Annotated in this window: 52 protein-coding genes (1 of these 52 running past the window's edge); 16 read left to right on the top strand and 36 right to left on the bottom strand. The window is 67.3% G+C overall.

What is annotated here, in order from left to right; translation table 11 throughout:
* A protein-coding gene (locus tag AC1Q7O_RS21695) for a S49 family peptidase (RefSeq protein WP_492660554.1) crosses the window boundary here: on the top strand, positions 1-674 show its 3' portion. Its footprint begins 322 nt before the window's first position; only the last 674 of its 996 coding nucleotides appear in the window; the start codon falls outside the window, past its left edge; its stop codon occupies positions 672-674.
* 3 nt (positions 675-677) lie between these two features.
* On the opposite strand, the gene AC1Q7O_RS21690 is transcribed toward AC1Q7O_RS21695, so the two are convergent.
* Positions 678-1,577: a choice-of-anchor A family protein gene (locus AC1Q7O_RS21690; RefSeq protein ID WP_492660555.1), complete on the bottom strand. Its 900-nt coding sequence runs from the start codon at positions 1,575-1,577 to the stop codon at positions 678-680.
* Between the two features lie 157 nt (positions 1,578-1,734).
* Positions 1,735-2,037 (bottom strand): hypothetical protein, encoded by a 303-nt coding sequence (locus AC1Q7O_RS21685; RefSeq protein WP_492660556.1) that lies wholly within the window; start codon positions 2,035-2,037, stop codon positions 1,735-1,737.
* Between the two features lie 122 nt (positions 2,038-2,159).
* Between AC1Q7O_RS21685 and AC1Q7O_RS21680 the strand changes: the two genes are divergently transcribed.
* From AC1Q7O_RS21680 to AC1Q7O_RS21665, 4 genes are all read left to right on the top strand, one after another.
* Positions 2,160-3,773 carry a gamma-glutamyltransferase family protein gene (locus tag AC1Q7O_RS21680; protein WP_492660557.1) on the top strand — a complete coding sequence of 538 codons (1,614 nt, stop codon included), beginning with the start codon at positions 2,160-2,162 and terminating at the stop codon, positions 3,771-3,773.
* Complete coding sequence (locus AC1Q7O_RS21675) at positions 3,773-4,144, top strand: PPC domain-containing DNA-binding protein (RefSeq protein ID WP_492660558.1); 372 nt, start codon at positions 3,773-3,775, stop codon at positions 4,142-4,144. The genes AC1Q7O_RS21680 and AC1Q7O_RS21675 overlap by 1 nt, the downstream gene beginning before the upstream one ends.
* A 129-nt stretch (positions 4,145-4,273) precedes the next feature.
* A complete protein-coding gene (locus AC1Q7O_RS21670) occupies positions 4,274-5,554 on the top strand; it encodes an MFS transporter (RefSeq protein ID WP_492660559.1) in 1,281 nt (426 codons plus the stop codon).
* A complete protein-coding gene (locus tag AC1Q7O_RS21665) occupies positions 5,551-6,126 on the top strand; it encodes a GNAT family N-acetyltransferase (RefSeq protein WP_492660560.1) in 576 nt (191 codons plus the stop codon). Before AC1Q7O_RS21670 ends, AC1Q7O_RS21665 begins: the two co-directional genes overlap by 4 nt.
* 26 nt (positions 6,127-6,152) lie before the next feature.
* Here AC1Q7O_RS21665 and AC1Q7O_RS21660 read toward each other — a convergent pair whose 3' ends face one another.
* The 20 genes from AC1Q7O_RS21660 to AC1Q7O_RS21565 form a co-directional block, all read right to left on the bottom strand.
* Positions 6,153-7,139, bottom strand: a complete 987-nt coding sequence (locus tag AC1Q7O_RS21660) for a relaxase/mobilization nuclease domain-containing protein (protein ID WP_492660561.1) — start codon at positions 7,137-7,139, stop codon at positions 6,153-6,155.
* Positions 7,133-7,762 (bottom strand): hypothetical protein, encoded by a 630-nt coding sequence (locus AC1Q7O_RS21655; protein ID WP_492660562.1) that lies wholly within the window; start codon positions 7,760-7,762, stop codon positions 7,133-7,135. The genes AC1Q7O_RS21660 and AC1Q7O_RS21655 overlap by 7 nt, the downstream gene beginning before the upstream one ends.
* Entirely contained in the window at positions 7,759-8,319 is a 561-nt protein-coding gene (locus AC1Q7O_RS21650; RefSeq protein WP_492662739.1) for an OmpA family protein, read from the bottom strand. The genes AC1Q7O_RS21655 and AC1Q7O_RS21650 overlap by 4 nt, the downstream gene beginning before the upstream one ends.
* Before the next feature lie 139 nt (positions 8,320-8,458).
* The gene (locus tag AC1Q7O_RS21645) at positions 8,459-10,435 is read right to left on the bottom strand and encodes a type IV secretory system conjugative DNA transfer family protein (RefSeq protein WP_492660564.1); all 1,977 of its coding nucleotides are present in this window, start codon (positions 10,433-10,435) and stop codon (positions 8,459-8,461) included.
* Positions 10,432-11,496, bottom strand: a complete 1,065-nt coding sequence (gene virB11, locus AC1Q7O_RS21640) for a P-type DNA transfer ATPase VirB11 (RefSeq protein ID WP_492660565.1) — start codon at positions 11,494-11,496, stop codon at positions 10,432-10,434. The genes AC1Q7O_RS21645 and virB11 overlap by 4 nt, the downstream gene beginning before the upstream one ends.
* 5 nt (positions 11,497-11,501) lie before the next feature.
* The gene (locus tag AC1Q7O_RS21635; protein WP_492660566.1) at positions 11,502-12,818 is read right to left on the bottom strand and encodes a TrbI/VirB10 family protein; all 1,317 of its coding nucleotides are present in this window, start codon (positions 12,816-12,818) and stop codon (positions 11,502-11,504) included.
* A complete protein-coding gene (locus AC1Q7O_RS21630; RefSeq protein ID WP_492660567.1) occupies positions 12,805-13,707 on the bottom strand; it encodes a TrbG/VirB9 family P-type conjugative transfer protein in 903 nt (300 codons plus the stop codon). Before AC1Q7O_RS21630 ends, AC1Q7O_RS21635 begins: the two co-directional genes overlap by 14 nt.
* On the bottom strand, positions 13,704-14,456 hold the full coding sequence (locus AC1Q7O_RS21625) for a VirB8 family type IV secretion system protein (RefSeq protein ID WP_492660568.1): 753 nt from the start codon (positions 14,454-14,456) through the stop codon (positions 13,704-13,706). Before AC1Q7O_RS21625 ends, AC1Q7O_RS21630 begins: the two co-directional genes overlap by 4 nt.
* A gap of 31 nt (positions 14,457-14,487) precedes the next feature.
* On the bottom strand, positions 14,488-15,183 hold the full coding sequence (locus AC1Q7O_RS21620; RefSeq protein WP_492660569.1) for a TrbJ/VirB5 family protein: 696 nt from the start codon (positions 15,181-15,183) through the stop codon (positions 14,488-14,490).
* 25 nt (positions 15,184-15,208) lie between these two features.
* Positions 15,209-16,198, bottom strand: a complete 990-nt coding sequence (locus AC1Q7O_RS21615; protein ID WP_492660570.1) for a TrbL/VirB6 family protein — start codon at positions 16,196-16,198, stop codon at positions 15,209-15,211.
* Positions 16,199-16,328: 130 nt separating this feature from the next.
* Complete coding sequence (locus tag AC1Q7O_RS21610) at positions 16,329-18,791, bottom strand: VirB4 family type IV secretion/conjugal transfer ATPase (RefSeq protein WP_492660571.1); 2,463 nt, start codon at positions 18,789-18,791, stop codon at positions 16,329-16,331.
* Positions 18,784-19,116 carry a VirB3 family type IV secretion system protein gene (locus AC1Q7O_RS21605; protein ID WP_492660572.1) on the bottom strand — a complete coding sequence of 111 codons (333 nt, stop codon included), beginning with the start codon at positions 19,114-19,116 and terminating at the stop codon, positions 18,784-18,786. The genes AC1Q7O_RS21610 and AC1Q7O_RS21605 overlap by 8 nt, the downstream gene beginning before the upstream one ends.
* Before the next feature lie 14 nt (positions 19,117-19,130).
* Complete coding sequence (locus AC1Q7O_RS21600; protein WP_492660573.1) at positions 19,131-19,415, bottom strand: TrbC/VirB2 family protein; 285 nt, start codon at positions 19,413-19,415, stop codon at positions 19,131-19,133.
* The gene (locus tag AC1Q7O_RS21595; RefSeq protein WP_492660574.1) at positions 19,412-19,918 is read right to left on the bottom strand and encodes a lytic transglycosylase domain-containing protein; all 507 of its coding nucleotides are present in this window, start codon (positions 19,916-19,918) and stop codon (positions 19,412-19,414) included. The genes AC1Q7O_RS21600 and AC1Q7O_RS21595 overlap by 4 nt, the downstream gene beginning before the upstream one ends.
* The gene (locus tag AC1Q7O_RS21590; protein WP_492660575.1) at positions 19,918-20,469 is read right to left on the bottom strand and encodes a hypothetical protein; all 552 of its coding nucleotides are present in this window, start codon (positions 20,467-20,469) and stop codon (positions 19,918-19,920) included. The genes AC1Q7O_RS21595 and AC1Q7O_RS21590 overlap by 1 nt, the downstream gene beginning before the upstream one ends.
* Before the next feature lie 219 nt (positions 20,470-20,688).
* Positions 20,689-21,468 (bottom strand): autoinducer binding domain-containing protein, encoded by a 780-nt coding sequence (locus tag AC1Q7O_RS21585; protein ID WP_492660576.1) that lies wholly within the window; start codon positions 21,466-21,468, stop codon positions 20,689-20,691.
* Positions 21,443-22,066, bottom strand: coding sequence for a hypothetical protein (locus AC1Q7O_RS21580; RefSeq protein WP_492660577.1), 624 nt, complete (start codon positions 22,064-22,066; stop codon positions 21,443-21,445). The genes AC1Q7O_RS21585 and AC1Q7O_RS21580 overlap by 26 nt, the downstream gene beginning before the upstream one ends.
* 589 nt (positions 22,067-22,655) lie before the next feature.
* Positions 22,656-23,954, bottom strand: coding sequence for a type II toxin-antitoxin system HipA family toxin (locus tag AC1Q7O_RS21575; RefSeq protein WP_492662738.1), 1,299 nt, complete (start codon positions 23,952-23,954; stop codon positions 22,656-22,658).
* Positions 23,954-24,271: a helix-turn-helix transcriptional regulator gene (locus tag AC1Q7O_RS21570; protein ID WP_492660579.1), complete on the bottom strand. Its 318-nt coding sequence runs from the start codon at positions 24,269-24,271 to the stop codon at positions 23,954-23,956. The genes AC1Q7O_RS21575 and AC1Q7O_RS21570 overlap by 1 nt, the downstream gene beginning before the upstream one ends.
* Positions 24,272-24,547: 276 nt before the next feature.
* Positions 24,548-24,673, bottom strand: a complete 126-nt coding sequence (locus AC1Q7O_RS21565; protein ID WP_492660580.1) for a hypothetical protein — start codon at positions 24,671-24,673, stop codon at positions 24,548-24,550.
* 744 nt (positions 24,674-25,417) lie between these two features.
* Here AC1Q7O_RS21565 and AC1Q7O_RS21560 point away from each other — a divergent pair.
* From AC1Q7O_RS21560 to AC1Q7O_RS21545, 4 genes are all read left to right on the top strand, one after another.
* Positions 25,418-25,909, top strand: a complete 492-nt coding sequence (locus AC1Q7O_RS21560) for an RNA polymerase sigma factor (RefSeq protein WP_492660581.1) — start codon at positions 25,418-25,420, stop codon at positions 25,907-25,909.
* Positions 25,910-25,911: 2 nt separating this feature from the next.
* Positions 25,912-26,970 (top strand): FecR family protein, encoded by a 1,059-nt coding sequence (locus tag AC1Q7O_RS21555; RefSeq protein ID WP_492660582.1) that lies wholly within the window; start codon positions 25,912-25,914, stop codon positions 26,968-26,970.
* Between the two features lie 75 nt (positions 26,971-27,045).
* Positions 27,046-30,078, top strand: coding sequence for a TonB-dependent receptor (locus AC1Q7O_RS21550; RefSeq protein WP_492660583.1), 3,033 nt, complete (start codon positions 27,046-27,048; stop codon positions 30,076-30,078).
* A gap of 85 nt (positions 30,079-30,163) precedes the next feature.
* Positions 30,164-32,506 (top strand): hypothetical protein, encoded by a 2,343-nt coding sequence (locus AC1Q7O_RS21545; protein ID WP_492660584.1) that lies wholly within the window; start codon positions 30,164-30,166, stop codon positions 32,504-32,506.
* Here the strand turns inward: AC1Q7O_RS21545 and AC1Q7O_RS21540 are convergent.
* From AC1Q7O_RS21540 to AC1Q7O_RS21525, 4 genes are all read right to left on the bottom strand, one after another.
* On the bottom strand, positions 32,501-34,282 hold the full coding sequence (locus AC1Q7O_RS21540) for an ABC transporter ATP-binding protein (RefSeq protein ID WP_492660585.1): 1,782 nt from the start codon (positions 34,280-34,282) through the stop codon (positions 32,501-32,503). The two genes, AC1Q7O_RS21545 and AC1Q7O_RS21540, sit on opposite strands and share 6 nt — an antisense overlap.
* Before the next feature lie 13 nt (positions 34,283-34,295).
* On the bottom strand, positions 34,296-36,110 hold the full coding sequence (locus AC1Q7O_RS21535; RefSeq protein WP_492660586.1) for an asparagine synthase-related protein: 1,815 nt from the start codon (positions 36,108-36,110) through the stop codon (positions 34,296-34,298).
* 9 nt (positions 36,111-36,119) lie between these two features.
* Positions 36,120-36,848 carry a lasso peptide biosynthesis B2 protein gene (locus AC1Q7O_RS21530; protein WP_492662737.1) on the bottom strand — a complete coding sequence of 243 codons (729 nt, stop codon included), beginning with the start codon at positions 36,846-36,848 and terminating at the stop codon, positions 36,120-36,122.
* A 62-nt stretch (positions 36,849-36,910) separates the two neighbouring features.
* On the bottom strand, positions 36,911-37,036 hold the full coding sequence (locus AC1Q7O_RS21525; protein WP_492660588.1) for a hypothetical protein: 126 nt from the start codon (positions 37,034-37,036) through the stop codon (positions 36,911-36,913).
* Between the two features lie 332 nt (positions 37,037-37,368).
* Between AC1Q7O_RS21525 and AC1Q7O_RS21520 the strand changes: the two genes are divergently transcribed.
* A complete protein-coding gene (locus AC1Q7O_RS21520) occupies positions 37,369-38,367 on the top strand; it encodes a transposase (RefSeq protein ID WP_492660589.1) in 999 nt (332 codons plus the stop codon).
* A gap of 254 nt (positions 38,368-38,621) precedes the next feature.
* Here the strand turns inward: AC1Q7O_RS21520 and AC1Q7O_RS21515 are convergent, their stop codons facing one another.
* The 5 genes from AC1Q7O_RS21515 to AC1Q7O_RS21495 all read right to left on the bottom strand — a co-directional run bounded on the left by AC1Q7O_RS21515 (position 38,622) and on the right by AC1Q7O_RS21495 (position 43,767).
* Entirely contained in the window at positions 38,622-38,819 is a 198-nt protein-coding gene (locus tag AC1Q7O_RS21515) for a hypothetical protein (protein ID WP_492660590.1), read from the bottom strand.
* Positions 38,812-39,021 carry a hypothetical protein gene (locus tag AC1Q7O_RS21510; RefSeq protein WP_492660591.1) on the bottom strand — a complete coding sequence of 70 codons (210 nt, stop codon included), beginning with the start codon at positions 39,019-39,021 and terminating at the stop codon, positions 38,812-38,814. The genes AC1Q7O_RS21515 and AC1Q7O_RS21510 overlap by 8 nt, the downstream gene beginning before the upstream one ends.
* 543 nt (positions 39,022-39,564) lie before the next feature.
* Positions 39,565-40,206 (bottom strand): DUF6933 domain-containing protein, encoded by a 642-nt coding sequence (locus tag AC1Q7O_RS21505; RefSeq protein ID WP_492660592.1) that lies wholly within the window; start codon positions 40,204-40,206, stop codon positions 39,565-39,567.
* Positions 40,207-40,588: 382 nt separating this feature from the next.
* Positions 40,589-41,659, bottom strand: a complete 1,071-nt coding sequence (locus AC1Q7O_RS21500; protein ID WP_492660593.1) for a PepSY-associated TM helix domain-containing protein — start codon at positions 41,657-41,659, stop codon at positions 40,589-40,591.
* Positions 41,659-43,767 carry a TonB-dependent receptor gene (locus tag AC1Q7O_RS21495; protein WP_492660594.1) on the bottom strand — a complete coding sequence of 703 codons (2,109 nt, stop codon included), beginning with the start codon at positions 43,765-43,767 and terminating at the stop codon, positions 41,659-41,661. The genes AC1Q7O_RS21500 and AC1Q7O_RS21495 overlap by 1 nt, the downstream gene beginning before the upstream one ends.
* Here AC1Q7O_RS21495 and AC1Q7O_RS21490 point away from each other — a divergent pair.
* The 3 genes from AC1Q7O_RS21490 to AC1Q7O_RS21480 all read left to right on the top strand — a co-directional run bounded on the left by AC1Q7O_RS21490 (position 43,767) and on the right by AC1Q7O_RS21480 (position 46,681).
* A complete protein-coding gene (locus AC1Q7O_RS21490; RefSeq protein WP_492660595.1) occupies positions 43,767-44,159 on the top strand; it encodes a winged helix-turn-helix domain-containing protein in 393 nt (130 codons plus the stop codon). The two genes, AC1Q7O_RS21495 and AC1Q7O_RS21490, sit on opposite strands and share 1 nt — an antisense overlap.
* 688 nt (positions 44,160-44,847) lie before the next feature.
* Positions 44,848-46,218 carry a Fic family protein gene (locus tag AC1Q7O_RS21485; RefSeq protein ID WP_492660596.1) on the top strand — a complete coding sequence of 457 codons (1,371 nt, stop codon included), beginning with the start codon at positions 44,848-44,850 and terminating at the stop codon, positions 46,216-46,218.
* Positions 46,219-46,396: 178 nt separating this feature from the next.
* Positions 46,397-46,681 (top strand): hypothetical protein, encoded by a 285-nt coding sequence (locus tag AC1Q7O_RS21480; RefSeq protein WP_492660597.1) that lies wholly within the window; start codon positions 46,397-46,399, stop codon positions 46,679-46,681.
* Positions 46,682-46,758: 77 nt separating this feature from the next.
* On the opposite strand, the gene ugpQ is transcribed toward AC1Q7O_RS21480, so the two are convergent.
* The gene (gene ugpQ / locus AC1Q7O_RS21475) at positions 46,759-47,490 is read right to left on the bottom strand and encodes a glycerophosphodiester phosphodiesterase (protein WP_492660598.1); all 732 of its coding nucleotides are present in this window, start codon (positions 47,488-47,490) and stop codon (positions 46,759-46,761) included.
* Between the two features lie 70 nt (positions 47,491-47,560).
* On the opposite strand from ugpQ, the gene AC1Q7O_RS21470 reads away from it, so the two are divergent.
* Together AC1Q7O_RS21470 and AC1Q7O_RS21465 are read left to right on the top strand one after the other, a co-directional pair.
* Complete coding sequence (locus AC1Q7O_RS21470; RefSeq protein WP_492660599.1) at positions 47,561-51,409, top strand: DUF3683 domain-containing protein; 3,849 nt, start codon at positions 47,561-47,563, stop codon at positions 51,407-51,409.
* Positions 51,406-51,843, top strand: a complete 438-nt coding sequence (locus AC1Q7O_RS21465) for a hypothetical protein (protein WP_492660600.1) — start codon at positions 51,406-51,408, stop codon at positions 51,841-51,843. Before AC1Q7O_RS21470 ends, AC1Q7O_RS21465 begins: the two co-directional genes overlap by 4 nt.
* On the opposite strand, the gene AC1Q7O_RS21460 is transcribed toward AC1Q7O_RS21465, so the two are convergent.
* Both AC1Q7O_RS21460 and AC1Q7O_RS21455 read right to left on the bottom strand, forming a co-directional pair.
* Entirely contained in the window at positions 51,796-53,172 is a 1,377-nt protein-coding gene (locus AC1Q7O_RS21460; protein ID WP_492660601.1) for a HipA domain-containing protein, read from the bottom strand. The two genes, AC1Q7O_RS21465 and AC1Q7O_RS21460, sit on opposite strands and share 48 nt — an antisense overlap.
* Positions 53,169-53,537: a helix-turn-helix domain-containing protein gene (locus tag AC1Q7O_RS21455; RefSeq protein ID WP_492660602.1), complete on the bottom strand. Its 369-nt coding sequence runs from the start codon at positions 53,535-53,537 to the stop codon at positions 53,169-53,171. The genes AC1Q7O_RS21460 and AC1Q7O_RS21455 overlap by 4 nt, the downstream gene beginning before the upstream one ends.
* 308 nt (positions 53,538-53,845) lie before the next feature.
* On the opposite strand from AC1Q7O_RS21455, the gene AC1Q7O_RS21450 reads away from it, so the two are divergent.
* On the top strand, positions 53,846-54,157 hold the full coding sequence (locus AC1Q7O_RS21450) for a hypothetical protein (RefSeq protein WP_492660603.1): 312 nt from the start codon (positions 53,846-53,848) through the stop codon (positions 54,155-54,157).
* A 191-nt stretch (positions 54,158-54,348) separates the two neighbouring features.
* Here AC1Q7O_RS21450 and AC1Q7O_RS21445 read toward each other — a convergent pair whose 3' ends face one another.
* Both AC1Q7O_RS21445 and AC1Q7O_RS21440 read right to left on the bottom strand, forming a co-directional pair.
* Positions 54,349-54,963: a hypothetical protein gene (locus tag AC1Q7O_RS21445; RefSeq protein WP_492660604.1), complete on the bottom strand. Its 615-nt coding sequence runs from the start codon at positions 54,961-54,963 to the stop codon at positions 54,349-54,351.
* Between the two features lie 43 nt (positions 54,964-55,006).
* On the bottom strand, positions 55,007-55,571 hold a 565-nt coding region (locus AC1Q7O_RS21440), incomplete at its 5' end, for a hypothetical protein (RefSeq protein ID WP_492660605.1).

Below are 55,571 nucleotides of genomic sequence, written 5' to 3'. Positions count from 1 at the left end.
AGGACGCGTTCAAGGACGACTCGGCCCAGGCCGTCGTGCTGCGCATCAATTCGCCCGGCGGCAGCCCGGTGCAGGCCGGCATCGTGCATGACGAGATCAAACGTCTGAAGCAGCTGCACGGCAAGCCGGTCTACGCGGTCGTCGAGGAGATGTGCGCGTCCGGGGCCTACTACATCGCCGCAGCGGCCGACGAGATCTACGTCGACAAGGCCTCCGTCGTCGGCTCCATCGGCGTGCTGATGGACGGGTTCGGCTTCACGGGGCTGATGGACAAGTTGGGCGTCGAGCGTCGGCTGCTGACCGCCGGCGAGAACAAGGGCATGCTGGACCCGTTCAGCCCGGTCAGCTCGCGGCAGAAGGCCTATGCCCAGGCCATGCTGGACCAGATCCACCAGCAGTTCATCGCCGTCGTGCGCGAAGGCCGTGGCAAGCGGCTGAAGGAAACGCCCGACACCTTCTCGGGGCTGTTCTGGAATGGCGAGCAGGCCGTGCAGCTGGGGCTGGCCGACCACTTCGGCAACCTCGACTACGTGGCCCGCGAGGTCGTGAAGGCCGAAGACGTCATCGACTACACACCGCGCGACAACGTCGCCGAGCGGCTGGCCAAGCGCTTTGGCGCCGGCGTGGGTGCCGGTGCCGTGAAGGCGATGCGGGAGCTCGCGCCGATCCGCTGAGCGTCAGAAGCGGCGGCGCCGCATCAGGCCCGCCACCACCAGACCCAGCCCGACGAGGGCCATCGAGCCCGGCTCGGGCAGCTTGCGCAGCGGCGTGGCGGTCACAGGCATCGGCGCGTCGTTGACCTGCACGCTGCTGTTCCAGTCCTTCACGACGACCTGGCCGTTGATCTGGCCCCAGCCCTGGCCCACGCTGGCCTGGGTGGCCAGCAGCGAGGCGTTGATGCCGCCGTTCAGCGTGATCTGGGTGGCGTCGGGCAGGTTGAACAGGACCTGGCCCTTGTTGAAACCGGTGTAGCCGTGGTTGCCGAAGTCCACGGTCGCACCGTGGATGTTGATGAGGATCTGCGCGCCGCTGGCGAGGTTGTCGATCTGCAGGTTCTTGGCCGCGTCGATCGCCAGGATGTCGAAGATGGCCAGCATCTGGCCGGCGGCGTCGAAGTGCAGCGTGCCCCACTGGTCCACGGCCGTGCCGGTGTTGGTCAGCGCGTCCAGCGAGGCGGACAGCGCGGACAGGCGCTGCTGCTCGGTGGCGAACGCGAAGCCCTGGCCGGAGGGCGTGCTGCCCATCATGTTGCCGCTGCTGTTGGGCGCGTAGCTGCCGCCGACGGTGGCGCCGCCCCAGATGGTGCCGTTGGTGAAGCTGAGGTTGCCGCCCACCACCAGGCCCGTGCCGCCATACAGCGCGTTGGAGCCGGTCTTGGTGTTGATGGAGTAGCCGTTGATGCTGGCATTGCCGCCGACGGCCACGCGGCCCTCGACGTCGCTGCTGCCGACGTTCATGTTGCCGAAGGCCACCAGGTTCAGGCTGGGGTCCAGACCCAGGCTGATGGGCGCGGCCTGGGCGGCGGTGGCGGCGAAACAGGTGCAGGCAGTGGCGAGGAGACGGGTCAGAAAACGCATGGCCGGCAGTCTAGGAAGTCGGCCCGTTTCGCATCACGCCTTGACGCGGGGGGTGAGGGCGCGCTCTGCGGCAGAGTTCACGACCCGCGGCGGCAACATTGCACGAAAAAGGCCGCAGCCCTTGCGGAGCTGCGGCCTGCGCGGAGCGCTGTTGCGCTTACTGCGTCTTGGTCTCGGCCTTGGCGTCGGTCTTGGCTGCAGCGTGCTTCTTCGCATGCTTGTGGGCATGCTTGGCAGCGCTGGCGGCTTCTGCCGGTGCGGCGGCGGTCGTGGCGGCCGGGGCCGGCTTGGCTGCGGGCGTTGCCGCGGGGGCCGGGGTGGCAGCAGCCGTCGTCATGGCCGCGGGCTGGGCCGTCGGAGCCGGCGTGGCAGCCGGGGCCGGGGTCGGGTTTTGCGCCAGGGCAACGCCGGATGCGAGCGTGATGAGGGCGGTGGCGATGGTGGTCTTCAGCGTGTTCATCTTGAGGGCTCCAGGGTGGTGTTTCGGGTTGCTTGGGCTTCGCGAAAGCTTGTGTCCACAACGACGGCTCTTCGCGCCGCGTTGACGGCGTTGCAAAGCCTTACACGCGCAGAATCGGGTGCATGGACACACCACATCGCTTCGACTGGAGCGCCGGCTACGCCAGCCGCCGCAGCCCGCTGTTCGCCCGCAACATCGTGTCGACGTCGCACCCGCTGGCGGCGCAGGCCGGCCTGCAGGTGCTGCGACAAGGCGGCAACGCCGTCGACGCCGCCATCGCCGCGGCTGCGTGCATGACGCTGGTGGAGCCCTGCAGCAACGGCCTGGGCTCGGACGCCTTCTGCATCCTGTGGGACGGCCGGCAACTGCACGGCCTGAACGCGTCCGGGCCGGCGCCGTCGGCGTGGACGCCGGGCTTCTTCGAGGGTCAGGTCATGCCCAAGCGGGGCTGGGGCTCGGTGACGGTGCCCGGCGCCGTGGGCGGCTGGGCAGCCTTGAGCGAGCGCTTCGGCAAGCTGCCGTTCGCCGACCTGATGCAGCCGGCCATCGAGATCGCCGAGCGCGGCTACGCGGTGCCGCCCATCGTGCGCGGGAAGTGGGCCATGGCTGCGGCCTTGCCCGAACTCACATCGCAGCCGGGTTTTGCGCAGGCCTTCCTGCCCCGGGGGCGTGCACCCGAGATCGGCGAGCTGTTCCGCTTTGAGGACGCGGCGCGCAGCCTGAAGCTGATCGCCGAAACCCGTGGCGAGGCCTTCTACCGCGGCGAGATCGCCCAGGCGCTGGCCCGCTTTGCGCACGACACCGGCGGCGCGCTGACCGAGGCCGATCTCGCGGCCTACCGGCCCGAATGGGTCACGCCGCTGGCGCAGGACTTTGCCGGCCACACGCTGCACGAGATCCCGCCCAATGGCCAGGGCATCGCGGCGCAGATGGCGCTGGGGCTGCTGCAGCACTGCGACGTCACGGCGCATGCCGTCGACAGCCCCGAGGCCCAGCACCTGATGATCGAGGCGATGAAGCTCGCGTTCGCCGACGTGTACCGCTTCGTCGCCGAACCGCGCGCGATGACGGTCACCCCGGCGCAGTTGCTGGATGCCGGCTACCTGGCCGAACGGGCCAGGCTCATAGCCCCGAACCGCGCGCAGGCCTTCGGCGCCGGCAACCCGGTCAAGGGCGGCACCATCTACCTGACCGCAGCGGACGAGTCCGGGATGATGGTGAGCTTCATCCAGAGCAACTACATGGGCTTCGGCTCGGGCCTGGTGCTGCCGGGCTACGGCATCAGCCTGCAGAACCGCGGCCACTGCTTCACGCTGGAGTCTGGCCACCCGAACCAGGTCGCGCCGGGCAAGCGGCCTTTTCACACCATCATCCCGGCCTTCCTGACGAAGGACGGCGCGCCGGTCATGAGCTTCGGCGTCATGGGCGGCAACATGCAGCCGCAGGGCCACATGCAGACACTGGTGCGCATGCTCTGCTACGGCCAGAACCCGCAGGCCGCCTGCGACGCGCCACGCTGGCGCTTCAACGAGGGCCTGTCCATCAACGTGGAGCCGCACATGCCGGCAGCCACCATCGAAGGACTGCGAGCGCGGGGCCACGAGATCGGCGACATCCACGACAGCTACCAGGACTTCGGCGCCGGCCAGTTTATCTGGCGGCTGGGCGACCCGGGCACGCAGGGCTACGTGGCCGCCAGCGACCCGCGGCGCGACGGCGCTGCCGTGGGGTGGTGATGTTGCAGGCGCTGCGTCTTCTCCCGGGCGACGACCTGCGTGGCGCGCTGTCGGCGCGCACCGGCTTCGTTCTCGCCGGCATCGGCAGCCTGACGCAGGCGCAGCTGCGCCTCGCCGGTGACGCCGGGCCGACCCACCTCGACGGCCCGCTGGAGGTGCTGACGCTCAGCGGCAGCCTCTCGCCCGACGGCGTGCACTTGCACGCCAGCGTGTCGGATGCCGCCGGCCGCCTGTGGGGCGGCCACGTGTGCGCCGGCTGCGTGGTGCACACGACGGCCGAGCTGCTCATCGCGCCGCTGCCGCCGGGCTCGCTGGGCCGGACCTGGGATGCCGCGACGGGCTACCTGGAACTTCGCGTGCGCGACAGCTGACGCCCGGCCGCGCTGCTAGCATGCGCCGCATGACCAAGCTGCTCGACCTCGACTGACGCGCCTGCCCGTGCCGCGTCGCCGCGCCTCCCCGGCGCGCCTTGCCTGTCGAGTCCCGGAGCCCTTGCCGTCATGCTCTCCCGTCTGACCTCCTATTTCACCCTCGCGCCCAACGACCTGTTGCGCGACCTCGTCTACCGGCGCCTGTGGACGTCCATCCTGTGCTCGTCGCTGGGCAGTCAGATCACGCTGCTGGCGCTGCCGCTGACCGCGGCCGTGATGCTGCATGCCACGCCCACGCAGATGGGCATCCTGCAGGCGCTGGAGGTGCTGCCGTTCGCGCTGTTCTCGCTGCCTGCCGGCGTGCTGCTGGACCGCGTGCGCAAGCTGCCCGTCTACATCGGTGGCGAGGCCATGATGGCGCTGGCCGTGGCCTCGGTGCCGGTGGCCGCGTGGCTGGGCGTGCTGGGCATGGGCTGGTTGTACGTCGTGGGCTTCGTCATCGGCAGCGTGCACACGACGGCCGGCAGCGCCGCGCAGATCGTGCTGACCCAGGTGGTGCCGCGCGAGCGGCTGGTGGAGGCGCATGCGAAGAACGCGCTGGCCTCGTCGGGTGCCGACGTGGCCGGGCCGGGGCTGGCGGGGCTGCTCATCAAGCTGCTGGGTGCGCCCATCGCGCTGGCGGCCGATGCGCTGATGCTGGCGGTCTCGGTGCTGATCCTGCGCGGCATCCATGTGCAGGAGGCGCTGCCGCCGCGCAAGGTGCAGGACTTCTGGGCCGAGCTCAAGGCCGGCCTGCGCTTCGTGCGCGACCGGCAGCTGCTGGTCAGCATGGCCGTCATCATGGCGGGCTGGAACCTGTTCCAGAACTCGGCGCTGGTGGTGCAGATCCTGCTGGCCACTCGCGAGCTGCAGCTGTCGCCGGAGGCCGTGGGCTGGTCCTACGTGGCCATCGGCGCCGGCACGGTGCTGGGCAGCGTCTACGGCCACCGCATCAGCCGGCGCATGGGGCCGGGCCCGTGCATGGTGATGGGCTACGCGCTGTGCGGCGTGGGCTGGCTGCAGCTGGCGTTCGCGCCGTCGGGCGCCTGGGGCGTGGCCAGCTTCGCGCTGATGCTGTTCATCTGGGGCTTTGGTGCGGTGCTGCTGTTCATCAACTTCCTGTCGCTGCGCCAGGCCGTCACGCCCGCGCCCATGCTGGGCCGCATGACGAGCACGGTTCGCTGGCTCATCCTGCTGCCGGCCGCGCCCGGTGCGCTGCTGGGCGGCTGGCTGGGTGAGCACCTGGGCCTGCGCACGGCGCTGGGCTTTGCCGGCGTGGGCTGCGTGCTGACGGCCGTGTGGGCCTGGCACCACCCGGTGCTGCGCGGCGTGCGTGAGCTGCCCAAGCCGGTGGAGGTGGCCACGGCATGACCGATCCATTGCTCATCGACATCCCCGAGCGGCTGGACGGCGAACGCACCGTGCTGCTGGCACCGCGCCCGGGCCTGGGCGCTGAGTTGGCCGTCGTCGTCACGCAGTCGCTGTCGCACCTGCGCCCGTGGATGGTGTGGGCGCAGGACGCACCCATGGCAGAGAGCGCCGAGCTGGTGGTGCGCCGCATGCAGGCCGACTTCATCGCGCGCCGCGACCTGACCTGGCAGCTCTACGCCCGCCGCCCCGACGGCCGCGCCGGCCGCCTGCTGGGCGGCACCGGCCTGCATCGCATGGACTGGAGCGTGCGGCGTTTCGAGATCGGCTACTGGATACGGCCCGAGGCCGCGGGACAGGGGCATGTCAGCGAGGCGGTGCGGCTGCTGACGGCGCTGGCCTTCGACCGGCTGGCCGCGCGGCGGCTGGAGATCCGCTGCGACACCCGCAACCTGCGCAGCCGCGCCGTGGCGGAGCGCTGTGGCTTCGAGCTGGAAGGCGTGCTGCGCCGCGATGCGCTGGGCGTGGACGGCACACCGCGTGACACGGCCGTCTACGCGCGGATCGATGCCTGAGCCCGCCATCGCCGGCGGGGCTTGCGTCAGCGCGACAGTTCCGGACCTGACCTTGAGAGGTCCCAGGCCGGACTGATCTCGCGCTCCTCGCGCACCCTGGCAGCGGCCTGTTGTCGCTGCCACGTGAGTTCCTTGTAGAACGGGGTCTGCCGCACGAACCGGGCGATGTGTTCGGCGAGCTGCCGATCCTGCGGCAGCTCGGACTCCGACAGTGCCTTCATCACGTGCGCCCAGCTATGCATCGCGTCCTTGCGTGCTCGCACGCTGGCCTCGTCGGTCCTCGGTTTGGGTTCCGCCTTGCGCAAGCTGCCGCTCTGCCGCGCCTTTACCTGCCACAGCGAGATCGACGCCCGGCACTCTCCCCGCGCGGCCTGGGTGGACGCCTGCACGTCGATGCCCACGGCGCAGAGCCGGTCGGCAAAGTCCTGGCGCCACCGACAGCGATCCGTCCAGTTTGGAAGCAGGTCGCCCGTTCTGGATCGTGCGCGGACGGTCAGGTGGACATGCGGGTTGGCGGTGTCTTCATGAAGCACCATCACATAGCGATGATCAGTGAGATTGGCGCGTGCGAATTCGCGCGCAGCCTGCAACACCCGCCCGGGATCGCTTCCAGAAGGCGCCGACAGCACGATGGCCACGGCCTCCTGGCGATCCGATTCGCTGCGGATCAGGGAGCCGGCGTGGCGCCACTGGTCGGTGAGATCGCGCAGTCCCGCCCTGCCTGACAGCAGCACGCCGCGGTCGTCCTCGAGTGCCAGCTGACCATCGCGGCTGATGTAGGCAAAGTGGGACGCCAGGGCCTTGAGTCCTCGGCCGCCGCCGTTGACCTTGAGGAAGGCCGCGGGCGCGCCCCTGACGACGGCGGCAATGCGCTGCCGGACCAGGGCTGCCTGCTGTTCGGGCGAGCCGCTCAGGCGTGGCGCGAGGTCGGGACGCTTGATTCGATTCGCCCCGGCGAACAGCCGATCTCCCCACTGGATCAACACGCCGTCCACCATCTGCCGGCTCACCATTTCGGCCTCCGCGCCTGTTCGATCTCCGCCAGGGCCTTCGCGGACAACTTCAGATGAGCCCTGACCTCGTCTGCCAGCCCGTGAAGCCTCGCCCGGTAGCGCTCCAGCTGGGCGGCCGGCACATGGCCCAGCAGCCGCATGAAGGCATTCAGGTCCACCGACAGCGCGGCGATGTGGTCATTGGACGCCAGCAGCTGCGCGGTCAGCGCCGAGAGGTCCTTCGGGAGCGGTGGCGGCGAAGCTCCGGCCATCAGGGCGCTCAGGTACTGCCCCCGGCTCAGCGCACACGCCCGTGCCCGCCGCGTCAGGTTGTCATAGTCGCGGCCGTAGAAGTTGACCTTCACCTGCCGCGGTGCTGTGCTGGCTGCCGGCTCGCCGCCGTAGGGATCCGCGTTGGCCGCCGCATCTGCAGGTGGCGCCTCCAGCAGCTGCAGAAACGCCAGTCGCACCACGGCGGCCATCGTCATCTTCCGTTCCTTGGCGAGCTCGCGCAGCCGGGGCATCAGCTCCCCCATCGGGATCGCGATCCGCTGTTGCTGCTTCGGGCGTCTCACCTTGCGCACCTTGTCTGCGTGCGCTGTGGAGCTGTTCGCCGGCGCCGCCTGCATCGCGACGGCATTCATGGCAGCTCCCCTGTCTCACCGGACGCAAGGGGGACGCCCGCTGTGAGTGATGCCGGCCATGCGGTCGCCACCGGGGCGGCGGGGTAAATCTCGATCTCAACGCGGCGATTCAGGGCCCTCCCGCTGGCGCTGCCGTTGTCCGCCACATGGTCACCGACCGGCTGGTAGGTCGCGCGAATCCTGGCGGGCTCGACGCCGGCGGAGACAAGATAGTCCCGGACTGCGAGGGCCCGATCCCGTGCCATCCGCGATTCGCTGGCCACATCGACATCCCCATCGGTACGCCCCCGCAGCACGACCAGATCGGCAGCGAGCGCCTGCTTCACCAGCCACGCATCCGCACCCGGCGCGAACTCGAGCCGCGAACTCCCGAACGCAAAGCGCAGCGTGTAGACGCGATTTCCTGCGGCCCGTCCGACCGGCGATGGATGCCGCTTCTGGACGACCGTTTCGGCAAGCGAGGCGAGCGAGCCTTCGGCCAGCCGGCCCGCTTCGAGCGCGAGCGCGCGCGTGTCCTGGAGTGCTGCCCGGCACTGCTGCAGTTCAACGGCGATCATGCTGTTCGCGGGGCGCCGGGGCGCGCCATCCAGCGACGGGGGCGACGGCGGGCTGCTGCAGGAAGCGGCGAGGGTCAGCAACGGAAGCAAGAGTAGGCGTCGATGTGCCACGGCAGGCTCCTGGGGTGATGAAGTCAGTTCAGTCGCGGTCCCGCTGCGGCGAATCGTCCGCCGGCCTCGCCGGCAGGCCGTCGACGCGCGAGGGTGTGGCAGGCGACATGCGCAGCAGGCCGTCGTCGCCACACATATCGATCAACGTGTCCTGCGCGAGCGGACCTGCCGTCGGGGCAGCGTGGACTGCGTCGTCGTCGAAGGGGCTGGCATGCCGGTCAGAGCCCGAGGGCAGGGCGGCCTTGAAGCGCTCCCACTGGTCCTGGACTTCGGCGTGGTGCGCCTCCACGTCGATCTCGGGCACGGGCGGCGCTGTTCGCGTCCTCTTCAGGAAGAACCCGTCGAGGTAGTACCGGATCTTGCGGCCGAGGATGGGCTTGCAGTTCTCCAGCATCACCACCAGCTGGTGGCCACCGATCTCCTTCACCTCCTGCGGCAGCAGCAGCGGACGGCGTTGATCGCTGTCGGTGCGGCTGGAGCTGCTGTAACCGTGCAGGCCGTTCGAAGTGCTGCGACTGCTTGAGGTCGCACGCTCCGTGAGATCACCGAGCATGGCGCTGTATTCATTGGCATCGTGCTGCTCCCGTGGTGCGAAGAGGATCTGCAGTGCGTGGTTGGTTGCGAAGGTCCGCGCATGCTTCTCGCCGTACACCGCTTCGATCTGCGACATCGCCTGCACCACGGTCAGCAGCCGCAGGTTGTAGCCGGCAAGGAAGGCCGCCGAATTGGCCAGGGCCTGGACCCGGCCCAGTGCTGCGAACTCGTCATTGACCAGCAGGCACTGCAGCCGCAGCGACGGATCATCCTCAGGCAGCTTCGAGGTGTTCAGGTCCACCAGCTGAGAGAAGAAAAGCGCCAGCAGCGGCCGCGCATCGGCGAGCCGGTTGGGTGGAATGCGCAGATAGACGGACATGTGCCGGCGGCGCACGTCTTCCAGACGGAAGTCGCTGGCACTGGTGGCGGCATCGACGATGGCGTCCGCGAAGATGATCAGCGGCGCCGTGAACGAGGACACGATGCTCGACAGTGTGTTGGGAGAGTTGGACAGCGTCCTTTGCAGCGCTTCCCGGCACTCCGACGTGTACGGCTGACCCTTCGCCTGCCGGGCGCGGAACAGCCGGCCAATGTGCCGGTGCAGCGGCATGCCCTTGCCCGAGCTCTGGCGCAGCATCTCCCCGATCGTGAGTGGCAGCTCCGGCGTTTCCAGCAGCAGCAGCCCCAGCCCCATGAACAGGTTGCGCGCCTGGTCGTTGAAGAAGGCCTCCGAGCTCGATCCACTGCCGTCATTGGGATAGAACACCTGCCCGAGACGCAGCAGGTCACCGACCCGGTGGCGTGTTGCCGGACGCACGGACGACAGCGGGTTCCAGCGGTGGCTGACCGCGCCATCGTCGAACGGGGAGAACGCATACACCGTGTGGCCGCGCCTGGCCCGCCATCCAGCCGTGCGCTCGTAGTTCTCACCCTTGATGTCCAGGACGACCACGGAGTCCGTCCAGTTCAGCAGGTTGGGGACGACGACCCCGGCGCCCTTGCCGCTGCGCGTCGAGGCGCAGATGAGCACGGACTGCTGCCCTGGCAGGCCCAGGTAGTCGCCGTCGTACTTGCCGACGATGATTCGGGCCTTGTCTTCCCCGAGCAGGTTGGCGCGACGCACCTCGGCCTTCGTGGCGAAGCGCGCGTCGCCGTAAAGCGGGCGGCGCGGCCGCGCCGATCCCATGAACGCAGCGGCCAGCAGGACGCCCAGCCCCGCGCCGGCGACGCCCATGGACATCTTCAGCTTGCGCCGCTGGGACGGGTAGACGCTGTACACCTGCCAGTAGTGCACGATGCTGGTCACGTGGGCCCGTCCAGGGTCCACCCGGTTCATCAGCAGGAACAGCACGCCGGACAGGTACAGGGCGAGCGCAAGCAGCGCTGCCACCGCGGCGCCGGCGAAGATCGCCGCCGCCAGCGTGCGCCAGGGGCTGTCGTCGAAGGCATCGGGGCGTTCGCGCGCGTTCATGAGGCCTCCCGGTCGCAGGCGTTGTGCCGCAGCCTTTGCGCGAGCCGCTCGTAGCGGATCTCCGACACGAAGCGTCCTCGGTCGTCGTGGTCGAACTGCACCACGACGTCGACAACCAGGCTCAGCAACCGGCGTATCTCCGGCATGTGCAGCCCGCTGCCGGCGCCGCTTTCCCGGATCATCAGCGCCATCTGCTCAAGGGCCAGAAGGCAGCTGCCGGCGTGCACGCTCGTGATGCTGCCGGGATGCCCGGACGCCGCCAGTCGGATGAACTGGAAGCACTCGTCGCCTCGGAGTTCCGCCAGGAAGATACGGTCGGGCTTCATGCGCATGCAGGCCTGCAGCAAGGTGCGCGCACAGACACGCGCCGTGCCCTGTGCCTCCTTGCTGTAGAACAAGTGAACGGCATTGCGGTGGTGCGGCAGCGTCAGCTCCGCGGTGTCCTGGATCGTGATCAGCCGTTCGGTGTCAGGCACCTCTTCGATCAGGCCTTTCATGAAGGTGGTCTTGCCCGACCCGGTCCTGCCGCTGACAACAATGGTCTGGCGGTGGCGCACCGCCAGCCGCAGGAACTCGGCATGCCGGCGTCCTGCGTTGAGGGCCGCCAGTTCGTCCTCGTGCGGATGCGCCTTCGCACCTGGCCCTTCGGTGCGCCGGAACATGCCCTGGCGCTCGAAGTCCTCCAGCCGCCAGATCACGGTCGCCGGCTTTCTGATGGTGATGGAGACCGTGCCGTTGGACACAGCGGGAGGGATCACGATCTGCACCCGCTCTCCGCCGGGCAACGTCGCCGACAGCAGCGGATGCTCGGCATTGATCTCCTGGTCACAGAAGGTGGCCACCGCGGTTGCCAGTGACAGGCAGTGCGCGAGCGTCAGCTGCGCGACCTCAACGACCTGCCAGCCTTCAGCGGTCTGCACGAACAGCTCGTGCGGTCGGTTGAGGCAGACCTCGAGCACGCCTGGCTGGTCCAGCAGTTCGCGCAGGGGCCGCATGAACTCGATGACTGAGGTGGCCTCACCCTGCCATTCGGGCGAGGCGGAGATGGTTTGCGTCTGCATGGTCGTCAAGGCCTCCGTGAAGCGGCGTCGACCGGGATCAGGTCGTAGACCGAGGAAAAGTCGATATCCCGTGCGACATAGATGCCGACGATGCCGCCCTGGTCCCGGTACACGAGTGGCGGAATGTTGATCGTGCCGTCCAGCACCTTCTCGGCGAGCTTGCTGGTGTTGCTCGTCGTCGAGGGCAGTACCACGGTGCCGCCGTCGCTCTCCCGCTGGGACTGGATCACCAGCTTCACCGAGTCATCGATGAGTGACAGCAGCATGGCCGCGCCGATGCGCTCGCTCCAGCGCCGGTCGACGTGGCCGTCGATGCCTGACTCGCCGAGCTGGCCGGTCGCAGGCGATCCCAGCTCCACCGTGACGCCGAGCGGGGTGCGCAGCCGTGTCCACAGCACGGGGATCCGCACCATGCCCGGCCTCAGCGTCGCAATGCGGTACTCGCCGTCGACATGCGATCCCCGCTCGATCAGCAGCACCTTGCCGTCATCGCCGTACACGTCACGCTGAACCTGACAGCCGACCAGCCCGGAGGTCGCGCTGATGATGCGGGTCTTCAGCACGCAGGTGAAGGCCGCTCCCTTGGACAGCGTGAGGCTGCGATTGCCGGGTGGGTGGGCGAGGGACGGGCGCGTGGCCGAGGCCTGCAGCTGACCGCCGAACAGATCCTGCGTCGATGCAGGTCCGGCCCCGACGTCTCCCGTCGTCGAGGCAGCGGGCATGGGGACTGCATCATCAGCGGTTCGCGTCAGTCGGTCGACGACGCCCTGCAGCTGTCGCTGGTAGTCCTGCAGGTTGATCGTCGTGGCCCTCAGTGGGTCCTCAACCCCGGCCTCGTGGGAGTTGACACTCGGCTGTGGTGGCACGAGGCTGAGCGGCGCGGAGGCCGGTGCCCGCGAGGTCACCAGCATGGCCGGGGCGTCCTCCGGCAGGCCCGCCGGCGCAGTTCGTGGCGACCCGGCGGCCTGGCGCAATGCGATGGGTTCATCCGCGGTGGCCACGATGGCGGGCACTCGAGGTGGCGGGCTTTCGGCGGCCGAAGCGGGAACGGGCATCTCCAGCGTCCTGGGCTCCCCGGTTGCCGCGGCGGGACGCTCCGTCACCTGCACGGGTTCGTCATGGGCTTCAGAGCGCGACGACCCGGGCAGCAGGTGTTTCCAGCCAGTCAGCGCGCCCGACAGCAGTGTGATGCCGACGATCGCACCCACCATGGCGATCCGGCGCGAGCGCCTCTGCAGGCGCACCTCCGTGTTGACGTCGACCATGGGCAGCACCGTGGCTTCGTCCTCGGCCGGTGCGTCCAACTTGTCAGGGGTTTTCACGGGCAGGCCTTCCGGTTGGGTGTGACGGCAGCGCACTGGCGCGCAGGACGCGGTGGACACCGTCTACCGTCGTGCCGCCCTCGGCGCCGTGCCCCTGGCCGTCGAACGCGTCGTTCCAGATCCCGACCACGGCCGGGCCCGCGCGCAGCATCAGCCGGCGGCTGATCCGGTCCACGACCAGCAGGTCGTCCTGCATGCGGGCGTTCACCAGTGTTTCGCTGCCGTCATCCAGCACGTGGAAGACGGCAGGAATCTCCCGGTTGCCGCCAAGGCGCAGATAGGTGAACCGGCCGTCGTCGAAGACCAGGCTGGGAACGATGTCCTGCGCGTGACGACCCTGGGCAAGCGAGTACGCGGTGTTGAGCACCACCGGCGGCGCCGCCATGCGGTCGTTGACGATCTGTGCTGCCGAGCGGGCGGGCGGCCGCCGCGGTGCGGGTGTGGCATCGGCGACGTTGACGGGGACTGGGACGGGGGCGGGCGGTGCATGGATCGTCAGCCGGTACACCTCGCCGTGCGGGGCACCTTCGCCCAGGACCTCAAACCTGAGGTGGTGCACGCGCCGGTTGGTGACCAGCGTCACGTTGTTCGCCGCCGTCGCGGTGCTCCTGGGCTTCACGAACAGTGTCCTGGCACCGGGCTGCACGGCAATGCACCAGGCGGCGTCTGCCTTCGCGCAGTCCGCGCCCAAACCGGTGGCTGCCTCGACGAGCGACTCGTCTTCGCCCAGCACGACGAGCGTGACGACGCCCCGCCTGACCGGCACGGAGAGGATGCGGTCCGGGTCATAGGCCACCTCGCGCAGTCGTGCGTCCCTTGCGACGGCGGCGGGGAGTGCCGTCGCCAGGTGCAGGGCCAGTGCCGCAGCGGCCTGATTCAGCAGGCTCATGGCCGTGCTCCGGGCACCACGGACCCGATCTCCGGGTCCGAGCGATAGGCGGTCACCACGAACCCGAGGGGGTTCTCGATCCGGTCCTTCTCCTTCGCGAGCACACTGGGCTGATAGCGAAACAGGATGCTCGCGACATGGCGCGTCCTGATGTCGGGACCGCCGCGTTCCAGAGGCCGGACCACCTTGTCGTAGGTGACGGTGGCCTCGCCTGTATTGCCCTGGCGTCGCTTGGCGGACAGGCGTACCGCGATCACCTCGATGCGCCAGTCCTGCGTGCCGGCAAGTCTCTTCTGAAGGGCGTCAGGCCCGTCGAACTGGCGGCTGTACTCGGCGAAGACCGTCGGGACTGCCATTCGCGCAACCTGGTCGAAGTCGCGCTGCAGGAACATCCAGTTGTAGCTCTCCCGGGCTCTCACGAACGTCGCCAGGTTGTGCTTGTCGAGCGCCTCCATCATGGGGACGGTTTCCACGCTGAGCCGCTGCTGGATCGTCGTCTCGCCGGTCACGCGATCCACCACGATGGGAACTTCGATGATCCGACGCAGCGGCCCTTGCGCGAACACGGCGGCGATGCCGATGACCGCCACCGCGAGGCTGGCCGCTGCGACCCGCCAGGCCCGGCACTCTGACCGTTCGAGCGCAAGCATGCGGTCGATCTCCCAGCGCTGATTCGTCGCGACGGACGACATCACTTCGTCTGATGGCGGCAATGCAGCGGCTTCGCCTGGACTCAGGACGTTGGTCATGGGGCAGCTCCGTGAGGTTGCGCGTGTGCGGTCAGCGCAGGTGGTCAGCGATCCGGCCGGTCCGGTTCAGCATCTCGTACTGCCGCTCCCGGTCCCTGGCTCGTGCGATGCGCTCCTCTCCCTCCGCCAGCCCCTGCAGCAACTGGACCTGCGAGGTCTCGTGGACCAGCATCGCGTTCTCGGCACCAATGCGCGCCTGGAGTTCCTGGATCGATTTCATGTCCTGCGTGGCATCGATCTCGTGCATGAGCGACTGGATCTGGCGCATGCGGCCGGCGGCGGTGGTCATGGCGCCCTGGAGCAATGCCTTGTGCTGGTAGGGCATGGCCAGTGCGGCCTGGCAGCTCACGCGGGCCGCGCCTTCGCGGTCCATGCAGTTGTAGACCAGATGTGCGTCGCGGAGCACCTTGGCGGCTGCACCGAGTCCGCCGTATCCCGAAGTGCCGAGCGCGGCGAGCTGCTGATGTGCCTGCGCCGGCACGTAGTTCATCAGCCCGGCGTCATTGAAGATGCTGCCGAGGTTGCGCGTGCCCGTCATGCCGCGCAGCTGTGCCTGCAACTGCTGGATCTGCTGAACCTGGTTGCTGATGGCCGTGATGTCATTGACCACCTGCTGCATGGTCTGCGCCAGGTTGGCGACGTCGATCACGGGAATACCTGCTGCGCTCGCGTCGGCGCCGCGACAGGCGATGAGGATGGCTGCGACGAGTCTTGGGCGGATTTGCATGGCAAGGCTCCTGGTGCGATCTGGCTCAGGAAGAGCCGCGCTGCGCTGCGCGGCGGTAAGCGGGCATGCGGTCGCTGCTCGCGGTTGATCCTGGATGGTTGTCCCGTGGCAGGCTCGTCGCGACGGAGGACCGCGCTGACCAGCCGCGTCTGCCTGACACCACCATGGCGTTGTGGACAAACTGGATGCCCTGCTGGATGGCGACGCCACCCGTCATGGCCGAGGCGAGGCCAGGGGCTTGAAAGCAGATGATGGCCATGAGCACCATGACGACGCAGTACTTCAGCGACTCTGCGACAACGTTGAGGGACGTACCCGTGAAGCCGCCCTGATCCTGGATCGCTCGCAGGAGCCCTTCGCCCAGGTGGTCGCTCAGTCCCAGCGCGAACAGGGAGAACCACGTCAGCACGGCAGCGTTGAGCAGCATGGACAGCCAGCTGTCGAAGAAGCGGGCTGTCGGACGCCAGGCCAGGCAGAGGACAAACAGTGGCCCGACGGCGATCGTGAAGGTCAGTGACACCTTCGCCAGCGTGATCACGAACAGCGCGATGCACAGGAAGATCACGTTGCCAAAAGCCGTGACGACGGCGGCCAGCACCAGGTCCAGCCGCGTGATGCCGGCCTCCTTCATCAGGTCCAGCACCAACTGGCTGGCCTGGTCATTGAAGGTGTCAAGCAAGGCGTAGGGCGTGGTGATGCCACGAGCTGTGCCGCCGGGCACGAACGTCGCGGCGACGCCCGTTGCCAGCGCGTTGGCGGTCCCTGCAATCATCGACAGGTACAGGCCGGACTGCAGCGAGACGGACAGCACCAGTCCGACCTTGCATGCCTGCCAGACGAAGCCCGGCAGCGTGTCCGTGGCTGCGCCGCGCAGCACGGCCCACCCGTACAACGTGACCCAGAGGGCCACCACCGTGGCAGCCACGGGTGTCAGCGCCGCGCACAGCGTGGTGACCACCCCGACCACGTAGGTGTCGAGGACTCCGTCAATCTGAGATCCGACCCAGGCAAACATGCACGACTCCCGGTTCAGATGGGCACTGCGACGACGCCGGGCCGGCTTGCGTCCGCGGCGGTCGCTCGTTCCCCCGCAGCGACGCTGACGCTCGCCGCAGGACGCTGCGTCGACGCGTGCTGCAAGGTTTTCATGCAGCCTCCCTGGTGGCGGCTCGACGGCGCTGGATCTCGCTCAGCAGCACGGGGAGCCACTGCTGCGGGTCGTCCCCGTGCTGCTGTCTGACCTCGTCCAACAGCACCACGTTGTCCGTGGTCGCCGACAGCACGTCGATGAAGTCGTCGAGGCCGGTGAGATCCAGCTCGCATACCGCGCTGGTCTGGCCCTGCTTCACCAGGAAGCGCCAGCCGCCACGTGCTCCCAGCGTCCTGACGATGTCGTACTCCGCGTCGTTGAGACCGAACCCTTCGACGTACTCCTCGCGCTGTGCATCGGCGTTCGCGAGGAACAGCTTGGTCACGCTCTGCTCGATCATCGTGCGACCGATCGGATGCCGGAGGACGTCAGACGGGCTCTGGGTATCGAAGATCCCCAGGCCGTTCTGCTTGCGGATGGTCTTCTGCTTGTGCTTGGCGAAGTCGCTGAAGACCTCATGGTCCAGCGCCTTCCAGAACTCCGAGATCACGTAGATCAGGCGCTGACCGTCTGCGAGCTCTTCCATGACCTGCAGCAGGTACATCATCACCGGGGTTCGGACCTCGGGCAGTTCCATGAACTCGGTGGTGTCGAAGCCGATCACGCCAACGCCGTTCAGGTCCTGGAGTCTGTCAGGTGACTGATCAAACACCCAGCCCAGGGGGCCGCCCTCGCACCAGCGGCCCAGGCGTTCGAAAAGGCTGTTCTCTCCGTTCTTGGGCAGATTCTGGCGAATGCTCGAGAAGCGGCGCAGGCCGGCCGGCAGTGTGGACATGGCAGTGACGGCCCTGGCGATGGCCAGCTCATCGGCCGGCATCAGTGGCATGGCCAGCGATGACACGCAGGTCCGTATCAGCTGTTCCCAGAACTGCAGCCGAGCCGCAGTGGGCGTCCACTGCAGCGGATTGCAGCCGGTGGGCAGGCCGGCCCGCAGCGCGAAATACTGGCCACCAAGAGCTCGCACGGCAATCTCGCAGCCGCGGTCCAGATCGAACAGGACCAGCCGTGGTGCGGGTTGCCATTTGCGCGTCAGCGCCAGGAGCAGCATCTCCAGCGTGGTCTTGCCCACACCCGTGGAGCCGATCAGCAGCGTGTTGCCCGGCAGCTTCCGATCTTCCGAATTTTCGCCCTCGGGGCTGCAATGCAGATTCAGGTAGAAGGGCTGGCCGGACGGCGTGCGCAGCAGTGCCAGCGCCTGGCCCCAGGGATTGCCGTCGCGCTTGCCTCGTGGGAAGTTGTGCGCGCTCGCCAGTGCGGCGAATGCGCGCGAAGACAGCTTGGCCTCTCTGGGACGCCATTGCCAGTTGCCGGGCATCTGTGCGAACCATGCCGCATCGGCCAGCAGGTCCACGGGGGACATCTGCAGGCTGCTGGCCTCCCCGACCGCGCCGATCGCCTGCGCGGCACGTCGGCCCGCATCGGCGGCATCGCTGCCAAAGACGATGAGGGAGTAGTGGTACTCGCCCATGCAGAACTTGCCGTCCCCCAGATCGTTCAGCGCAGCATCCATGTCCGCAATCTGCGTCGCGACGACGTCTTCGCTCGCGATCAACTGGTCCCGCTGCAGCGAGAGCGCGCCCATCGCCTGGCGACGAGGCAGGATCGAGAAGCTTTGTGTCTCGATGAACTCGCTGCCCTCGTAGAGCAGTGGGTCGAGCACACCCGGCTCGACACCATCGGCGTACTCCTTGATGTCGACCAGTGCCGCGAACCGCCGCGAGTCACCATGCCGAAGCTCCAGCTTCTGGCCGTTGAACAGGAGGCGTGTCGCCGGCAGCGACCTGTACAGCGGCCCCGCAGTCATGGGCACGGGATGCCAGTCGCCGTTGACGAGGTAGCCGAGAAACTCAGCCACCTCCGAGTAGGCGCGGCCCAGGTGCTGACGCGTGCCCAGCAAGGTCGGGCCAAAGGATCGCAGCGTCCGGCACACCAGCGCCGAATGCTCCTCCATCTGGCGCAGCGCATCGGACTGGGACTGGGCGATGTCCTGCGCCGTCCTTCGGCGCGTCCCCAGCGACGGCCGCAAAGGTGACAGTCGCGGGCGATATACCAGCGTCAGGTACAGCTCGTTGCTCATCATCGGGCGGCGTTCCAGGTTGTCCTGGTAGGCCTGCGACAGGTCGCGCGCGAATCCCGGACTCCAGGGCTCGTCCAGCCGGTCGCTGAAGCGGCGATGCAGGCGATGCGTCCAGACGGCCCACTGGCCACCGGAGAGATTGCGCAGCAGGCCGCACAGCGACTCATGGCACTCGGCGACGCGGGACTCCGCGGCACTTTCGAAGGTGACGCCGTCCAGGCGCCAGACCCGGAGGTAGTCGCCGCCGCGTGTCACGACGTCGTGGGCGCTGACCAGCGACGAGAAAGGCACGAAGTGAGCAAGAGGGTTCTCGCGCAGCGCCTGGTCCCAGTAGCGGGGCGCGGTGTTGCGCCTGCCCACCACGCGCGTGTGTTCAGCCATGCCAGACATGCCGACCTCCTCGGAACTCGTGGGGGGAGTAGCTGCGTGCGCGCCACAGGCGCTGGTTGCGGTCGCGGCAGCGAAGACGCAGCACCATGAACAGCTGCCGCAGCCGCTGGTCATCGACCGCGGTGATCGCCCGCATCCACAGCAGCACCGGGCTCAACAGGGCAAGCGTCGCCCCTGCGACCCACCAGCTGAGCAGCGCACCGCCCCACAGCGCCACCAGCATGCCGCCACCGCACAGCATCACGAGTGGCTGCAGCGGCACGCCGAACTTCATCGCCGGACGGGTCGCACCCTTGTAGATCGCCTCGATCTTCATGCCAGTGTTCCCAGTCAGCCGACCAGCAACGCTGCCATGGCGTTGGCGCCGCCGATCAGCATCGTCGCGATCAGCACGTTGGCCACGTCCGCGAGCCGGGCGCCCTGGAACAGCATCCTGAAGCCGGCCCAGATGATGGCGATCGTGACCACGGTCACCGAGATCGTGATGAGGATGTTCTGGATGCTCAACACCGTCGTGTTGACCTTCTCGAAGCCTTGCGCAAGCACTGTGTGCGGCAATCCGGCACACAGCATCGCTGCGCAGCCAGGGGCGATGAAACGGACGGGCAGTGTCATGATTTCTCCTGGAAGACCTGTGGAGCAGGGCGGGGAAGGCGGGCAGCAGCAGTCACGATCCGTTGCACGTAGCCGTGATGTCGCCCCGTGGTGAAGTTGCCGCTGTAGTAGCAGGACAGCGACATGCGCAGCGCCTGCTGCTCGTCGCCGCGGCGCTGCTGTGTGGCGCGCTGGAAGCACGCGAGCAGGACACGCTGCATGCCTGCCAGGTTGGCGCACGGCTCCAGCGCGGACTCCAGCGTGAGTCCGAGCCAGGCCAGGTTGTGGATGTTGATCTGCGCCAGACCGATGCTGAAGTTCCGGCCCTGAGACCGCAGCGCCCGTGCCGTCGCAAGTGCCTCGCCGCGCGAACGCGGCTGGCGCTCGAGCTGTGCACCGACAACACCGATCGCCCAGGGGTTCGCAGCGCTTTCCACCTGCACCAGCGCGAGCGCCGTACCGGTATCAACCTGTGGTGCACAGGCCGCGGCCAGCGTCAGAAGAGAGGCTGCGTCCATGGTCATCAACGCCCGCTGCGTTCGCCTGCCAGCCAGGCGGTGTACTCGGCATCGAAGCGCGTGTCCCACTGGCCCAGCTGCGCCTTGGCGGCGGGACTGAAGTCGGTCACCGCATCGCCTGAGGCCGACCACCAGGTGGTTGTGAACGTCACGCCCTGGACGGTGACCGAGATGGCTCCCTGGTAGAGGCATTGGTAGACCAGCCCATGGGGGGCCTCGTAGGTCCAGGTGTACTGAGGCGGACACAACCGTGGTGCATCGGACCATGCGTGGGTGGCGGCGTTGCCGTGTGACGCCATCGCACAGGCGGGGAACGCCCTGCCGCGAAGCAGGTCGCGCAGCGCCTGGGTCACCGTCGGGACGCACTCCGGGATCGCGCGCCAGCTGGGCGCCGCGAGACAGAGCAGCAACTGGCAGCCGTCAACGGCAAGCGCGGGGAGGGGCAGAGACAGCGCCGCACAGACGGCGACCATCCCGAGCCGAGGCGAGCGCGTGCAAGCAAAGACGGGTCGGTCCGGTACGGAGCCCGATGCAGCCGACGTTTGTGCCTTGTCCATGCCTTGATCCCCTTGGGCGCCAGGGTCTGGCGCCGATCAGCTCAGGTGAGCCTTGCAATCAATCTAGGCGGTGGGCTCCGGCGACCTTCGGCTGGATTCGGCGGGTCGTTTCAGCCGCAAGAGCGGCATGGACAGCGCCAACTGCCGGCTGTGCTTCGCGTCGTGCTGGATCCACGCGGGAATCCAGGTATCGAGCGCGCCTGGCGCGTGGATCAGGTCTCAGATCACGCCGTACAGACGCGCCACGCGGGCAGCGGTGTGTCGATCGGGAACCTGGAGCTTGGCCAGTACCTTCTGGAAACGGCTGTCCACCGTCTTGGCTTCAATATCCAGAAGGGCGCCGATGTGCTTGCTGGTCCGCCCCGCGGCCTCGTGACGAAGCAGCTCGATCTCGTCGTCAGTGATGCGTGTCTCGCCGATCAGCTCCCGGCGGGCCGACCGCAGCACCCAGCGATGCAACTCCATGGCGAGGGCGCGCGCAGGCACCCGCAGTCGGTTGAAGACGTCTTCAGTGAAGAAGCCCGGCGTGCGCGAGCCGATGCACAGCATGCCCACACGCGAGGATCCTGCATCGGTGGGGGCCGGCGCGATGACGGCGGAAGCGAAGCCGAGCCGAGCCGATGTCGATGCAAAGACTTCCTCGTCGGGCAGGATGTGCAGCTCTGTATCGCGCGCGGGTTCCGTGCCCTGAAGCGCGTGCCTCAGCCATGGGTCGTGCTCATGCCAGCCCTGCGTTGAATACTCGAGTGCCCATAGCGGATCGCATGCCAGCAGCCACCGAAACGCACTGCGTGTCGTGGCCTCGCGGACAAAGCTGACGAAGACCGCCGAGTCCACCCCCATCAAGTGCAATGCTTCCTCCAGGTGATCCAGTGCCGTGACGTCGTCGGGGGCATCGCCCAGCACACGCAGGAGGTCCAGCATTCGCAGCGCATGGGCTGCCTCGTCGGCATGGATGGTGGGTTCGAACAGGTCAGGCTGTACGGTGTAGAAGGTCATGGCAGCGTCGCAGCAAATCCTGGAAGAACATGGTTTGCTCGAAGCGCAGCGGGTCGCGGGAGCACCAGTCGTCAAACCGATCGGCGCCATCGAACTTCATCACCTGCACGATGCGCGGGCCCTGAGGGGGACAGTAGGTGCGCCTGACCAGTACACCGCGTCCCAGCGGCACCAAGCCAAACGTGAGGACGGCATCGGCCGACCTGACGACGATGCCATGCGACATCGTCGCGATGCCCTTGCCATCAGGGCGGCACCTGCCGGCCGATGCAGCCTGTCGCCGCGCCTGCAGTGCTGCGCGCTTGGGGCCGGTGGCTCGCGCCGGCTCGTCCAGCGCATCAACGCGGCGCAAGGCCGGTTTGACCGGGTATGGGTGTGGAGCAGCGCATGCTGCGCCCTCCGGCTGCGGTTGTGTACTCATGCCATCTCCCGAAGCCCCAGGTTGGACATGGCCGCTCTTGATGACGGCGTTTCGTGCGTTGAGCATCGAGTGCCGCCATTTCAGGCGGTTAGCGTCGTCATGTCCAGCGGCTACCCGGACGATTCCGCGCAGGCTACGGCTCGATCGCGATGTCGACGTGACCCCGTCGTCCACCATGTCTGAGCATCCGACCGAACACTTGCATCCGTGCTGGGTTCGGTCGCAAGGTTGAATTCTGGATAACGTCGCATCTGCTTGCCATGGCGCTGCGTCTGCGCGCCTGCGTCGAGCTGCGTTCACGGTCGCCGCGATGGGCTTACAAACTGTTTCCTCTGGCCCTGGCATGGCGACAGTGCTGGCCGGTCTTCCCGGCCGGTCGACGCATCACGAAGCACGCCACAACCGACGGTTTTCGTGGGCGCGACAGGGGGCGCTGGCTGAGAGCCAGCCCGCGGCGTCGCTGACGGATTCAGGGGGGCCGCCAGTCCGTGCGGCGCTCTGGGTGCCGCCGCCGCCGTCTACGCAGACGAACGGAACGCGCAAGCCACCGTCGCGGTCAAGGTGTGAGGGCTGGGCGTGGCCATGGCCATGAAGTGCGGCACCGCCAACGCTCCCGCCGAGTGACGACCCGATGACGACATGCGCGGCCGACTCCGTACAGACAGCTTGGTAACTAGTGTTTGCCCCGGATGCGACTGGCAATGAATTTCTGTGTGTCCACGCGGTCCCCCATCGCTGCCGCTCCGCTCGCCGGTGGTCTGCTCGTTCAGCGCAACCGCATCGCCAGTTGCTCTGCATAGGCGAACGATGGCCGCGTCGACGAGATCAGCCGATCTTCGGCTTCCTGATCCGGCATGACGGGGCGTGCCGACTCGCGAAGCAGGCGCTCCCAGGCCTCGGCGACCGCGCTCGCTGCGTTGGCCAGCCAGGCGGTCGCGTCGGCGGGGTCTAGGCCCAGGCGGACGCCGGCCTCGATGAGGCGAGGCAAGCTGGTGCCGCTGAGTCCGTCAACGCCTGTGGCCATGGCCAGGGGAGGGCCATCCGGGAAGGCGGTGGTGGAGTTGGGCGTGATGTCGAAGGCGGGGGAGAGTCCCCACACCGGCTTGCCATCTGCGACGCCGCTGCACAGGAACCCGGTGTTCAGGTGGTGGTCGTCGGTGTTACCGACCAGCGCGTTGAAGGCTATCCGCCGCCACAGCTCTGCCAGTTCGTCGCCGATGCGGCCCTGCAGCCCAGCCGGGCCCACGCGGACCCAAGTGCGGAGCTTGTCGGCTAGGTTAAGGTAAGAACGTTCCGGGTCGCCGCGCACCGAGTCCATGCGCAGCCGCAGCGCTGTGTGGGCGCTTGCGTAGAGCTTGCGTGTGGGCTGGTCTGGATCGCCGGTCCGGTCAAAGCGCTCGACCATGAGCACCTGGTGAGCGCCGAACGTGTGCAGGCGCACCGGTGCCGCGTGGACCCCGACCTGGCCGGCCAGCGTCATGGTGACGAATTCGCGCGCCGGCAGAGCGGGCCGGTCGCCGCGGGCCTGCATCTTCACCAGCCAGAGCCGCCCCTCGTGCTTCAGCGTGGCCTTGGGCCTGTCGCCCCCTGCGCTGGTGTCGAGATCGTCGTTGAGGCGGCGCAGGGCCCTGCTGGACGGCTCGTGGACCTCCAGGTCCTCGGCCAAGCCTTGAAGGTCGTGAAGGCGCTTCGGCCGCCAGGCCAGCTTGCGGCCCAGGTCGTGGCAGGCCTCCACCGCCCCCACACCGTCCGGGACGCCCAGCTCAAGCAGGTCGAGCGCCCCGAGTTCATCACCACCGTGCCGGGCACGCAGCCGGTCCTCGCCGTAGCCGGCCGGCTTGGCGTCGCGCAGCACGCCTGGAAGGCCGTCGCCGCCGAGCAAGGCAATGCCCCGAGCGGAGCGGTTCAGGCGCAGCTCCACAGGGTCGAGCGGTAGGGCAAGTGGCCGCTCCAGGTAGTCAGGCGCATAGACGAAGCGGCCGTGGCCGGCGCCTGATATGAGGGTGCCCGCAAGCACCGGCTCGGCGGTGTCGGGCAGCCAGGTCCACACTGGTGTCTGTGCCATCAGAGCCCCGTGAGCTTGCGCTCGGCGAACGCGGCCGCCTGGGGGTCTGCGCGGAGGTCGAGCAACTGATCCACCTGGGCCAGAAGTCCCAGCGCCTGGAACACCTTGAGCACGTTCCCCAATGCAACGCCGTCGGCGCCGGCTTCGAGCGCGCGCAGCGTCGACAAGGAAACATCTGCCAGCATGGCCAGTTCCTCCTGCGTGTGGCCCCGCAGCTTGCGAGCGAGCTTGAGCCGGTTTCCCATGCGTGCCAACGCAGCCTCCACCAGCACTGGGGTGGGCCGCTGGCTGTTCACGGAGCGGTGTTTCAGGTTCATGTTGCCGGCATACTAGGGCAAATCGTTGCTATGGCAACGAAATATCGCTGTGGAGCGTTGTCAAAGCAGCGACTAAGGCAGGGTGAGAACGCGGCCAAAGGGCCGCCGGGCCTGTACCGCAGGGAAACCTGTCGCATGGCCCAGTAGGTACTCACAGCTCGCTTCAGCAGAGCTCCAGCGCCGGGTTGCTGCCTCGCGCGAGCACATCCAGCCGTGCCCTGTCCACGCAGTCCTGAACGCTGGCCCTGGCCTCGGCGGCGCTGTAGCCTACCTTCGTCATGCGCGAGCGTGTGGGCGCTTGATGCTGGAGAACGCCAGCGACCAGCCCCTACGAACAGGGCCTTCGTGCAGAGTGATGATGCGGTCGATGGTGAACTGTTGGCGGGCGATCAGAGTGGTCATGGGGCGGGGACGGTTTGGTGATGCGCAATGCATAGCACCCCGCGTCGGCCGCTGCCGAAGTCGGCATAGAGACCAACCCCGGGCAATTGTGGTGGCCACCATATCGTCGTCCAGCACCTTCTGGCCGCAGAAGAGGTGGCTCGCCACATAGCGCCCCCTCACAACTTGCCCTTGGCTATTGGTCGTGGTGAGGTGATCCTCGACGGTGCAGGTGAGCAGGTGCTTGCCGCGCGTCGTGAAAATGGTGGCGGGTTGGCGCGTGCGCCGGTCTCGTGGATGCCTCCCGCAGGTTTCTTCAGTCAGTGATTCCCCAAACGGCGATTCGAAGTTTCATGGGGCGCCTCTGCGTTCAGGGGTGCCGCGCGCCGCGGCACAGGCGGACGACCCTACAGCTGCACCGTTAGAACTGGGGATGTTGCCATCCTCAGCATTGGGAAAAAAATCGAGCGGTTGCCGTCCGGCCTTGGCGCGCTGGCACGATCTGACCAAAACGCGCTTCATGCGGATCTGCACGAGCTTGTCCGCGCAGCAGGCAAAGGGGGCCGCAGTCATGCATGCAGTGTTGACCCGAGCAATTCAGTCCGATGACTGCTCCATCGATGGCGATGCAGCACTTGAGTTCGTCGGCTGGCCTGCGACGGCCTGCAGGTTGTGGGGTGCTTCCGGCAGCAAGGCGCTCATGTCCCACGCGCGGTGTGGGCCTGGAGGCGATGCGCTGGCCGCAGCAGGTGTAGTGACGACAGCGTGAAGGGCATTGCCATGCTCAACGACCTACCCAGCGTATTCTCCCGGATCAGGTCTGCGCTGAGGCGGCGCGGCCGATCGGAAGACGCCGACGACATCATGCATGACGCCTGGATCCATCTCGCGTGTTTCCAAAGCAAACATACCGTGAAAGAACCCGAGGCCTTCCTGATGCGGGCGGCACTGAACCTGTCGGTCGATGCTCATCGGGCCTCTGCCAGGCGCGGCGAAGAAGTACAGCCAGAAGAAGCGCTCATCTTCGACAGCGCACCCGCGGCCGATGACGTGGTGCTTGCACGTGAGCGCATGGCCAGGCTGAACGAATGCCTTTCCGAAATGAATGAGAAGACGCGTGCCATCTTCCTGGCCAGTAAGCTGGACGGCATGACCTACAACGAGATCGCCAAGGAGTTCGGGATGACGCGCAGCGGCGTCGAGTGGCACATCGCCAAGGCGGTGCTGGCGGTCGCGAGCTGGATGGAGGGGTGGTAGACATGGACCGGCCACGCGCCGGCTCAGCGGATGGCTCTGAGCGTCGGCCCAAGGTGACACGTGCCGTCGCGGCGGAAGCTGCCGTGTGGGTAACTCGGCTGCATGGGCCAGAGCGTTCACCACAGATGGAGAACGACTTCCGCGCATGGCAAGCCCAGTCGGAGATGCATCGGGAGGCTTTCGAGAAGTGCACGGATGTCTGGATCGACGTGGGCAGGATCAAGTTGTCGAGCGCCTACGAGACGATGGCGGCGCAGAAGTCCAGTCGCTGGGCCGCAGGCAGCTCCTCCCCCCACCGCTGGATCGTCGGTGCCGCGATCACAGGTGTGGTTGCCACCTGTCTTGTGGCGGGCCAGCGGTGGTGGCAGGCGGGTCTCTTCGACACGGACGTGGGTGAGCAGCGCGTGCTCACGCTGGATGACGGGTCGCGTATGAGGCTGAACACCGATACACAGGTCCAGGTGAGCTTCGACAACCGCCAGCGAACGGTGACCGTGCGACATGGCGAGGCGCTCTTCGAGGTCGCCAAGGATGTGGCCAGGCCGTTCGTCGTCCGTGCTGCGGGCAGCGAGGTCGTCGCCGTGGGGACCGCATTCTCGGTGCGCTACGGCCGCGATGCTGCAGGCACGCAGGGCAAGCTGGCTGTCACGCTCATCGAAGGGCAGGTCAATGTGCGCCCGGTAGTCGAGGGCATCGAGGGCGCCCTCGCGCCGGACAAGCTCATCACGATGAAGGCGGGCGAGCGACTGCGGCTGGAGCGCGCCGGCAGCGTTGCTGCCGTGACATCCAGGATGGACCACCCCAACGTCGAGGAGGTCACCGCCTGGCAGCGCAGCGAGGCAGTTTTTGATGCGACAACCTTGGCGGATGCCGTGGCGGAGATGAACCGTTACAGCCGAACCCCCATCGTGCTGGTCGACGGACTGGCGCAATCGAACTTGCGCGTGAGCGGGCTGTACCGCACCGGAGACAACGCCGGGTTTGCCAATGCGGTCGCACGCCTGCATGGACTTCGCGTGAGCAACGAGCCTGGACGTTTGGCCCTCGCGAAATCGCAGTAGGGCAACCCCTGGCCTAGAGGCCCTCGACTGAGTCGTCATCTTGTTGTCAACCCGACAGCACAACAAGGACATCAGATGAGACGCAAATCCAAGGGCCCTTACCTTCGTCGGCAGGGGGTGCTGCAACTCGGCACCTGTCTGTTCCTGTGCTTTGGCACCGCCCTCGCTGGCGCGGCAGAGCCTCCACAGGCGGTGCGCTATGTGATCGAGCAGCCGTCACAAGGCCTGGCCGAGGCGCTCCGTGCCATTGCGCGTCAGACCAATACCTCCGTGCTGTTCGAGCCGGGGACCGTGGCGGGCCGCGTGGCCAAGCCCGTGTCCGGCCGACTGTCCCCGATCGAGGCAATCACTGCCGCGCTCAAGGGAACAGGCCTCACGGCTGAGCAGCTGGTAGACGGCGCCGTGCTGGTGAAGCCCGGGCCCACGTCGGCGACGCCACCCGCGGGGTCGGCGAGCAGCGGCGCGTCGTTGCTTGCGACGAGCGGCGCCCGCAGCACGCCGTCCAGCGCGGCACTGACGCGGGATGGTGACGGGGCGAAGGCGGCCAACGAGCCCTCGTTCCACAACGAAGAGCGGCCTCGAACCGAGGAGCTCACCCGTGTCGAGGTCACGGGGTCGCGGCTCAAGCGCATCGAAGCCGAGGGCCCCGCGCCGGTGAACGTCTATACGCGCCAGGACATCGAGAGAAGCGGCCAGCCCAACCTGGAGCGCTTCCTGTCCGCGCTGACCGAGGTGTCGATGTCGTCGGGTGAGGGCGGCTTCGCGGGCACGCTGGGCCAGGGCACGGTGCAGCTGCGCGGCTTGCCGCTGGGTTCGACGCTGGTGCTGATCAACGGTCGTCGCGTGCAGGCGGTCGGATCGTCGTCGGGCAACTTCTTCAACCTCAATCTGATCCCGATGGCGGCCGTGGAGAGGGTGGAAGTCGTGCCGATGGGATCCTCGGCGGTGTACGGTGGGGATGCGCTCGCGGGCGTCGTCAACGTCATCCTGAAGAAGTCGCTGGATGGCTTGTCGGTGTCGGCCAAGCTGGGCTCGGGCCGCAGCTTCAGTGATGGCAGCGTGGCCGTGGCGGCGGGCCGCCACAGTGCGGAGGCCAGCTACCTGGCCATGGCCTCCTACAGCCGCTCCTCGCCGCTGTCCCTGTCGGATCGCCCGTTCCTGCGGGACGCGGACTACCGGCGCGTCGGTGGCACCGATGAGCGGCTGGACTACTGCGCACCGGGCACCGTGAGTTCTGCGAATGGCACGAACCTGCCCGGGCTCAATGCCAGCTTTGCAGCCATCCCCGACGCCAAGCCTGGCCAGACGCTGAGCGTGTCCGACTTCCAGTCGACCGCGGGTATGCGCAACCTGTGCAATGTGTATGCGACCGGCGGCGGCGTGGCGCTCGTCCATGGGTTTGAAACGCTGGGCCTGCATGCGCTCGCGGAACATCGCCTGGCGGGCAGCTGGTCCGCCTTCGCTGAAGGGACCCTCGCCAAGGAGCGCATGCGGGCCGAGGACCTGGGCCTGTTGTTCACGAACGTGCTGGTGCCGGCAACCAACGCGTTCAATCCGTTTGGCGTGGACGTGCGTGTGACCGCGGCGCTGGGCCCGGAGAACGGTACGCAGGGTTTCTCACGGCAGACCCAGTTCACACGCGTGCTGCTCGGCCTGCGCGGCGAGTTGGGCGCCGGCTGGGACGCGGAGCTGACCGCGTCTACGGTGAGCGACCGAGCGACGTCGCAAACGTGGAACTACACGCGCAACACGCCGGCGCGGACGGCCGCTCTGGCGTCGGCTTCACCTGAAGCCGCCCTCAACCTGTTCACCGGTGGGCGTGCCGCGAGCGACGCCGTGCTGCGTGGCATCTGGTCCGACCGGCTGCGCGAGAGCAGCGGCCGCAAGGACCAACTGGGCGGCCATGTCCGCGGCACGCTGGTCGAGCTGCCGGCCGGCCCCGTGGAGGCCATCGTCGGTGCCGAGGTGGCGCATGACCGGTTCCAGGTGGCGGCCACCGTGGGGGCGCAGAGCCACGAGTACCGGCGCAGCGCCGCGGCCTACGGTGAGCTGCGTGCACCGCTGCTTCGTGCGGGCCCTGCGGGCAGCGGCGGCTGGGACCTGACGGCGCTGACGCTGGCGGGGCGTCGTGACCGCTACAACGATTTCGGCAGCGCCAGCACCTACCAGGCCGGCCTGGAGGTGCGCCCCACACGGACGCTGCTGATCCGGGCGTCGTCCGCGGACTCGTTCAAGCCGCCGACGATGCCTCAGATGAACGTCACCGAGACGGTGTTTGACGCGGCGAGCATGCAGCTCGTGGACCCGGCCCGAGGCGGTGTGCCCATCACCGCTGGCACCGTCGTGAGCTCGACGAATCAGGACCTCGGGCCGGAGCGCGGTACCGCGCGCAGCGTCGGCGCCGTCTGGGAGCCCGAGGGCGGGTTGGGCACGCGGCTCAGCGCAACGCACTGGCAGGTGAGCATCCGCGGCATGATCGCTTCGCTGCGGCCGCAGTCGGCGCTGGATTACGAGGCGCTGTTCCCCGGCTTCGTGACACGTGCCCCTGGCGTGAATGGCCAGCCGGGTGTCGTGACCAGCGTGCGGTACACCGACGTCAACTTCGGCCGCCTGGATACGGCCGGTACCGACGTGGACGCTGCCTACGGCTGGCGCACGGCTGCAGGACGCTGGACCGTGGGGGCGGGAGCGACCCGCACCAGCGAGTACCGCGTGCTGCTGGCGCCCGGCGCCCTGGTCGATGACCGGCTTGGCAGGCGGTTCGATGACTTCTGGGCGCCCCGGTGGAAGGGCCGGCTGTCGCTGGGCCTGGACACCGGCGCCTGGAGCGCCGGGCTGACCAGTCGCTATCTTGGCCGCTACCGGGATTCCGGAACCAAGGCCAGGCCTCTGGGCGACTACTGGCTGCACGACTTCGGGGCCAGCATGAACCTCAAGAAGGTGTGGCCCGGACTGGTGTCCGACGTCAAGGCCGCGACCGTCGGCCTGAGCGTTGCGAATCTCGCCGATCGTGCACCGCAGTTCCTGGACAGTACCCCCTACTACGACTACACGCAGGCTGACTGGCGTGGTCGATACCTGAGCCTGCGCGTCTCCATCGACTGGTAGTCCGGCGCGAGGCCGTCTTTCCCTTCCCCCAGGTGGTCTGCCCCGCGCAACAACGCGGGGTGGGCCGCCGCATGACCTTTTCCCTATGCGTTTTCTCTTCTTCCAGGTGGCATGCGCCCTGGCATGTGCCCCCCTTTCTCCGGCATTCGGCCAGACCGCCACCGGTCCGACCGTTCGCGAGCTCGTCGAGTTCCGGCAGATTCTTCAGCCCGACAACCACAGCGACGAGGCGCTACGGCAGCAGGTGTCACCCGACGGCACGCGCGCCTTCATCGTCACGCGCAAGGCCGATGTGGCCACGGACCGCAATCGCTACGAGATCCAGCTGCTGCACGTGGCGCCGGACCGGCTGGCAGACGGCCGTGTCGCCAGCCCGGAGACGGTGCTGGCGACCGATGTCAGCGACGACGGGGCGAGCCCGTTCCCCGCCATCCAGGACGTGCGGTGGTGGGATGAGCTCAACCTCATCTTCCTGGCGCGATTCAAAGGCCCCCTGTTCCAGGTCTACCGGCTGCACCTGCCGACACGGGAGCTGGTCCAGCTGACCCACGACACGCAGCCCATCGTCTCGTTCGCCGCCGCGAAGGACATGCGCAGGCTGGTCTACGCGGTCCAGGTGCCGAATCCGCCGCTGAAGGACGGCGCGCGCAGCATCGTGGTGGGCAACCAGTCATTCTGGAGCGTGAAGTTCGGCCAGCAGCAGCTCAGCGCACAGATCCGCAAGTACCGCTTCTTCGTGACCGACGGCAACGCCACGCAGCCCCCGCGGGCGCTGGGCGAGGCTTTCGTCGAAGGCAATGGCGCACGTCCGCAGGCAAGCATCTCGCCGGACGGCCGCTGGGCGCTGTTGCCGCGCTATGAGCCGGAGCGCACGCAGGGCTGGGCGCGTCAGTACCCGATGCTGGCCGAGGTGATGCAGAAGTACGGTCCAGGTCAGCGGGTCGATCCGTTGCGCTACTTCTCCGGGCCACGTGTCTTCAAGGCCAGGCGCATGGTGGCCTGGCGGCTGGACGACGGGCGGGAGCAGTCCGTCGTCGACGCGCCGGACGACGCCTTGCCGATGGGCGGACAGGACCGGACGGACCGCCTCTGGCAGGGCGGTGGCAACTCCGTCGTGCTGGCCGGGACCCATCTTCCCCAGATCCCCGGACAACAGATGTCGGTTGCGTCCCATGTGATCGAGTACTGGCCTGACACCGGGCGATGGACCGCCATTGCCGTGCTGCGCGGACGGCTTGACGAAGCCATCCCGCTGTCGGACGGCTTCGCGGTCGTGGACAGCGGCAAGCGGCGCCAGTTCAAGCGCCTGGCTGAAGGCGGCTGGCAAGAGGTCGAGCCTGGCCTGCCGCCGGACCAGCGCCCGGCGTGGACGCTGAAGGTGTCCGAGTCCCTGAACGAGCCGCCCGACGTCGTGGCGACCTCCGCGACGTCGCGCACGCTGCGCCTGACCACGTTGAATCCGCAGTTCGACGCCAAGAGCTGGGGCGTCATGCAGCCCTACAACTGGCGCGACGCGCAGGGACGGCAATGGCAAGGCGGCCTCATGGTGCCCAGTGGCCTGCAAGGCGCCCGGCGGCTCCCCCTGGTCATCCAGACTTATGGGTTCGCGCCTGACCGGTTCTATCTCGACGGTCCCAACCGGGAAACCGGGTTCAGCAGCGCCTTCGCCGGTCGCGCATTCCTTCGAGAGGGCATGCTGGTGCTGGCCATGCGGCAACGACCGGTCGGGGAACCGTTCACGGACGACTGGCGCATGCGGCGCCTGTTCGATGCCGGTGTGAAGGGTGCCATCAGCGCGCTGGTGCGGGAAGGGCGCGTGGATCCGGCGCGTGTGGGCATCATCGGCTGGAGTGCCACGGGCGAGCGTGTGCTGAATCTGGTGACGTTCTCGGACGCGCCGATCCGTGCTGCGACCATTGCCGACGGCGATGAGAACTCGCTGTTCTCGTACACGCTGACGTACGGCTTCGCCGACTCCACCTGGCAGCACAAGGAGGCGGTCAACCGAGGCCTGCCGTATGGCCCGACGCGCTCGACCTGGGTGGCCCACGATCCTTCCCTGCATACCGATTGCGTCAGGGCCGCGCTGCGCATCGAGAGCTACGGTCAGACGGTCAAGAACAACTGGGATACCTACGCCCTGTTGCGCCGCCAGCTCAAGCCGGTGGAGATGGTCCTGATCCCGGACGGCGTCCACGCCCTCTTCCGGCCGAGCGAGCGCATGATCTCGTTGCAAGGCAATGTGGACTGGTTCAGCTTCTGGTTGGCCGGCCAGAAGCGCCAGAACCCGGTGTTTGCGCTGGAGACCTCAGCCTCCCTGAAGGCCCAGTACGAAGCCTGGGACCAGATGGCCGACCTGAAGCGCACGCACGACCGCAAGCCGCGCTGCAGCTGGCCCCCCACGGCACGCCGCGCAGGACTGTCATGAGGGGCCGCTCGTCTGCTCGCGCCAGAGCTGCGCGTAGAGCCCGCCTGCGGCCAGCAGGTCGGCGTGGCGGCCTTGCGCCACCACGCGACCCTGGTCCAGCACGACGATCTGGTCGGCATGCATCACGGTGGACAGCCGGTGCGCGATGACCAAGGTCGTGCATCCGGCTGTCAGCTGTCGCAGGCGTTGCATGACGGCCGCTTCGGTCCTGCCGTCGAGCATCGAGGTCGGCTCGTCCAGCACATAGATGGCGGGGCGCCTCACCAGGGCGCGCGCAATCGCGACTCGTTGCCGCTCACCGCCAGACAGTGTGATGCCGCGATCGCCCACACGCGTTTCATTGCCCGAGGGCAAGGTTTGAACGAGATGGTCCAGCTGCGCATCGCGCAAGGCGACCTGGACATCGTCCGGGCTGGCTCTGGGCGATCCCAGCGTGACATTGCTCGCGATGGTGCCGTGCAGCAGCGCGGCGTCCTGCGGCACGAGTCCGATGCAGGACCGCAGCTCGGCGTTGGTCAACTCGTCGATGGGGCGGCCGCCCAGCAGGACGGTGCCGGCCTGCGGCGAATGCAGGCGCAGCAGCAGGCGGGCAAGCGAGGACTTGCCGGATCCGCTGGGACCGACGACGCCGGTGGTGCATCCGCCCTTGATCTCCAGGTTCAGCCCGCGCAGCACCGGCCGGCCGGGGGCATAGCCGAAGTGGACATCGTCAAGGCGGATGGATGGGGCACAGGTGATGTCCATGCATGGTTCAGTCAGGGCGGGATGCGTGGAGCGTCCCTGTGGCTCCAGAGGTTCGGCGAGCAGGTCGATCAGGGGACGTGTGAAGCTCAGCGCCCGCGAGAGGTCGCGGGCCGCGGACCCCAGGACTTCCAGGGGGCGCACCATCTGCAGCATGTAGACGCTGGCGAGCACGATGCCGCCGGTGGTCATCTGGCCGTTGACCGCGGCCGTGGTGCAGAGCCAGAGGCAGCCCCCCAGCGACAGCGTGAAGACCAGGGAGATCGTCAGCGAGACAAGCACGTTCAGGCGATGGAATCCCATCCACCGAGCAACCAGCGCCGAGTCCGCATCGTGCAGTGCCGTTTGTGCCTGCCCTTCCGCGGTGAAGCAGCGCAATGTCTCGACATGGGTGACGCCCTCGTTGAGGTGGGCGTAGACCGCCAGGCTCGCCGACGACACGCTCACTGCCCGCCTGGCCAGGCGAACGGCACCGGTGCAGAAGATGGCCGCGTAGGCCAATGCGGTGCACACGAACAGCCAGACCAGCGGCGGCTGCCCCAGGCCTGACAGCACGATGATCATCGCCACCAGCTCGATGCAGGCCGGCACGAGGCTGCTGCCCAGGTGGTTCACGATGGACTGGCATCCCGCGGTGCCCAGGTCCAGGCCGTGGATCAGCGCGCCTGCCCGTCGCTGCAGAAGGTAGGACAAGGGCAGTTGCATCACCTGGCTGAAGAAGCGGCGCCTCAGCGCTGCCTGCAGACGCTGATCGACGTAGCCCGCGAACAGCGGCCGGACATCGGCGACGATGCGGCCGCCACTCACCATCAGCAGATAGGCTGCTGCACTTGCCAGCCAGGCGCGCTCTTCGGTCTGCGATGCTGGCTGGCCCAGCGCGTCCACGAGGTGCTTGAGCGCCAATGGCGACAAGGCGGCCAGCGTGCCACCGAGGGCCACCATCGCCAGCGCGGCGAAGAAGCAGGCTCGCACGCGGCGGTCGGCTTCCTCGCCGAGCAGGCGCAGCACGGCCCACAGGGTGTGCAGGGGCGACATACCGGGGCGTCGCTCAGTTCACGGGCGTCGCGGCCATCCGCTGCAGCCAGGCTTCGATGGCGATGCAGTTGTGAATCTCGCTGGCATACGTGTCCGTGGCCGACGCTGCCCCCGACATCGCTGCTTCGACCCGCTGCCTATCCAGCAGCCCCCGGCCGGCCAGACGCCCTTCGAGCAGCAGTTCCCGCGCCAGTGGCACATGGCGCTGGAGTACCTGATTGACGTGCTCGTCGATGCTGCCCTTGGATTGCCGGTTCGCGATCTCGGCAGGGATGTCTGCCGAGAACGCGTGCCGGGCCAGCGCACGCCCCCGCCCACCGCGGGTCAGTGTGTACGTCGGCAACGCGAGGCAGAGCTCCATCAGTGGCTGAGATCGCAGCGGCGCCACCACTTCCGGTGACGCCTCGCGCAGATAGGGATCGAAGTACTCGGGCGCCGTGATGAGTTCCGCCAGGTGGTGGTACTTGCCGATCGGCAGGCTGGAGGCCGCATAGAGAAGCGGATGGATGAACCTGTGGGCGTGCCTTGTTCCGTGGTCGATCGAGTCGCGGCTGGCGAGCGTCACGTATCGCCCCAGGCCAGCCAGCGGATCGCCCGCGAACGAACGGTCCGCGAAGGCTCGCCGCAGCGCCGCCCAGAACGACACGCGCCCCAGGTGCGCGGCATCCAGCGTGGCGCTCATGAACCGACGCCCCAGTCCGTGCCGCTTCAGCGAGTCGCTCGCGGGCCACGTGCTGCGAAGCTCATAGAACAGCTGGTCGCCGCCTGAGCCGGTGAACATCGCGTTGGCGCCGCTGAGTCGGGCGGCGTCGATGTCCAGTCGCCCGGTCCCCATCCGGCCGAGGTAGCAACCGGGCGCCGGCGTCCGCGCGACATCGAGCACTGTCTCGAGACGAAAGCGGCTGTCGCGCTCCTGCTCGATGAGCGTCGTCCCGGCGAGCTGAGCTGCCAGACGTGCATAGGACCGCTCGTCGCTGCTGGCGCCTCTGGAGTGGTAGTTGATGCAGGTCACGGTGTCTGGCGAGCGGCTGCGACACAGTGAACTCAGCAGGATGGCCGAGTCCACGCCGCCCGACAGCCTGAGCAGGATGCGTTCGTAGGTCGCGCCCCACGCCTGCACGCACATCGCCACGGTGTTGTGCAGATCCCTGGCAGCCTGGGCCGGATCGGGATCGCTGGCGGGACTGGCAATCGCGACCGGGTTCCAAAGGCGCTCCGGCGCCTGAGGGGACACCCCGAGCCGGGTGAGTTGGCCAGGCAGAACCTGGGTCACGCCCTCCAACGCGGTTTCCGCTCCACCAGGCTGTCCCAGCAGCAGCTGGAACGCGATCGCCTCCCAGCTCACGTCGAGCCGGGCTTCGCGATCAAATGCCAGCCAGTCTTCCAGCCAAGAGAACACGACGCTCACCCCGCCGTCCTCCACCTGGAAGCAGGGCAGCGTGCCGGAAGGATCGCGCAGCACCCGTCCCGCGCCATCCCACGACGGCAGGAAGGCGACGTAGCGGCCCCAGTACTGCTCCACCAGGCTTCGCCCCTCGCTGCGGATGATCTCGTCGGACTCCTGTGCCGAGAAGGCGAAGGGGTCGGCGGCACGAAACGCGGACGCCCGGCGTCGGAACACGCGCCCCAGCACCACGCCGCGGCTGGCCGGTAGCGGATGAACGCCGTTGATGCCTGTCTGCTGCCCGGTCGTGAACACGTGCAGTCCGGGAAGACGCAGCGCCGGCTGCCAGCGTGCGTCGCCGCACAGCCCCTGGCTGATGTGTGCTGCCTTTTCGGACTGCCAAGCGCTCGCAGGCGTCCAGCCGATGCCAATGAATCGGAACATGGGTGTCCCTCAGACGACGAGGATGGGGTGATGACGCCGGACGTTCTCGTGTGCGTCGTTCAGCACGACATGGCCGTGCTGGACCCACGCATGCGCGCGAAAGGGGCGGGTGCCGACACCGATCACCCATTGCGCATGCAGTCCTCGCCGGGCAAGGAAATGGATCAGCGTGAGCGAGTCGAGCAGGCACTTGTCATGGGCGGTGAATGCGAACGGTCGTGCACGCATGTAGATGGCGACGGCCTCCTGCAGCGGTCGCGGTACGCATCGGGCCGCGCTGGGACCGGCAGGCGTGAGCCGCGCCACGCGATCCACGATGTCCTCCAGGGTGCGGCACCGCAGCCACAGGGCTGCGACACCAGCGCTGGTCCACAGGCTGAGCACGTGAGCGACGGTGAGTGGCTGATGGTCGGCCACCAGCTCGGCATGCAGGCTGTACAGGGGCTCCGGCAGGATGGTGGCCGGCGCGACCGGGGCCGGGTCGGCAATCACCAGGCCGGAGCGGACCAGCGGCTCGATCGCGCTGCCTGCAAGGTCGCGGAGGAAGGGCGGTGACGCGCCGACAGCCGCAGGCCAGACGTCGTCCTGCGGGCAGTCCTCCGAGCCTGGCCCTTGCCGTGAAAGAGCGAGGTACCTGCCGGCCTTCAGATCCAGCAGCACGGTCTGACGCCCGATCTGGCAGGCCCTGACGTGGTCTGCAAGCCGGTAGGTGCCGGGAGCCTCTGAGCGAGTGGACATGAGCGTTTCCCTCCTGTGGAGAGCGTGCAGCTCGTCAGCTGCACGCTTCGCCGTTCAGGCGATCAGTCGCCGATGTTGCGGCGCGGGAAGTTCACGTCTTCCTCGGGCAGGGGGCCTTCCTTGCGGCCCTTGGTCTCTTCCTTGGCGTCGCCCAGGTCGACGACCTCCAGTTGCGGTGCTTCGTTCATCACGTACTCCTTCATTGGTTGAGGACAGGAATGCCGTTGGCGGAATGCCTCAGGCGACGCAAAGATAGGAGTCCGGGGCGTGATGAAGCAATGCTTTATGCCGATGAGTTGGAGGGTTCGGTCGGCCTGGAGGCTTGTATTCCTGGGCAGGCGCGCGCCAAACACGGCCCGGCGCTGAGCGGAGCGCGGGTGCATTCGTTCGGCGTTTCAGCGAACACGCGTCGCCATCCGGCCACGTCGCCGGCGCGGCAATGCTGGAGCGGCCGCCGCGAATCAGCAGGCAGTGTCCCCGCGCAACTAGGTACTTTCGGGGCCTCGAACGTCATACAGAGATGGAGACGATCGCGGAACCTCTGCAGAGGCACACCCTCTGGCATTTTTGGTGGCAGGCCGCCAAGGGACGCGACCTGCTCGTCGATCCTTCACTGCATGAGCGGATACGCAACCGTCTGGTTGCGGCACACAAGCCACACGGCGGCAGCCTGCTGCTCTATTCCCTGATGCCCTCGGAGCTGCATGTGATCTCCAGCCTGCCCGAGGGCGTCACCCCCGATCTCATCGTGCGCGGGGTCGCCAGCGTGATCTCGAGGTGGGTCAGGGAGATCGACTTCATTCGGGGCCCGGTATTCGCCGGCCCCTATCTCGCGCACCGCTTGCCGTCGATGGCGGCGCTTCGCTACGAGATCCGGATGCTCGCCTGGCGCCCCGCAGCCCTGAAGCTCTGCACGAGACAGTCGTACTACTCGTGCACTTCGCTGCGGAGCACATTGGGGCTCTGCTTGGCGCGGCAGTTCGACATCCGCCCCCTGCTGTCGCTGTTTGGCAGAACAGTCCTCAAAGCACGATCGGCCCTGCAGCAAGTGACCCGAGGCCGGCCCTCAAAGGTGTCGCTGGACGAGTGGGAGCTGAACCACGCCTTGGTACTCGCCGCTGGCCACGGGGGCCCGAAGTGCGCCGCATCCCGCGAGGTGCGAGGAGCGTCTGCCGCGCTCGTTGCGGCCGGCCAGCCGAAGACCATCAACGGCGCACTCAACCTTCTGGAGCGGTGGGTCAAGCACCGGATGGGGCTGTCCGTGCGCAAAAAGCTACGCAAGCTGGATGGCGCTGACGGTTCGCGAGGGCGCGCGCTCGTGGCCGGTCTTGCCGTCAAGGCTCGCCTGTGCACCGCCGTAGCCGTGGCCCGTCGATACGAGCGTTCGAAGGCGACCTTGTGTGAGCAGATGCGCGCCAGCCGCGGGCGGGTGGAGGATCGGGAACTGCTGGCCACGCCCGTGCAGCAGATCATCGAAGAGGTGCTCGCACTGAACGCGCCTTCGAACGCCAAGGGCTGACCCCGCACCTCGCCTGGCCCTCGTGGGATCGGCAACGCGCGGCGCACGGGAGCTCGCACCCCGCACTTGATCCGTAGGGAGCCCGGCTGCCCCGATCGGTGGACTTCGATCAGGTGCTGATGATCGCCAACCTCGGGCTCTTGGCATTGATGGACGTAGATCGCCAAGCATTCCGCACAATGTCGAACGCGTCCGGGCTGAGGTGCTGGAAGAACTGGCGGAATCGGCGCGAGAGGGCCGGGTCACCTAGAGACTTACACCCCTTCCCGGGGCATCACCCTCGGCGGCCTGTTGTGAAAGGCCGCAGCCAGGCGCGTGCTGAATCCCGGGCCAGTGATGATCGTCATCACGACACCGCCCAGTGCGTCGACCGCGCTGATGCTGTCGATCGCCGGCTGCCGCGCCCAGTGGCTCACCGGCAGCGGCTCGTAGTTCGGGCGATGCTCAAGCATGCAGCACCTTGGCGGGCTGATCGTGCATGTCAAACGCCGTTTCCGCCCACTCGCCCCAGGTCGACTCTTTGACCACGACGCTGTCCAGGAAACGCTCGGCGTCCCGGCCGTCAGTGGCCACATGGGTCAGCGTGACGCGCCGGATGGCGTCGCGCAGCTGGATGACCGAAGCGTGGGCAAGTGAGGCGAGCTGGACGTGCATGACTGTCTCCTGTTGACGGAGTCAGTCTCGGCGGCCAGCACCGCGGCGGATATCGCCCTGAAGGGGGAACGAAGGGGGATGGGGCAGGGCCTATCCCCCACGCATCCCCCGCATTTCCCCCTTTTGGGGGATAGAAATGCTGCGCGGTCTGCTGGGACTTCCCTTTTGGGCCTGGCTTCAGCCCTTCGTCGTCATGCGCTCGACTTGGGGCGGGATGCGGCGTGACCGCTACTTGCATTCCGGTCAAGCCCGCTGGCCAGTTCCCGAGGAGGGCGGCCTGGGGTGGTCGAGTTCACGTTGCTGAGCGCTGGTGCGGTCGGCTGGTCGTCCAGCTACAGGCCGTCAACGGGGCCTATGGTTCGATCCCGTTGCTGCCCTCGCTCGGAAAGGTCGACACGCAGCTCAACGCCGTGACCCCGGTCACGACGGGCATCAACATGACGACGATCCTGTGCATGACCATGGCAGCCCTCTTCGCGCATGGCTTGATGGGGAGCTGTGGTCCGCTGAGCCGGCGTAGGACCACGCCTTGAGCGAACGACGTCAGTTGCCACACATCGCCATGTGTTGGACGGTGGCGTTCAAGCTCGACGCTGCGATCGCGCGCAGGCCTGTCGTAAGTCGTGGCCCATGCCTTGCGCCACCTGCCTGCGGGCTTGGTGCCGGACGGTCATCGGTTAATGGCTGCCTGCAGTGCCCGATGCGCAGCAAATGCCGCTCGCGTGGCCTGTCGGGAGCACCGTAGTCGATGACCTTCAGGGGCGTCTTGGCCAGCCAGTGCGATTGCGCCAGCAGCGTTCTGTCAGGGAAGTCGAGCAGACCCACTTGAAGTTGAAACGCCAAGTCGTTGAGCGACCCCAGCACACGGCGATTTGCAGTCTTACCGACTGTCCAGCTTTGCATGGCACGGCGCTCAGCAGTCACATCCTCCGCTGCAATGCCAATGTCGGTCAGCACTTGTTCTACGGATTCGCCGAGTCGCTGGACGAGCAGGCGACCATCCCGTGCGGGCACCACGACGGGCAGCAGGCTCCGCTCGCTGACAGCGAGAATGACCTGGATTCGACCCGCGCGGATCAGGTTGGCATACCAGTCGCCGAGCGCCGTGTCCGGCGCCACTGGTTCCGGGTGAGGCGTTGACTTGAGCCTGTCGAGCAACTTCTGGGTGCAACGAAGGGCAAACACAACGGTTTGGTGGGAAAGAAAATACCAAGTATCGAGGCTGGCAGTTGTTCGATCTCGGCTGCGATCCGGTCCAGCGGTGATGTCCCGGCACGCTGAGTACCCCGCGCATCCCAGCCTGTCCGGGCTGTGGACTTACACCACGCGCCGGGACATCACCGCTCCGGGCCCCGTCTTCGACGCAGGCCTGTCGGTTCAAGGCCGCGTTGCGCCGCCTTCGGGTTCGTCAAATGCGGAGCGGCGCGTCAGCAACAGGATCCCGGCGATGGCAGGACCAATCAGGGCGATCGCGAATGCGGTGATGGAGTGGTCGAGGCCAGTGCGCAGCCTGAGATGCGGAAAGAGGGGACGGTGGATGTGCCCGTGATCGATATGGCGATGGCCGTCAGCGCGTGGTCGGCCGCGGGCGGCGTCTCAGCCACCACAGCCACAGCCCGGTCACTCCCAGCGCCACCAGCGCCAGGCCCAGCAGCGCGTTCAGCGTCTCCAGCGCCACGCCGCCCAGTTCGCCGGTGTGCAGTGGGTAGATGACGCTGTTGGCCCGTGCGCCTGGGTCCAGCTGGTTCCAGCGGTCGGCGCGCAGCACGGCGCCGGTCTGCGGGTGCATCCACACCGATGTGAGGCCGTTGGGGTGCGGGTCGTCGGCCAGCAGAAGCCGTACGCGCACCGGCTTGGCGGCGCCTGCCGGCAGTGCGATGAAGCCAACAGGAGCGCTGTCGAAGCGAGCGCGTGCCGCGGCGACGACGGTATCCAGTGGCGCCAGCGGGGCATCAGTCGCCTTCACCTTGGGCGGCGCGAGCGGTGCTTGGCCTGACAGCGAGGTCACCGCCTGCGGCAGCGGCTTCCAGGCCATGTAGGCGCCGGTGGCGACCGGCACGGCGATCAGCACGCCCAGCAGTGCGCCGCCGCTGCGGTGCAGGTCGAACAGCCCGCGCAGCAGGCCGCGATCCAGTGCCAGTGCGAAGGCCTGCTTCCAGCGTTTGGGCCACCACAGCACCAGGCCGCCGATCAGTAGCACGCCGTAGGCCAGTGCCAGCACGGCCAGCAGCGGCTTGCCGACGTCGTTCAGCAGCAGTGAGCTGTGCAGCTCGAAGACGAAGTTGAAGGCGCCCTCGCGCTCGCCGCGCCGTCCGAGTTCGTGCCCGTCGCGCGGATCGAGGTACACGAAGCCTTCCCAGGGGCCACGCACGGTAGCGCGCAGGCTTTCGCCTGCTTCCCGCGGTGGGCGCAGCACGAAGGACGCGGTGGGCCCGAACTCGGCCAGCAGCCGGGCACGCGTGCGCTCCAGCAGGTCGGTCGCGGCGGGACCGTCGGGCACGCGATGCAGATCGGCGTTGAGCCAGCGGTCCAGCGGCTTCAGTACGACGAGGCTGCTGCCCAGCAGGGCCACGACGATGAGCGGCAGCGCCAGCGCCAGCGCGACCCAGCGGTGCAGCTTCAGCCAGAAGCGCCGCATCAGAAGCTGCGCCGCCAGCTCAGCGTCAGCGTGCGGCCGCGACCCGCGAAGTAGTCGTCATTGGTGCCGGCGGGGTTGGACTGCGCGTAGTAGCCGACGTACTGGCGGTCGAACAGGTTCTCGATGCCGACGCCGAAATCGCCCCAGGGCGTGCCGTAGGTGGCGGCCAGGTCGGCCAGTGTGTAGCCCTCGAAGTTCTCCTCAAGCCTGGAGGTGCCGACAACCCGGCCGGTGTTGATGTGGCGCGAGGCCAGCCTCGTGGCCTGCAGGCGCACGTTGCCCTTGGCAGCGAACTGCCAGGCGGCGGCCAGCACGAGCTTGTCGGGGCCTTGCGAGCGCGCCCCCAGGCTCACATCCATGGGTGCGTCCTGCTGGGCTGCGGTCTTGCCGCGGGTGCGCGCGTAGCTGGCGCTCAGCGTCCAGTCCTGCAGTGGCTTGACCTCGCCGCTGAATTCGAAGCCCTTGACGCGCACAGGCACGCGCAGCACGCTGCCCACGCCGGTGGCCGCGTCGACGCGGATCTGCGAGCCGAGGTCAGAGCGCGAGTCGTAGACCGACGCCGAGAAGCTGCCCAGCCGTCCGCGCCAGGCCAGGCCCAGTTCGCGGTTGTCGGTGACGACGGGCTCCAGCGAGATCAGCTTGTCCACCGACTGGTTGGCGGTGTTGACCGCGCGCAGCACCAGGCCCACGTCGGGCACACCGAAGCCTTCGTTGTACGACACGAAGGTGGACCAGCCGCCGCCCAGGCGCCAGACCGCCCCCAGGCTCTTGACCCACTGGCTGAAGCTGCGCTCGCCGCCCTGCACGGCGGTGTTCTTGTAAAAGGCCAGCGTCCGGTAGCTGTCGACCTTCAGGTTCGCGCTCTCGCGGCGCGCGCCGCCTCGGATGGTGACGGGGCCGACCTCGTACTCCAGTTGGGCAAACGGTGCCGTGCTCGTGAACTTCAGCGGCGGCACCCAGGAGCGGTTGGTCAACGCCAGGCGTTGCTGCGAGGTGTCCTTGAGCCAGTCCAGGCCAGTGGTCAACTCCAGCCCCTCGACGAAGAGGTCCGGTCGTACCCAGCTCAGCTTGACGCCGGCCTTGTCGGCGACCACCTCGGACTGGTCCATCAGCTGGCCCTGCGGCGCGATGCTGGTGTCCTGGAACGTTGTCGCGGCAGTGGCGCCATAGAGCGCGGAGAAGTCCTGCTTGTAGACCTGCGCGCGTGCCTGGCCGCCGGCCAGATCGGCATGGCTCCAGTCCAGCGACACCGTGCGCACATCGTTGCGCGGCGGGATGCCCGGCGGCGTGCCGGTTGTGGCGCCGCTGAGCTGGCCGGTCGCGCGGTTGCCGGGCACGGGCTTCCAGTCGCCGTCGCCCTCGAGGCGGTACTTGTTGAACGAGAACTGCAGGCGCTGCGGGCCGAAGTCGCGACCCAGCTTCAGGAAGACGTCCTTGGCCTGCGAGTCCTGGGTGTCGCCCTGCACGGCCTCCAGACCCAGCCTGCGGCCGTCGCCGTCGACACCCAGGCCGCGCAGCGTCGCGCCGACATGCAGCAGCGCGTCGAAGTCGCCCTTGTGCTCCAGCGTGTAGCCGGCCTTCCACAGCGCGTCGTCACTGTGGCCTTGCGTGCCGTACTTCAACTCGACGCGCTGGCGTGTGCCCGGCTCACGTGGCGTCTTGGAGATGAAGTTGATGATGCCGCCGGTGGCACCCAGGCCCTGCGCTGCCGATGCGCCGGAGATGACCTCGATGCGCTCGATCAGCGACGGATCGGCGAAGTAGCCCTCCCGGGCACCGTTGCGCAGCGGGTTGCTCTGCGGCACGCCGTCGAACAGCAGCAGCGCCGTGCGGCCGCGCATGGACTCGCCGAAGCTGGTCAGTTTCTGGCGCGACGGCGCGTACGACGGGGCCAGTACCGACAGCACGGCGCTGAGATCCTCGGCCACCAGCGTCTGGGTTTCGATCTCCTGGGCTGTGATGACCGAGACGGCGCCAGGGATCTTGTCAATGGCCTTGCTGCCGCGGGTGGCTGTGACGACGACACGCTCCAGCTGTGGGTCGACCGTCTGCTGGGCGGCTGCCGGCAGCGCGGCGAGGATGGCAAGGACGACGGGAATGAGACGCAATGGGCGGAGGGGCGTGGAGCGGGGCATCGGGCGTGCGACGGAAGCGTGTAGGAGGGCGGCGATACGAAACGCACATCTTAATTCACAATGGGAATCATTCGCATTCGCGTTGTTGCGGCGTGACCCGTCGGCGACTGGACTCGTCCGTCACATCAGCCCTCAAGCGCCAAGCGCATCTCACGCCCAAGGAGTGCCGCATCCTTCAGACGCTCATGGCGCATGCCGGTGACGCGGTTGCCCGGGAGGTCCTCGAAGCCATGCTGCATGCGTGGGGCCATGAGTTCGAGAGCAACACGCTGGACGTGCACGTCCATCGGCTCCGCCGCAAGTTGCCCGATGCCGGCATTCGCGCCGTGCGCGGCTATGGCTACGGGCTGATCGCGAGGCGCTGAAGCGAGGCAAAAAAAACTTCGCAATCCGCGCGTTGCCTGACCTTCCCAAAGATTACGTCCCGAGGGGTAGCCCAGCGCGCTCAGCGCCACGTGCCGACGTCAATCACGTCCTTGCGGCACCTGCTGAGCTATGAGTTGAACCTTCGATTGGGCTCATGCACGTGCTGCGGCCGGACGTCGCTATTCTTGTGACACAGTAAGACTAGGGGCCGCGTCGCAAGGGGGCATGGACTGGGGGATCGCCTTGCCGTTCGCGGCCGGTGCGGCCGCCGCGTTGATCGCCGGTCGACAAGTCAGTCAGCGCTTGAGCGGGATGCGTCTCCAGCAGGCCTTCGGTGTTCTCGCGGGGGGGGCGTCGCGCTGGCCATGTTCTATCGCGTATGGACAAGCTGAGTTGGGTAGCCGTCGCTGAGCATTCGGGCGCCTATCTGCGCCTTGGGCCATCGAGGCCGAGACCCCCTATCTGCCCAAATCTATTCGGTGCGCTCCATCTGACCTCGGAGAAATCGGGCAAGGTCACACTGCCACCTCGCGGTCCCTCAGGAGATTTCTTGTCATGGCAGGTTTAATATTATCATTTGAGTTGGCGGCTAGATAGGATTACTGTTTATTCTTGTCATGTGGCGAGATTGATCTCGGGATCTCCTCGGCTGACAAGATTGATGAAATTGACAAGGTTAGTTGCCCCATGACAACCCGCTCGCTGTCGCCCCGCCATGAGGCGCTGCTCCGCCAAGTCCTTGCAGTGGGGGGGGCAGTTGCGCCAAGCGCGCTGGAGCAAGCTCTCCAGATTTCCCGGCCCACCATCAACCGGGACTTGCGGGAGCTTCTTGCCGCTGGCTTTCTGGAGAAGCGCGGGGATGGCCGTTCGACCCGCTACGTGGCCACCGCAGCGGCCGAGGCAGCGCTGCGCGCTTTGCCCGCTGGCACCCAAACGCCAGCCGGGTCTGGAACTCTTCAATGGTCAGCAGCTGCACAGCCCCTCGTCGAGGCGCTGCGTGCTCCCTTGGGCTCCCGTACCCCCGTGGGCTACGACAGCGGGTTTGTGAGCGGCTACATCCCGAACCAGTCCAGCCTGCTGCCGCCTCAACTGGCCAGCGACCTCTACAACGCCGGCCGCAGCCAGGACCAGCAACCCGCAGGAACTTACGCGCGCGAGGTACTCGAGCAGTTGCTCATCGACCTGTCCTGGTCGTCATCGCGTCTGGAGGGCAACAACAAGAGCTTGCTGGACACCAAGGAACTCTTCGAGCTCGGCCAACAAGGCGACTCACTCGACGAAGACACGCTGATGCTGCTCAATCACAAGAGCGCCATCGAGTTCATGGTCGATGCGGTGCCGACAGAGGGCATCACCGTGCCCGTCATCGTCGACCTGCAGGCCAAGCTGATGCGGGACCTTCTGCGCGACTCACGCGACATCGGCAGCATCCGCCGGCGCTTGGTGAACATCGACGGCTCGGTCTACATCCCCAGCAGCATTCCCTCGCTCATTGAGGAGACGCTGAACGCCATCGTCGACAAGGTGCGGAACATCCGCAATCCGGTTGAGGCCGCCTTCTTCCTGTGGGTCAATCTGGCCTACCTGCAGCCCTTTGCAGACGGCAACAAGCGCACGAGTCGTCTGAGCGCCAACATGCCGCTCATGCTCTACAACTGCGCACCACTGTCATTCCTGGACGTGGAGCGTTCGGACTACGCGACCGCCATGCTCGGTATCTACGAGCAGCGCAACGTGGCTGCGGCGGTGGACTTGTTCGAGTTCATCTACCGCCGCTCGATTCAGAAGTACAGCGTCCTGCGTGCGTCTCTGTCAGCGCCCGACCCGATTCGGACCAAGTACCGGCAGGCAATGAACGAGCTGATGCAGTTCGTGGTCTTTCATGGCCGAACGCTGGACGAAGCGTTCGTCGATGTGCAAGTCGATGCAGCTGACAGCACAGCGCTGCGCCTCATCGCCAATACCGAGCTCGACCAGTTGGAGCAGTACAACTGTGCCCGGTACAACCTCGCACGAGGTATGACGCAGCGATGGATAGATGCGGGGCGGCACCGTTGATGAGGCCGGCATGGTTGGTGTGCCGAGACGACTTGGTCGACGAGCCGGCCGTTCGTCTCTTTGTGGAGTGGGTGCTTCGTGAAGTGATTCGTGGATGAACCATCCCACTGACCTTGTCCTTCGAGAGAGTCGTTGTCAATCAATAGGTCTTCATGAAAAGCCCCAAAGGACGTGCCGGATGGGCGATTTGGATTTCGAGTATCTACAGGCCGGTGCTTGGACACTTGCCGAAGTCACCCAGGTCGCTCGCGCGGTAGATGGCATGCGGGAAGTCGCAGACGCGGTGGCCCTTGATGTCGAGGTTGAGCCGCCAGCCATCGCCGAGGCGCGCTCGGCGGCGTATGAGTACAGCGCCGTGCCGGCTAGGTCTGTCGCAATACTCGGCCCGCGCTTCAAGCGCAAGCTGCAGCAGGTGCGAGAGGACGGTTTGCGGCGCTGTGCGATTGGATGCGGTCGAACGTGACCGAAGACCTCAACATCAGTACGTTGCACAGCGGGCTACCCCGCTCAATGTGAGCATCCACACCCATCGGCAGTCCATCACGGTGTAAACCGGTCCACGCGATCCGTGATGAGGCCATCAATGCCATCGGCGATCAGCTGCTCGGCGACCGGAACATCGTTGACCGTGTAGACCAGCGCCCGCCAGCCGCGGGCGTGCAGCCGCTCGATAAGCGCGCGGTCCATGACCCGCCAGTTGGTGATGACGGCGACGACGCCCAGCGCCTCGGCGACTTCCGGCCACCCGTCCCACAGCGTGTCCAGCAGCAGGGCCCGCGGCAGGCCGGGCTCGGCGTCGCGGGCGGCGGCTAGCGCCTCGGGCTTGAAGCTGCTCAGCAGCGGCAGCACGTCTGCACCGGCCCAGAGCCTGGCGGCCTCGCGCGCCACGGTGGCGCCGGTCAGCGCCTCGGCGCCGGGGCAGGGCTTGATTTCGACGTTCAGTGCGCAGCCGTGGGCGATGCAAAACTGCGCGATCTGCGCGAAGGTGGGCAGCGGCTCGGCCGCGAAGGCCGGGCTGTGCCAGCTGCCGGCGTCCAGCAGCGCCAGGGCCTCCCAGTCCTGCTCCGCCGGCGAGCCGCGGCCGCTGGTGGTGCGCTCCAGCGTGTCGTCATGCAGCAAAAAGGCTTCGCCGTCGCGGCTGAGCTTCACATCGCATTCGAAGGCTCGATAGCCGAACTGCGCGCCCAGCCTGAACGCGGCCAGCGTGTTCTCCGGGGCAAGCTTGCCGGCGCCGCGGTGCGCGAGCCACAAGGGGTAGGGCCAGGGCTTCATTCGCCCGATTCTGAAGGGAAATACCCCGCTGCGATAATTCCGCTCCTCTATGAACGCACCGCATCCCCTGATGCCGGCCGCCGCTGATGTGGCCGACACCGTCGCCCACGACGCCCCGCGCCTGCGCGAGATTCCGTACAACTACACGTCGTTCTCCGACCGCGAGATCGTCATCCGGCTGCTGGGCTCCCGGGCCTGGACGCTGCTGGACCAGCTGCGCGGCGAGCGACGCACGGGCCGATCCGCGCGCATGCTGTACGAGGTGCTGGGCGACATCTGGGTGGTGCAGCGCAACCCGTACCTGCAGGACGACCTGCTGGACAACCCCAAGCGCCGCGCCCAGCTGATCGAGGCTTTGCACCACCGCCTCGGCGAGGTGCAGAAGCGCCGCGACCCGACGAGTGACCCCCAGCGCGACGCCGCCGTGGGCGAGCTGCTGCAGGCCGCGCGCGGCGCGGTGGCCGAGTTCGACAAGTTCTTCGACAGCACCGCCGCGCTGCGCAAGCGTGCGGACAAGACGCTGGCTCGCCACACCGCCAAGGACAACATCAAGTTCGACGGCTTGTCCCGCGTGTCCCACGTGACGGACGCCACCGACTGGCGCGTGGAGTACCCCTTCGTCGTGCTGACGCCCGACACCGAAGCCGAGATGGCTGGCCTGGTGGGCGCCTGCTTCGAGCTGGGCCTGACCGTCATCCCGCGCGGCGGCGGCACGGGCTACACCGGCGGCGCGGTGCCGCTGGTGTGGAACAGCGCCGTCATCAACACCGAGAAGCTGGAAGCGCTGCGCGGCGTCGAATTGCTGCGCCTGCCGGGCCTGGACCGCGAGGTGCCGACCATCTTCAGCGAAGCCGGCGTCGTCACGCAGCGCGTGGCCGACATGGCCGAGGCCAACGGCTTCGTGTTCGCGGTGGACCCGACGTCGGCCGAGGCCAGCTGCATCGGCGGCAACGTGGCCATGAACGCCGGCGGCAAGAAGGCCGTGCTGTGGGGCACGGCGCTGGACAACCTGGCGTCCTGGCGCATGGTGACGCCCGAAGCCAAGTGGCTGGAGGTGATCCGCCTCAACCACAACCTCGGCAAGATCCACGACGTGGAGGTCGCGAGCTTCGAGCTGCGCTACTTTGACGCCAGCGGCAAGACGCTGGAAAAGACCGAGCGCCTGGACATCCCTGGCCGTGTGTTCCGCAAAGAAGGCCTGGGCAAGGACGTGACGGACAAGTTCCTCGCCGGCCTGCCGGGCATCCAGAAGGAAGGCTGCGACGGCCTCATCACCAGCGCGCGCTGGATCGTGCACCGCATGCCGGCGCATACGCGCACCGTCTGCCTGGAGTTCTTCGGCAACCCCAAGGACTGCGTGCCCAGCATCGTCGACATCAAGGACTACATGTTCTCGATTGCCGACACCGGCGTGCTGCTGGCGGGCCTGGAGCACCTGGACGACCGCTACCTGAAGGCGGTGGGCTACGCGACCAAGAGCAAGCGTGGCGGCTTCCCGAAGATGGTGCTCATCGGCGACATCGTCGGTGACGACGCGGACGCGGTGGCACGTGCCACCAGCGAGGTCGTGCGCCTGGCCAACGGCCGCTCGGGCGAGGGCTTCATCGCCGTCAGCGCCGACGCCCGCAAGAAGTTCTGGCTGGACCGCAAGCGCACGGCCGCGATCAGCAAGCACACGAACGCGTTCAAGGTGAACGAGGACGTCGTGATCCCGCTGCATCGCATGGGCGAGTACACGCTGGGCATCGAGCGCATCAACATCGAGCTCAGCCTGCGCAACAAGCTGGAGCTCGTCACGGCGCTGCAGGCGCTGTTCACGACGGGCAAGCTGCCGCTGGGCAAGAGCGACGACGCCGGCGAGATCCCCAGCGCCGAGCTGCTGGAAGACCGCGTGCAGCAGGCGCTGGCGCTGCTGCGCGACGTGGGCGGGCAGTGGCAGCAGTGGCTGGACGGGCTGGACACGCAGGGCTTCTTCGAGCGGCTGCAGACGCACGAGCTGCGCGCGTCCTGGCGCACGCAGATCCTCAAGCCGCTGCAGAGCATCTTCAGCGGTGCGGCCTTCGAGCCGCTGCTTGCCGAGTGCAAGCGCATCCACAAGGACGTGCTGCGCGGCCGCGTGTGGGTGGCCCTGCACATGCATGCCGGCGACGGCAACGTGCACACCAACATCCCCGTCAACAGCGACAACTACCAGATGCTGCAGACGGCCCATGAGGCCGTGGCACGCATCATGACGCTGGCGCGCAGCCTGGACGGCGTGATCTCCGGCGAGCATGGCATCGGCATCACGAAGATCGAGTTCCTGACCGACGCGGAGCTCGCCAACTTCACCGCCTACAAGCAGCGCGTGGACCCCGAGGGCCGCTTCAACAAGGGCAAGCTGCTCAAGAGCGATGCGCTGCCGGCCGACCTGCGCAATGCCTACACGCCGTCCTTCGGCCTGATGGGGCATGAGTCGCTCATCATGCAGCAGAGCGACATCGGCGCCATCGCCAACTCGGTGAAGGACTGCCTGCGCTGCGGCAAGTGCAAGCCGGTGTGCGCGACGCACGTGCCGCGCGCCAACCTGCTGTACAGCCCGCGCAACAAGATCCTCGCGACGTCGCTGCTCGTCGAGGCCTTCCTGTACGAGGAGCAGACGCGCCGCGGCGTGTCGATCAAGCACTGGCAGGAGTTCGAGGACGTGGCCGACCACTGCACGGTCTGCCACAAGTGCCTGACGCCGTGCCCGGTCAAGATCGACTTCGGCGACGTGACGATGAACATGCGCAACCTGTTGCGCAAGATGGGCCAGAAGACCTGGCGCCCCGGCAACGCGGCGGCCATGTTCATGCTCAATGCCACCAACCCCGAGACCATCAAGCTGGCCCGCACGGCCATGGTGGGCGTGGGCATGAAGGCGCAGCGCCTGGCCGTGGACCTGTTCAAGCCGGCGGGCCGCAAGCAGACGAACGCGCCGCGCGCGACCGTCGGCGCCGCGCCTATCAAGGAACAGGTCATCCACTTCATCAACAAGAAGCTGCCCGGCGGCCTGCCCAAGAAGACGGCGCGGGCGCTCTTGGACATCGAGGACAAGGACTACGTGCCCATCATCCGCCCGCCCCAATTGGCGAGCGAGAGCGAGGCCGTGTTCTATTTCCCCGGCTGCGGCTCCGAGCGCCTGTTCAGCCAGGTGGGCCTGGCCACGCAGGCCATGCTCTGGCATGCCGGCGTGCAGACGGTGCTGCCGCCCGGGTACCTGTGCTGCGGCTACCCGCAGCGCGGCTCGGGCCAGTTCGACAAGGCCGAGAAGATGATCACCGACAACCGGGTGCTCTTCCACCGCGTCGCCAACACGCTGAACTACCTCGACATCAAGACCGTCGTGGTGTCATGCGGCACCTGCTACGACCAGCTGCAGGGCTACAAGTTCGAGGACATCTTCCCCGGCTGCCGCATCATCGACATCCACGAGTACCTGCTGGAAAAGGGCATCACGCTGGGCTCCAAGCAGAGCTACCTGTATCACGACCCCTGCCATTCGCCGATGAAGCTGCAGGAGCCGATGAAGACGGTGAAGGCGCTCGTGGGGTCGGAAGTCGTGAAGAGCGAGCGTTGCTGCGGCGAGAGCGGTACGCTGGGCGTCACGCGACCCGACATCGCCACGCAGGTGCGCTTCCGCAAGGAAGAGGAGCTGCGCAAGACCGAGGCGCAGCTGCGCGATTCGGGCAAGGTCGGCGCGCAGGACAACCTCAAGATCCTGACGTCGTGCCCCAGCTGCCTGCAGGGCCTGACGCGCTACGGCGATGACCTGCAGAACGGCCTTCTCGAGGCCGACTACATCGTCGTCGAGATGGCCAAGCAGATCCTCGGCGAGAACTGGATGCCGGACTACGTGGCCAAGGCCAACAACGGCGGCATCGAGCGGGTGCTGGTGTGACCCTGGGCGGCTACCTGCGCGCCGCCTTCCGGTGGCAGCGCGGGCGCCAGGGCAGCGGCTACGACAAGATGCTGCTGCTCACGGCACGCTGGCCGCTGCCGTTCGACAGCTACTTGATCCGCTACCCCGAGGGCAGCGCCATCCCGCCCCACACCGAACGAAGGCGTTTTGACTCAGGCATCGGGCCGGACCTGGTTGTCACTTCTGGCGAAAATAAATCGCCACCCTCTCTGTCTGGAAAGAATGTCTTGGTGCTGAGGATTTTTCTGGCGATTGCCTGTGGCGCAGCGCAGCCTGCAGCGACTGATTTTGAGTGCGTTACAACGCATGGCATCAGGCCAGCTGATGGACCGGATGAGTCCGTGTTCTTTCTGTGTCGCGCGAGGTCAAAGGAGGTCCTTCGGGACCCAGGCGATTTCGCCGGCCTTGGCTGACACGGTCGTGCAGCGCTCCTGCAACCGCAGCTCCATGCTTGCAAGCAGTTCGGGCGGGACGCCTTGCTGCTCCAACGCGACACGCGCGTCGCGAAGCAGTCGAGGCAGCATCCAGCTCAGGGCCTTGAGGCGTGTCGCGAGGTGTCGAGGCGCAACTTTGCACTGCACGGCCATGCTGGCCCACTCGAAAGGCGTGAGCTCATCAGGCGTGAAGGCATCGCCGATCCCCATGGCAAAGGTCGTGCTCATGTGGTCGTGGGCCACCGACTCGACGTCGACGAGGTCGTAGGCGGGGGCCAGGGTGAGCAGGCCGGCTTGCGGGCCGACAAAGAACGACCAGTTCTTTCCGTGAGCGTCGGTGTTGCCGACGAGGACGTTGAAGATCATGCGATCCAGCAGTTGGTTGCGCATCGCGAGCGGAGCCGGACTGAGGTCGGCCAGGCCAAAGAGACGCGGCAGTGACGCACCGTCGCGCAGGTGCCTCACGGCGTCCTGGTCGCCGTAGGCGCGCTCGTACTTCAGCTCGGGCGACAGGCCGAGAGCCTGACACGCATCGATGATGTGCAGGCGCTCAATGCGGCCATCGCTGCTGCGCTGCCTGTCGAAGCGCTCGACGAGGAGTACCGGCTCCGGCACGTGCAGCAGCCGCGTCCTGGCCGTTGCGATGCCCGCGGCTGCGGCCAGGTGCATGCAGGTGTGTTCAATGGCCGGCAGGTCGGCAAAGCGGCCGTCTGTGGGTGCTGGCTTGAGGATGACGGTGGAGGCATAGCCATCCCCGTTGGCAAGGAACAGTTGGCCTTGGTCCTCGAGCACAGCAATCTTGTCCTGCAGCCCGGCAATCGATAGGCGTACCTTGCCGTCCCAGATCGCGAAGGGCAGGTCAGGGCGGTTGCGAATGCGCTCACTCAGTTCGGTCAGTGGCAGCGGGCGGAGGGCCTGCTCTGCTGGCTGAGCCGTTGTCGCGCCGTCAGCGAGCGTGACGCGCAGCGCGCCGGCGGTCTCTGCGCCGAGCGCGACGAGCAGGCCGGCCAGGTTGCCCCGGGCGACGCCATTGGCCTGCGCGGCAACTTCGAGTGCCTGACCTTCCGGCAGCAAATTCTGGAAGAAGGCGCGGACGATCGCCGAACGAGTTTCCGCGGGCAGTTCAGCAAAGGCCCTGGCATCCGCCGCATGCGCTGCGGCGAACATGGGGATCTGCGGGCTGAGAGGGAAGCTGCGGAGCGACTCGCGCCAGGCTTGTGCGTAGCTGAAGTCGAAGAGGTTGCTCAGCGCGTCATGAGACAGCGTGCCAACGCGATCGTGACCGGCCCAGACGGCGAGCTGAATCATGTCGAACGCTCACGTTCCAGCGACTGCCTTGAAGGAGGGCGCCGGTCCGAATCGACGCCGCCCCAGGGCTTCGGTTGTGCTTTGCGCAGACCCTGCAGCGCTGTCGCCGCTTCGAAGTGCACAGCCAGCGGAGCGGCGAACACGACCGCGCCGAGGTCGCGCGCCACGCGAAGCGCAGTGCCGAGCGCGACCGTACCCTTGCCACCTTCCAGGTCGCTGAGCGTCGCCTTGCTGATGCTGAGTGCCTGTGCGGCAGCTTCCAGACTGATGCCCGCGCCAGTGCGTGCGGCGCGCACTGCTTGGCCGAAGGCTCCGGCGTCGCGGATCAGAGGGTCGGGAAACGGCTCCGCCTTCACCTTGCGCATCATCTCTCCTGGTTTGGCAGGATTATATGAAAACACGCCGGCTAAGGTGTATTTCGGATGGTTTGGCAGGAATTTATAAGCCGAGTGCCACCAGACGTCTAAGCGGCTACTTTGGCAGCCGATATGACGCGGAAGCGCTAGACGCCTGGGGAGCTTCTACTTCGCCGCTACCCGAAGTAGGTCGGACCTCAGCACCAGCACTCACCGCCTTCAGCAAGCCGGCGCGTGGGCTTTGCCAGGTGACGTGGGCGGGGGATGAGCATTACGACTATGCGTGGGCGGCTGATGCGGATATTTGGTTCCGCTGCATGGACCTGACCGAGGCCGCCATATTTACGCTGGGCATGGCTGAGGCATCCCTGGACACTCACATGCGCCGGGAGGTGGCTTTCCTTGGCCTGTTCGACCAAGTGAAGCGCTTCATAGATGCCCGGTACGACTTGCGCGGCAGCGACTTGGCGACGTTGATCGTGACCGTCTTTCAGAACGGTGGCACGCTGTCAAAAAATCGGCGCAAGCGCTACGCCGAGCGGGTGCAGCCCGCAGTGCTGGATGCCATCGAGGATGCCGTGCGCCGTGCCATGCAAGGCCAGCCACTCGATGACGCGGAGCAGGACTGACGAAGCCGGTTGGGCCGGCCGCGCGCGATCTCTTTCCACAAGGCCAAGCAGCGCTCTTCAAACCAGCGTTCAAGGCGCGCTCAATGGGCGGGCAGGGGAAGCCGGCGTGATCAGCGCGGGCATGTGGGCCAAGATCAGACGTATGCACCTGCGTGATGGACTGTCTGCCCATCGGCGGCAAGAGGACGAGATCAGGCAGAAGCGAGACCGCGGGACGCCCGCACTCGTCGGACTGAAGGCCGCGCTACAGCACCCAGCAGCGCGGCACCGACCAGTGCGAAGGATGCGGGTTCGGGAAGCGATTGCGGTGGCTCAGCCTCGGGCACCGTGCGGTCAGTGCCGATCACGGTGAACAGGCTGTCGACGACCTCGAAGGGTTGAGACGACGGGAAGGCGCCTGCGCCGAGCCATTCGAACTGCACCGATACGTGAGCTGGATCCGCACTCGTGATGTCCAGAAGCGCCGTGACCGAGACGAAACCGTCCGCGCTCAACGCCAGGATGGGTTGCGTCGCGAGCGCGAGGACGGAGGCATCGGCAAACGTTGCATCCAGTGCGTCGAACAGCGTCGCGGAGAACAGCAGGTTGACGCCTTCGCCGGCGGCGAGCGTCCCACCGATGGTGTAGTCGTAGCGCCAGAGGTCGTGGCCCACAACGACATCGGCGATGTCCACCGCCACGAACTGGATGGTCGGCGCCGCACTTGCCATGGTGGCGGTGCTGACCAGCGCGATGCCTGCGACGGCGCGGCTGATCCATTGGCGGAGTCCCGCCAGGGTCGGGAGACGAGTTGCGTTGTTGTTCATGCGATTTCCCTCGTGCTGTGGTGGTGAAAAAACTGAATGAAACTCATGCCTGACCCGTGGGGAACACGGCGCTGGTGCCGCCGATGGTCCATACCCGGACCTGACTGCGCGACGCACCCGTGGGGGCGATCCATTGAATCTGGCTGCCCTGACCGTAGACATCCAGTCCCTGGCCGCGAGCAGAGTCATCCAACCGGACGGTGGGCAGGAGCACGGCTGAAGCGCCTTCAGCGAAACCGGTTCCGGTGATGACAAATCCGGTGCCGCCACTGGGCGCGAAGGCGGTCACGGTCGGCACGATCTGCAGGAAGGAACCCACGACGTCGCGAGCCAGGCGCACCCGGCCGGTGGTGGCGTTCACGGGGACGACGACGGAGAGGCTCTTGCCGTCGGCGGCAACGCTGGACGGGGTGACGGCCTGCTCGGAGAGGTTGCCGCTGTCGTCGAGGATGGAGAAGACGACCTGGTCGGAGGCCAGCAGGCCATTGCCGTTGAGGATGATGGTCTGGCCGATGTTGGCGGAGGCGATGTCGGCGTTGGTGGGCGTGCCGCTGGTGGCGGAGGCGGTGATGCCGGCGAGGTGGGAGACACCGGCGAGCTGGCGCTCC

This window comes from Roseateles sp. GW823-FHT07B05, from assembly GCF_058794515.1.
Note: the sequence above shows the minus strand (reverse complement) of the source record. Positions and strands in the feature narration are given on the sequence as shown.

Coding starts and splice junctions, on each gene's coding strand:
- AC1Q7O_RS21690 (WP_492660555.1), bottom strand. CDS start 1,577: ATGCGTTTTCTGACCCGTCTCCTCGCCACTGCCTGCACCTGTTTCGCC.
- AC1Q7O_RS21685 (WP_492660556.1), bottom strand. CDS start 2,037: ATGAACACGCTGAAGACCACCATCGCCACCGCCCTCATCACGCTCGCA.
- AC1Q7O_RS21680 (WP_492660557.1), top strand. CDS start 2,160: ATGGACACACCACATCGCTTCGACTGGAGCGCCGGCTACGCCAGCCGC.
- AC1Q7O_RS21675 (WP_492660558.1), top strand. CDS start 3,773: ATGTTGCAGGCGCTGCGTCTTCTCCCGGGCGACGACCTGCGTGGCGCG.
- AC1Q7O_RS21670 (WP_492660559.1), top strand. CDS start 4,274: ATGCTCTCCCGTCTGACCTCCTATTTCACCCTCGCGCCCAACGACCTG.
- AC1Q7O_RS21665 (WP_492660560.1), top strand. CDS start 5,551: ATGACCGATCCATTGCTCATCGACATCCCCGAGCGGCTGGACGGCGAA.
- AC1Q7O_RS21660 (WP_492660561.1), bottom strand. CDS start 7,139: ATGGTGAGCCGGCAGATGGTGGACGGCGTGTTGATCCAGTGGGGAGAT.
- AC1Q7O_RS21655 (WP_492660562.1), bottom strand. CDS start 7,762: ATGAATGCCGTCGCGATGCAGGCGGCGCCGGCGAACAGCTCCACAGCG.
- AC1Q7O_RS21650 (WP_492662739.1), bottom strand. CDS start 8,319: ATGATCGCCGTTGAACTGCAGCAGTGCCGGGCAGCACTCCAGGACACG.
- AC1Q7O_RS21645 (WP_492660564.1), bottom strand. CDS start 10,435: ATGAACGCGCGCGAACGCCCCGATGCCTTCGACGACAGCCCCTGGCGC.
- virB11 (WP_492660565.1), bottom strand. CDS start 11,496: ATGCAGACGCAAACCATCTCCGCCTCGCCCGAATGGCAGGGTGAGGCC.
- AC1Q7O_RS21630 (WP_492660567.1), bottom strand. CDS start 13,707: ATGAGCCTGCTGAATCAGGCCGCTGCGGCACTGGCCCTGCACCTGGCG.
- AC1Q7O_RS21625 (WP_492660568.1), bottom strand. CDS start 14,456: ATGACCAACGTCCTGAGTCCAGGCGAAGCCGCTGCATTGCCGCCATCA.
- AC1Q7O_RS21620 (WP_492660569.1), bottom strand. CDS start 15,183: ATGCAAATCCGCCCAAGACTCGTCGCAGCCATCCTCATCGCCTGTCGC.
- AC1Q7O_RS21615 (WP_492660570.1), bottom strand. CDS start 16,198: ATGTTTGCCTGGGTCGGATCTCAGATTGACGGAGTCCTCGACACCTAC.
- AC1Q7O_RS21610 (WP_492660571.1), bottom strand. CDS start 18,791: ATGGCTGAACACACGCGCGTGGTGGGCAGGCGCAACACCGCGCCCCGC.
- AC1Q7O_RS21605 (WP_492660572.1), bottom strand. CDS start 19,116: ATGAAGATCGAGGCGATCTACAAGGGTGCGACCCGTCCGGCGATGAAG.
- AC1Q7O_RS21600 (WP_492660573.1), bottom strand. CDS start 19,415: ATGACACTGCCCGTCCGTTTCATCGCCCCTGGCTGCGCAGCGATGCTG.
- AC1Q7O_RS21595 (WP_492660574.1), bottom strand. CDS start 19,918: ATGACCATGGACGCAGCCTCTCTTCTGACGCTGGCCGCGGCCTGTGCA.
- AC1Q7O_RS21590 (WP_492660575.1), bottom strand. CDS start 20,469: ATGGACAAGGCACAAACGTCGGCTGCATCGGGCTCCGTACCGGACCGA.
- AC1Q7O_RS21585 (WP_492660576.1), bottom strand. CDS start 21,468: ATGACCTTCTACACCGTACAGCCTGACCTGTTCGAACCCACCATCCAT.
- AC1Q7O_RS21580 (WP_492660577.1), bottom strand. CDS start 22,066: ATGGTGGACGACGGGGTCACGTCGACATCGCGATCGAGCCGTAGCCTG.
- AC1Q7O_RS21575 (WP_492662738.1), bottom strand. CDS start 23,954: ATGGCACAGACACCAGTGTGGACCTGGCTGCCCGACACCGCCGAGCCG.
- AC1Q7O_RS21570 (WP_492660579.1), bottom strand. CDS start 24,271: ATGAACCTGAAACACCGCTCCGTGAACAGCCAGCGGCCCACCCCAGTG.
- AC1Q7O_RS21565 (WP_492660580.1), bottom strand. CDS start 24,673: ATGACCACTCTGATCGCCCGCCAACAGTTCACCATCGACCGCATCATC.
- AC1Q7O_RS21555 (WP_492660582.1), top strand. CDS start 25,912: ATGGACCGGCCACGCGCCGGCTCAGCGGATGGCTCTGAGCGTCGGCCC.
- AC1Q7O_RS21550 (WP_492660583.1), top strand. CDS start 27,046: ATGAGACGCAAATCCAAGGGCCCTTACCTTCGTCGGCAGGGGGTGCTG.
- AC1Q7O_RS21545 (WP_492660584.1), top strand. CDS start 30,164: ATGCGTTTTCTCTTCTTCCAGGTGGCATGCGCCCTGGCATGTGCCCCC.
- AC1Q7O_RS21540 (WP_492660585.1), bottom strand. CDS start 34,282: ATGTCGCCCCTGCACACCCTGTGGGCCGTGCTGCGCCTGCTCGGCGAG.
- AC1Q7O_RS21535 (WP_492660586.1), bottom strand. CDS start 36,110: ATGTTCCGATTCATTGGCATCGGCTGGACGCCTGCGAGCGCTTGGCAG.
- AC1Q7O_RS21530 (WP_492662737.1), bottom strand. CDS start 36,848: ATGTCCACTCGCTCAGAGGCTCCCGGCACCTACCGGCTTGCAGACCAC.
- AC1Q7O_RS21525 (WP_492660588.1), bottom strand. CDS start 37,036: ATGAACGAAGCACCGCAACTGGAGGTCGTCGACCTGGGCGACGCCAAG.
- AC1Q7O_RS21520 (WP_492660589.1), top strand. CDS start 37,369: ATGGAGACGATCGCGGAACCTCTGCAGAGGCACACCCTCTGGCATTTT.
- AC1Q7O_RS21515 (WP_492660590.1), bottom strand. CDS start 38,819: ATGCTTGAGCATCGCCCGAACTACGAGCCGCTGCCGGTGAGCCACTGG.
- AC1Q7O_RS21510 (WP_492660591.1), bottom strand. CDS start 39,021: ATGCACGTCCAGCTCGCCTCACTTGCCCACGCTTCGGTCATCCAGCTG.
- AC1Q7O_RS21500 (WP_492660593.1), bottom strand. CDS start 41,659: ATGCGGCGCTTCTGGCTGAAGCTGCACCGCTGGGTCGCGCTGGCGCTG.
- AC1Q7O_RS21490 (WP_492660595.1), top strand. CDS start 43,767: ATGGGCGGAGGGGCGTGGAGCGGGGCATCGGGCGTGCGACGGAAGCGT.
- AC1Q7O_RS21485 (WP_492660596.1), top strand. CDS start 44,848: ATGACAACCCGCTCGCTGTCGCCCCGCCATGAGGCGCTGCTCCGCCAA.
- AC1Q7O_RS21480 (WP_492660597.1), top strand. CDS start 46,397: ATGGGCGATTTGGATTTCGAGTATCTACAGGCCGGTGCTTGGACACTT.
- ugpQ (WP_492660598.1), bottom strand. CDS start 47,490: ATGAAGCCCTGGCCCTACCCCTTGTGGCTCGCGCACCGCGGCGCCGGC.
- AC1Q7O_RS21470 (WP_492660599.1), top strand. CDS start 47,561: ATGCCGGCCGCCGCTGATGTGGCCGACACCGTCGCCCACGACGCCCCG.
- AC1Q7O_RS21460 (WP_492660601.1), bottom strand. CDS start 53,172: ATGATTCAGCTCGCCGTCTGGGCCGGTCACGATCGCGTTGGCACGCTG.
- AC1Q7O_RS21455 (WP_492660602.1), bottom strand. CDS start 53,537: ATGCGCAAGGTGAAGGCGGAGCCGTTTCCCGACCCTCTGATCCGCGAC.
- AC1Q7O_RS21450 (WP_492660603.1), top strand. CDS start 53,846: ATGGACCTGACCGAGGCCGCCATATTTACGCTGGGCATGGCTGAGGCA.
- AC1Q7O_RS21445 (WP_492660604.1), bottom strand. CDS start 54,963: ATGAACAACAACGCAACTCGTCTCCCGACCCTGGCGGGACTCCGCCAA.